Consider the following 57,671-nt stretch of genomic DNA (forward strand, 5'->3'; position numbering starts at 1 on the left):
CTGGCAGCCGTTATTCTTTTTAAAATTAGCCATGTTTATTTACAGGATCATCAAGATGTTCCTCTGCAACCTTCTGTACTGGAAGTGATTAGTACCAGACAATAATAGAATTCAGTTTGATTGATTGAAAAAATCCTGATTTTTGACCGTCAGGATTTTTTTGTTGAGCAACTTTTAGATTTTATGGATTTAAAAAGTCTGCCTGATTGATGGTAGACAGAGGCTTATTCACTTCAAAAATTTTTCCACGAATATTATCGATGCCAAAACTTTGCAGACGTGCAGTGTGCATGCGTAAGTATTTTTCTGCATGGTCTTGGCTGTCAAATAAATAGATACCGCCCGCTTCTTGGGTAGCACTATTTTCTGTCCATATTTTCCATAGCAAGCCATCTTCCTGATTAATGATTTCTGCAAGTTGTTGATAAGCTTGACTCATTTCCTCGCCAAATGGACCTTGAGAAGGGAAGTCAACTTGAAGAATAACAGCCATATTTTTATCCTATGCCATAAAACGATGATTGATCATAACATTGTAGGCTTTGCTATATTATTTTAAAGCAGAAATAAAAAAGCCCACAACAATGTGGGCTTTTTGATGAAAAAATTACAGTCCGGCAGAGGCTTTAAGTGCTTCCACTTTATCGGTTTTTTCCCAGGTAAATGCAGTATCTGAACCTTGGCGGCCAAAGTGACCATAAGCAGCAGTTTGCTTATACATCGGTTGAATCAGATCCAACATGCGAGTAATGCCATATGGACGCAAGTCAAAGTGTTGACGAACCAATTGAATAATGAATTCTTCAGGCACTTTGGCTGTGTTAAATGTATTGATTGAAATAGAGGTAGGCTCTGCCACACCAATGGCATACGACACCTGGATTTCACATTTATCTGCCAGGCCAGCTGCTACAATATTTTTCGCTACATAACGGCCCGCATAAGCTGCTGAACGGTCAACTTTAGATGGGTCTTTACCAGAGAAAGCACCGCCGCCGTGACGAGCCATACCACCGTAAGTATCGACAATGATTTTACGGCCAGTTAAACCACAGTCACCTACAGGACCGCCAATCACAAACATCCCGGTCGGGTTGATGTGGAATTTGGTGTCTGCATGGAACATTTCGGCAGGAATGATTTTCTTCACGATTTCTTCAATCACAGCTTCTTTTAAGTTGGCTTGTGAAATTTCAGGATCGTGCTGGGTAGAAAGTACCACAGCATCCAAACGGACAGGCACGCCATTTTCATAGGCAAAAGTCACCTGACTTTTCGCATCTGGACGTAACCATGGTAATGAACCATTACGACGTAACTCAGCCTGTTTTTCCATTAAGCGGTGTGCATATGAAATAGGAGCTGGCATTAACACGTCAGTTTCACGGCTGGCATAACCAAACATCAAGCCCTGGTCACCGGCACCCTGATCTTCAGGTTTTTGGCGGTCTACACCCTGAGCAATTTCAGGAGACTGTTTACCGATCATGTTGATCACGGCACAGGTTGAACCATCGAAACCGAGGTCAGAATGATGATAGCCAATACCATTTACGGTTTGACGTACGATTGCTTCAAAGTCGACGTTAGCAGTTGTTGTGATTTCACCGGCAAGTACTACCGCACCCGTTTTTACAAGCGTTTCACAAGCAACCCGTGCATAAGGGTCTTCTTTTAAGATTGCATCCAAAATAGCATCACTGATTTGGTCAGCCATTTTATCCGGATGGCCTTCGCTTACAGATTCCGAGGTAAATACAGCGTACTCGCGCATAAGTCCTATCACAGTTAATTCAAAAGACGCGATATGTTACATCGAGTTGGACTTTTGGACCAGTTCTAGACGATAAAAATGGATGAATTTATTTCAATTCAATGACTTTTTAATTGATATGGGCATCTAAAAAACTGATAAGTCGTTAAAAATGAGCCTGAAATAGTATTTTGCTTATAACAAAAATTTGCTTAAGCAAATATTTAATCCTTGCTTCAAAAGCATTTCTATTTAATCAAAAACGATTATAAATATATTTAATCATTTAAAAATTTATATATATTATTGTTATATATTAACTTCGACAAAAAATCATTTTGAAAAAAGCCTGACGGGATGAAACTTTATAAAAGTGAAGCGATACAGTTAAGAGGAATTAAATTTTTCAGTTAGTTTTGTTTAAAGTGAATCAAATTCATTTTTTAAGCTTTTGAGTGTTTATTCATCAATTGGGTAAGGCCAAAAATCTAATTTACCCTGTAATTTTGTAGCGGGCATTTATCAAAGCATAAACAATAAAATGATTCTGTAAATGAGGAAAAGCTTTAAAGGCTATATTCAATAGCCAAAGTAAAGGTTTTTTTATCATTGTTGGATACTCTTTATCTTTTCTCACATAAAGAAATAAAAGCAACTGGTGAAACAACGCTCATGCAATTAATAATGGTTAAAGTGTCATATATAAATTTTAGATTAAATAAGCCAAGGTATTTAATCATGCGCTAAGTCGCTGCAAATGATGTGAAATTGAGCTCTGCCTGCATTAAAGTATGTCCAGTGGTGAATAAATGCCGAAATGTTGGCTATTAGACTTTACCCTTTGCTGTTTTTTTAAGACAATATAGCCAGCTTTGAATTTTCCTATTCATCATATTCTTTAAACGATTTAGTTGGACTCTGACCTATGACAACCCCGCTTAACGAACGTCGTATTGCAAACGCAATTCGTGTATTGGCAATGGATGCTGTGCAAAAAGCAAATTCAGGACATCCAGGTGCTCCGATGGGGATGGCAGACATCGCTGATGTCGTTTGGCGTGAATTTTTAAATCATAACCCGCAAAACCCGCAATGGGCCAACCGTGACCGTTTTGTATTGTCTAACGGCCATGGCTCTATGTTGCAATATGCATTATTGCATTTGACCGGTTATGATCTTTCTATTGAAGATTTAAAATCTTTCCGCCAGTTACATTCTAAAACCCCAGGTCACCCTGAATTAGGTTATGCACCAGGGATTGAAACCACGACTGGTCCATTGGGTCAGGGTATTGCCAATGCGGTTGGTTTTGCGCTGGCTGAAAAAACTTTAGCTGCTCAATTTAACAAAGACGACATCAAAGTGGTTGACCACTTCACTTACTGTTTCCTGGGTGATGGTTGCTTGATGGAAGGTGTTTCTCATGAAGCATGTTCACTTGCAGGTACTTTGGGTCTGGGTAAACTTGTCGTTTATTACGATGACAATGGCATTTCTATTGATGGTGAAGTAGAAGGCTGGTTCTCTGACGATACAGAACAACGTTTCCACGCTTATGGTTGGCAAGTGATTAAAGTGGATGGTCACGATAGCGATGCGATCCGTCAAGCAACTGTTGCAGCAAAAGCTGAAACGGCTAAACCGACTTTAATTATCTGTAAAACAATTATTGGTTTAGGTTCACCAAACAAACAAGGTAAAGAAGATTGTCATGGTGCACCACTGGGTAATGACGAAATCGCCTTGACGCGTGAAGCTTTGGGTTGGACTGAAGGTCCATTCGAAATTCCTGCTGACGTTTATGCAGCTTGGGATGCCAAAGACAAAGGTGCTCAATCTGAATCTGTATGGAATGAAACTTTTGCTGCATATGCTGCAAAATACCCAACTGAAGCGGCTGAACTTAAACGTCGTTTAAGCGGTGAATTACCGGCTGATTTTGTCGCTAAAGCAGATGCTTATATTGCTGAAGTGAATGCAAAAGCTGAAACCATTGCAACGCGTAAAGCAAGTCAAAATGCACTTCAAGCACTTGTACCATTGTTGCCAGAAGTTTTGGGTGGTTCTGCTGACTTGGCAGGTTCAAACCTGACCTTGTGGAAAGGTGCGCAAGGCGTACAAGACAATCCGGCGGGTAACTATGTTCATTACGGCGTACGTGAATTTGGTATGACTGCAATTGCCAACGGCGTTGCATTGCATGGTGGTTTCATCCCTTACGTTGCAACATTCCTGATGTTCATGGAATACGCACGTAATGCAGTCCGTATGTCTGCACTGATGAAACAGCGTGTGATTCATGTCTATACCCATGACTCAATCGGTCTGGGTGAAGATGGTCCTACGCATCAACCGGTAGAACAAATTGCCTCTTTACGTGGCACACCAAACTTAAATACCTGGCGTCCATGTGACACTGTAGAAGCTTCTATTTCATGGAAATCTGCATTGTTACGTAGTGAAGGTCCTACAGCGTTGATCTTCTCTCGTCAAAACTTACCATTCCAAACGCGTACTCAAGCACAAATTGAGAACGTCGCTAAAGGTGGTTATGTTCTGGCTGAAGAAAAAGGTGAATTAAAAGCTATTATTATTGCGACTGGTTCTGAAGTTTCATTGGCAATGGAAGCGTATGCACAACTTGAAGGTGTACGTGTAGTGTCTATGCCATGTGCTGAAGAATTTGTAAAACAGGATGCGGCTTACCGTGAGGCAGTTCTTCCTTCAAACATTCGGGCGCGTGTAGCGGTTGAAGCTGCGCATGTCGATTACTGGTGGAAATTTGTAGGTCTGGACGGTCGCGTGATCGGTATGACCACATACGGTGAATCTGCACCTGCGAAAGACTTGTATCAATATTTCGGTATTACCACTGAAGCGGTTGTTGCAGCAGTAAAAGACATTACCGCTTAATCAATCTGATTAACCGGTTAAAAAGACGCCCCAGCAAAAGGGGCGTTTTTCATTGCAGAAATAACGATTTGTAACGAATGATTTAAACGTCTAGGTTTAAAATTAATTCATTCATACAGTATTCAGCCCGGGGTGCATGATTGCCCCAAGTGAGGAAAATATGAGCCTTTATGATCAGATTAATGATGAAATTGTCCTGATGGATGCTGGTGAACAGAAATGGATTGGTGCAGACCTTGAACTTGATGCTATGGTTGCTGTGGAACTCATGCTGCAAGACTTGCAGGAAGACAAGGTGATCAAGATCCGCCGTAAGAATCATGAAAAGCATACCGGTTTAAAGCAAATCGACCGTATTTTGGTTGAAAAGTTATAAAGATGAAACATCTTTAAAAAGCCCCTGATGGGGCTTTTATTATTTTGGACATTTAAAAATGTCAATAGTTAAGAGTAGACGGACTGTACTTTTCATTCATTGATCATAATTTTTATAAACTGTATATTTTTGTATTAAATATTTAATAAAAACAGAAACAAGTGATAAAGACATAAAATTGTGAATCAGGGTTTAAAATAAATGATGATGATGATCAATATATTAAGATGAGGTGACCACATCATTTCATTTATGGAGCTAGATAACCGGTAATTGTTCTATTCTTGCAACATATCGTTTTATCTATATCGGTGAATTAAGATAAGAAAGGTATAGACTAATAACCATTCCAAAGCGAGATAATGACACATGAATTTCAAAGCAATAACTTTAGGTTTGGCGGTTGCATCGGTAGCAACATTGTCTTTGGCAAAACCTGTGGCTTACCAAATTGATCCAACCCATACAGCTACTGTATTTACTTGGAACCATTTTGGTTTTTCTACCCCATCTGCAAACTTTAGTGACATTCAAGGTACCATTAACGTCGATAATGCAAAACCTGCAAATTCATCTGTGAATGTGACCATTCCTTTATCGAGTTTAAATACCAATGTAAAAGCATTGGATGAGCATTTAAAAACAGCAGATTTTTTTGATGCAGCCAAATATCCTAACATCACTTTTAAAAGTACCAAGGTTCAAGCTTTAGGTAAAAACAAATACAAAATCACGGGTAACCTGACCGTGAAAGATGTAACTAAGCCGGTAGTTTTGGATGCAGTATTAAATAAGCAGGGTGTACATCCAATGACTAAAGCAGAGGCTATTGGTTTCAATGCCACGACTTCATTCAACCGTTCAGCATTTGGCGTAGGGGCTTATATACCAAATGTGGGTGATAAAATCACGGTAAACATTACCACTGAAGCTTCTGTTCCTGCGAAAAAATAAGCCTGAATTGGCTAATAAAAAAGCACCCTTGAGAGGGTGCTTTTTTATTGGTTGAAATTTTACTTTAAATTGCTGAAATCTGTTTGAGATATGCCTGCAATACAGCCTGTGCCTGCAATGCTAATGCAGTGGCATAGCGTTGATTGTCGGCTCGCAAAGCCGGAATATTAACGTTAGCTTTTCTTAATTCGCAGGTATGGCCAATCAGCCATTTTTCCAGACTTTCTGGGGCCACTTCAAGATGAAATTGTAAGGCCAGAATATTTTTCCCCACAGAAAATGCCTGATGAGGATAAATCTCTGAACCTGCTAATAATGTAGCCTGTTCAGGTAAATCGAAAGTATCGCCATGCCAGTGTAATACAGCAGTTCCAGTTAATGGCTCAAGCAGATTATTTGCAGTATCTGTAATGCTGAGTTGGCTCCAGCCAATTTCTTTTTGATGGCCTGCATACACTTTGGCACCCAGGGCATGAGCAATCAGTTGAGCACCCAGACAGATGCCTAAAGTTGGCAAGTTTTCTTTTAGGCGAACTTTAAGTAAGTCTATTTCTTGTTGTAAGAAAGGGTAGTCATCTGTTTCATACACTCCAATTGGTCCACCTAAAATAATGGTCAAACCTTTATGCTGAAATGCTTTGGTTAAATCATCTACACCAGCTTCAAAATAACGCACCCGAAAACCGAGTTGATAAAAGACATCTTCAAATGCCCCCAGGTCTTCAAAGGCAAGATGTTGAATGGCATAAATGGTGTCAGGAAAGTCTGAAGGAATAGTTATCATGCTTTTGTTTTCATGGAGAAGGAATCATAGCAATTTAGCCTGAATAGTCAGAAAAATGAAGATTTCTCTGTTGATCGTTTGCAATTTAAAGCAAAAAAGCGAACCGAAGTTCGCTTTTGAGATACTTGATACAACGTTCTGTTTAGAAGAAGCCCATTGGCTTGGTGGCATAGCTCACCAGCAAGTTTTTGGTTTGCTGGTAATGATCCAGCATCATCTTGTGGTTTTCACGTCCAATACCTGATTTTTTATAACCACCGAATGCAGCATGTGCAGGGTAGATATGATAACAGTTGGTCCATACACGACCTGCTTCAATCGCACGGCCTGCACGATATGACGTATGCGCTGAACGTGACCAGACACCAGCACCTAAACCATAAATGGTATCGTTGGCAATTTTGATGGCATCATCAAAATCTTTAAAGGTGGTCACTGCGAGTACTGGTCCAAAAATTTCTTCCTGGAACGTTCTCATGTCATTGGTGCCTTTGAAAATGGTCGGTTCAATGTAGAAACCTTGGCCAACTTCATGGCGTGCTTCACCACCTGTCAATAGTTGAGCACCTTCTCCACGGCCGGTTGCGATACATCCCAGAATCTTGTCTTGCTGTTCTTGAGAAGCCTGTGCACCAATCATGGTCTCAGTATCCAGTGGATGACCGGTTTTAATGCGTTTCACACGTTCTACTGCGAGTTCCAGGAACTGGTCTGCAATACTTTCCTGAACCAAAGCACGTGATGGACAGGTACAGATTTCCCCTTGGTTCAGGGCAAACATGGTAAAGCCTTCTAGCGCTTTTTCTAGGTAGTCATCTTGTTGCGCCATGACATCTTCAAAGAAAATGTTTGGTGATTTACCACCTAGCTCTAAGGTTACCGGAATAATATTTTCGGTGGCATATTGCATGATCTGCTGACCGACAGCTGTTGAGCCAGTAAATGCAATTTTGGCAATACGTGGGTTGGTAGCCAATGGGCGGCCCACTTCAACGCCATAACCATTTACAATGTTTAATACACCTGCAGGCAACAGGTCCTGAATCAGTTCAACCAGTACCAGAATACTGACCGGTGTTTGTTCAGCCGGTTTTAAAACAATACAGTTACCTGCAGCCAAAGCTGGTGCCAGTTTCCAGGTTGCCATTAAAATCGGGAAGTTCCACGGAATGATTTGTCCGACTACACCTAAAGGTTCATGGAAATGGTAAGCAATAGTATCTTCATCGATTTCTGAAATGCCGCCTTCTTGTGCACGGATACAGCCGGCAAAATAGCGGAAATGATCAATTGCCAAAGGAATATCGGCAGCCAGGGTTTCACGAATCGGCTTACCATTATCCCAAGTTTCAGCAACTGCCAAAAGTTCCAGATTGGCTTCTAAACGGTCGGCAATTTTTAACAGGATATTGGAACGGGTCGTTGGCGATGACTTGTTCCATTGTGCTTTGGCTTTATGTGCAGCATCAAGAGCAAGCTCAATATCTTCAACGCTAGAACGCGGAACTTTGGTGAAAGCTTTACCATCTACAGGTGAAATATTGTCAAAGTACTCTCCTTTGACAGGCGCTACCCATTGTCCACCAATGAAGTTTTCATATTGGGCTTTAAACTGAACTTTTGAACCAGGTTGATTAGGATCGACGTAACGCATATGTATTTCCTTTGCTTATTTTAGTGTCTTAAAACCGTATCTACAGCTTTGGTATATAAGGTACTTGTGTACATTATATGATTAGCATAACCTGAATAAGGTTGGAGAAAGGTTGGATACAAGAAGGTTTACAATCTTTTCAATCCAGCATAAAAAATAGCGATTACAGTGGATGTAAATCATGAATTGTTGTGAGAATAAGGAATGATGACAAAACAAAATTTGATGCAAAAAAGGCATAAAATTGATCAGTTTAGGCAAAGTAGCAGTTTATCTGCCTTACATGCGGAACAGCTGGGTCAAAGTATTGCGAGTTCCTGGCAACGTTCATCCTCGGCCGAAATTCCCAAGGATCGCTTGGCTGCCCCACTGGTTCACTTACAAAAAGAAACCTATCCTTCGGCTTTGGCAAATGCCTTGCAACATTGCGCACAGGATTTAAAGCATATTGCCGAACAGTCTTCGATGGTAATTGCAGTCGGGGATATCGGTAGCACCATTATCTGGTCAGCTTCCAGCCCACAAATGCAGCGTGCAGCAGAAAGTGTGCATTTTATTGAAGGCGGGCAATGGCGCGAGGAACTGGTTGGAACCAATGCCTTGGCACTGTCATTAAAAACCCAGCAATCGAGTTGTGTGTTTTCCAATGAACATTATATGCCTTCCATTCATGATTGGGTCTGTTATGCTGCCCCGATTATTGATCCTTATTCCAAGCAGGTGTTAGGGGTGATTGACCTGTCGACTACCTGGCAAAAGCATAACAGTTTGGGACTACTTGCAGCGGAACGCTGTGCTTCGATTATTCAATCGGCTTTGCTGGAATACCAAAAGCAGCGCCTGTTTATTCGGGCTTTTTCCGTGCCTCAGGTTTTGTTTAATGGCAAGGTGCTGGTTCTGACCCCCCGCCAAATTGAAATTTTGACCATCTTGGCGTTATGTCCGCAAGGTTTAAGCCTGGATACCCTGCATCAGGCTCTATACGGGGAACGAAAAGTCAGTATAGGCACCTTAAAAGCAGAAATGTCGCAGTTGCGTGATGTACTGGGCGGTATGCTGGGTTCCAGACCTTATCGTTTATTGGCACATGTAGAGGCTGACTTTTTATTGACAGAACAGTCTTTGGATGCCGGCTATATCGATTCGGCCTTAAAACTGTGTACTGGTGTATTTTTAGCCAAAACCGAAAGTCCTTTTTTATGTGCCTGGCGCGATTGTCTGGAATCACGTTTAAGTGATGCCATCTTTAAAGCCAATGAAACTGATGTGTTGCTAAAACACGTGGCTCGATTCCCTGAGGCGATTGATGCGGTGGAGCGCCTGATTGAGCTGATGCCCAAAACGCACCCTGTGCATCAAACCCTGCTGAAATATAAGGATGCTTGAGAGCTGTAAGATAGATTTACAGCCCTTTAATTTCTAGCCATTCAAACAGCCGCAGATAGACATTCTGGCGTACCGATTTTTCCGACAAGACCAGATCATGTAAGCCATTCTTGATTTTAGCAATGGTGACATCACCTTTGATTTTTCTGGCATATTTGTCGATATGTTTGACATCTAGAATCACGTCACTGCTTTGCGCATATTGATGCCATTTTTTTGGATTTTTGCTTTGATCTGAATGCATTACCAAAGCGGGTACCGTTAAGCTGACTCCCTGATGGATTTCTTTCTGTGCTTCAAAAATGGCCCGAACAAAACTCAAGCGAACCAGAGGGTAAGACTGCGGTTTCCAGTCCAGATTAAAGTCCCATTCGCCATGCAGATTTTTATGCAGACTGGGAACATACCATTTGTTCAGCTCACTGGGAAATTTTAAATCCGGGCAAACTTTACCCACCCGGCTTAAATTGGGAATGCCCAATTTTTTCTTGATCGGGTTCATATTGAAATCATAAAACGGACTATTGACCCAGAGTGCCTTAATTAAAGGATGCTCTGGATGATGTGCCGCATACAGTGTGGTGGTTAAGCCACCGGTAGAATGGCCACTGAGTAAAATGGCATCATGGCCTTCTGCGCCTATAATGTTTAAGGCTTCGGTAATTTCGGCATCGTATTCGGCAATTTCACGCACATTATAATATTTTTGATGCGGCAGAATGGAGCGGCCATATTTACGTAAATCGAGTGCATAAAAGTCAAAACCATGCTGGTTGAACTGTTCGGCCATTTCCGTCTGGAAGAAATAATCAATAAAGCCATGAATATATAACACAGCTTTGGATGTGGTTTGGTCGGCTTTTTTTCTGACTAAGGTCGCCGTAACCTGACCTTCATAATCATCCGGGAAATTTAAAGTGGCCTGTTCATAACTTGGGCCTAAGATATCGCGTTGATAAAGTGGGGCGGTGTTGCCATTGCTCATTTTTATACTCATAGAGAAGAATTTGTTTTCTCTTATCCTTCATGATGAGTGGTAATTTGTCAAATTGAATTATTTTCATAAAAAAAAGCAACCACAGTTCTTATCCTGTCATCAAGGACACAGGATCAGCCAGGAAAAGGGAAATGGTTTCTTTTCTTGGCGCACTTCTTGACGAAGTGCGAACATGGGTTGCTAAAAGTGTAAGTCAAAGAATTGGATAGAAGACTTACAGGGAGGTATTACATTGCTGCTTTAAAATCGACTACCGATGCATTAGGTTTCAATGCTGCCTTAAAGATATCGACCACTTGAGCATGGTTAGCTTTACGTGGGTTGGTCAGCATGCAGGCATCTTTTTGCGCATTTTCTGCCATGATAGCAAGATCAGCTTCTTTGACACCCAGTTCAGCCAAACCAGATGGAATACCAATAGAAGCAGAAAGTTGACGAATGGCATTGATGGCTTCAAATGCAGCTTCAGTTACCGTTAGGCCTTCAGTGTTGACTCCCATTAACTGTGCAATTTTCGCATAGCGATCCGGGCAGGCGATCAGGTTAAATTCAGATACATGCGGAAGCAGAATGGCATTACAAACACCGTGTGGCAGATTATAGAAACCGCCCAGCTGATGCGCCATGGCATGAACATAACCTAAAGATGCATTGTTAAAAGCCATACCTGCAAGATACTGTGCATAGCTCATGGCATCACGTGCTTCAAGATTTTCACCATTGGCAACAGCCGGGCTAAGCCATTCGCTAATCATGGTAATTGCTTTTTCGGCACAGGCATCGGTGATTGGATTGGCTGCAGTTGATACATAGGCTTCAACAGCATGAGTCAATGCATCCATACCGGTTGCCGCAGTTAAGCTGGCTGGTTTGGCAATCATCAGTTTAGGATCGTCGATGGCAATCAGTGGGGTACAACGCCAGTCAACAATGGCCATTTTTACATGGGTATCGGTATTGGTAATAATACAGAAACGGGTCATTTCTGAAGCCGTACCTGCCGTGGTATTGATCGCAATCAGCGGTGTCATCGGTACAGTGCTTTTATCGATCCCTTCGTAGTCACGAATATGACCGCCACCCGCTGTCACCAGGCCGATACCTTTAGCACAGTCATGTGATGAACCACCGCCTAAAGAAACAATAAAATCACAACCCTGTTCATTATAGGCTTGAACGCCGTTATGTACGTTAATGTCGGTTGGGTTTGGTTCTGCACCCGGGAAAATATGACTGTCAACGCCAGCATCTTTTAAATAGTTTGAGATAGTATCTGCGACACCAAATTTGAATAAACCTGCATCAGTTACAATCAAGGCCTTCTTGGCACCTAGATTTTGCGCTTTTGTTCCAATTTCTTTGGCACAGCCTGGGCCGAAAAGTGAAACACAGGGAATATAAAAACCGTTGGTTTGATCTGCAATATTTTTAAAAGCCATGGTGCGATTCCTTCTACCATTCATTATATTATCGGTGACTCTCACCGTAATTGGAGTATCGAATGAAGCTGAAAAAAAACCTACCTACCAAACACCTACCATTTTAAGTTTTTGAATTTTATAATTTTTTTATTAATATTGCCCGGTTATCTATTTTTGATGCATCGTTTACTCATATCAAGGCTATCTTGCAAGCCATGTATGAAAGGTTCTTAAACTTTAGCATGTTTGAATCATATTCAGGTGATCAACCATTAAAAAGCCCTAAGAATCAGATTGATATTTAAGCCCGAATACCAGTTTCGAGGGCGGCGATAGGGTAAAGCTAAAAATCCTGACTGGTTGAGAAATCATAGAAAATTGGCAACGGCCAGAAGATTAAATTTTTCCGCTGGGCATAAATGCAACCCTTATCTGGATATAAAAAACCGGTGCCTGGCACCGGTTTTTATCTTTCCTGTTAGAATTTTTTTTCTACACTCAGGAGTACACTTGGAATGGCCTGATTGACCCGGGATTCATACAGGCTGCCATCAGATTGATTGGTTAAACGCTCTTTATAATCTGTACTCAAGATATTGCGTGCACTCAGGGTCGTTGCCCAGCCATCATCAAAGCGTTTGCTCACACTGATATCGACATTGACCCGTTCATTGCTGGTACGGTCATAGGGCAGGTTATCCAGGGCCCTGGTAAATTCAGGAACATAGTTCAGATTGACACTGCTAGAAAGACGCCAGGGCTGATAGTTATAAGATAAACCGGCACTGGCTGTATAAGGTGCTACATCACTGGCTAAACGTTGCTGATGATTGGTCTCTTCAATTTTTGCACGTACCGTCGACAGTTGACCATTCAACATCAATGCATGCCCATTTTCAGTTTGCTTTAAGGCATAACGAGCAGCAATTTCAACCCCATAGGTGGTGGCATTGTCCTGGTTTTGTGGGCGTTCTACAAAACGCGAGCCTTCCTGACGAATCACTTTCTCAATGTAATCTTCAATTTCACGTTGGTATGCCGTGATGTTGACGCCACCTGACGGGGTGTTATACCCCAAAGTGGATTCAAAGGCGGTTATTTTTTCCGGACGTAAATTAGGGTTTCCGCCACGATCCGGATTGTTCAGGCTACCGGCATCGCTATCGGTAGAAACAGAAACCGTAGGTAACAGCTGGTCGGTTTTAGGACTGCGGAATGCCTGGCTGATATTGCTTTGTAATGACCAGTGATCATCAAAGTCAAAACGATGTGCCAAGACTGGACTTAAGTGACTGTCACTATAATCCACAAGTCCTGAACGATGAATCCATTCTTGACGGGCACCTAAAGTCACGGTTTGCCGGTCTGTAAACTTCCAGCTGCCTTCGGTATAGAGCGCATAACGCTGTTCATCGAGTGTATCGGTAATATTACTCTCAAGTTCACTCGAGCGAATATCCGTACCAAACTTCAGTTGTCGGATGTTATCAAATTTACGCACACCATCATAAGCCACACCATACTCATGGATGGTTTCATCGGTATAGCTGCTGAAGAGCGGTGACCGGGTCGATTCGGTTTCGTTCTGCTGTTCGACTGAAAGACGAATTTTGTCGGAATTATCCTTGTCTTTACGTTCATAACGGGTATTTAAACGAATGCTGTCATTCTTGTCATTTTGCGTCTGATCGCCACGGCTGCCGTCACTTTCATTGTTGCGATAGAACAATTCGGCAACCAGTTTCTGCTGGTCATCCAGTTCATATTCAACACGGGGTGCCAGCATTTGCGACTTGCGTTCGATAATACGCTTTTGTTCGTGGGTTTGGCTGCTGTTTTGAGTCTGGGTGATCGAGATGGTATCATTCCACATCTGGTTGGCAGACAGGCTGTATAACCATGCATTATCCCGACCATCAGCCTGAACACTGATATTTTTACGTTCCTCTTCTTTCTGGTCAGATTTTGCCAAACCATATCCTGCACGGATAGTTCCGCTGATGCGGGCATGATCCAGGGGGTGTTTCAGAATAATATTGATGACGGCGGAAGATGCCACAGAAGCCTGAGCGACACTTGGCTGTTTGGTAATTTCAATCCGTTCGATCATGTCTGGCATGATGCTGTCAACAACCGACATGCCACCGCGTGGGCCACCTTGAACCGGTTCACCATTGATTAAAAATACCGGGGCACCACCGCCACGAAAATGCATAGCTGAAGCACCGCCACCCCCACGTGGACCTTGTCCCGGTGTGGGCATCTGAAAACCGGCGGCACGGCGTAAGGCATCATTCACGGATTGATCACCAAATTGCAGCATTTCTTCACGTGTGACAATAGTTTTCGCCACCGCACTGATATCCGGGTCTTTGGCTTGGGCGGGCGTTGCTTGAAATTTTAGGGTTGCCAGTGTCTGTACCGGGTCTGTTTGAACAACCGTGCTGTTTGTTGTGGCATTGCTAATCGTGTCAGCCGCCCAGCTTGGGGAGATAAAACTAAACAGTGCACAACTCAGGGTGCTCCATTGCCAACGCGGTTGTATGCGTTTCATTATTCGATGTTCCCTATGTAATTTTGCGTAAGATAACGTAAAAATATGGAGAAAATTTGTGGGAAACAGCAGAAATGAAAATAAACCATAAAACTGGATTACAGCGATAAAATAATCAAAATGAATGGCTTAACCCCAGCATTCTGATTATTTTTTTGTGGCTGGGGCAATGCGGATGCTGCCTTATTTCGTCAAAGATAAAATACAGTTTTGGCTGATGTTTTCAATCACCGCATCATTCAAGTGAATTGGATTATCCCATTTCAGCATTTGCTGGGTCAGCCATTTAAAATCTTCTACCTTTGGCACAGATGTCTCATCGACAAAATTGCGGATAATATTTTGAATGGAGTGGAATTTTTGTACGTGAATGCTGTCTGAGCATTGAAATTGCACAATATTGAACTCGGTCAGCATTTGCCAAACGTCGGCATAGTCCTGTAAATCTTTCAGTTCTTGCTGGGCTTTTTGAATGGCCTGCGTTAAAGCCTGATGCGTGTTTGGATGTTGCATTGCCCAATCACAGGTGACTGCCAAAACCTTATCTGCTACTTGGGGAATAATGTCCTGACTGGAAGCGATAATTTGACCGATTCCCAGTAGTTCAGCCTGGCTGTTCCAGGGTTCACCGACACAAAAACCATCAATGACCTGATTGGCTAATGCCTGCACCATATAGGGTGGGGGAAGCGTGGCCAGTTTTATATTTCGTGCAATTTCAGGATTGGCAATGGCGAGCCATTCTCTAAGGCAATAATGATGAATCGACTGCTTAAACACATGTGCCAGCTGAATCGGTTGCTGTGCCTGTAGGGCAGAGACAACTTTTTGTGCCGATTGTTGTGCACTGTCCTGACTGGAAATGTTCAGCTCAAAGCACAGTTTCTGACTCAGACTAATAAAGGCGCGGTTATAACTTAATACCAGGGCAGTCTGGAGTGGAATACCGAGCTGGTCTTCACCGAGTGCCGCGGCAGGCAGCATGGCAGACAGGCAATGTGCAGCATCTAAAAAACCAAAAGCCAACCGGTCTCTTAAGCTGGCCCAGGACGCTTCCTTCACCAGCGTGACCTCTAAACCCGCTTCCTCAAAAAAACCACGCTGCTTGGCCCAAAGAATGGCCACACAATCCAGCAGAGGAATATAGCCGATCTGGATTTGAGTTTTTTCTAAATCTGGCATGGCTTAATCCTTCAATTGGCTTTGTAGTAGTTGCTGTGCATCCAGTAAACGCCGTGCCATTTCACCAATGGTCATACGGTGGCTCATGGCATTTTTACGCAGTAACTGAAAGGCTTGATCTTCAGTAAGATGGTGTAATTGCATCATCAATACTTTGGCTTTCTCCACATCTTTACGGTCGGCCAGCTTGGTTTTGGTGTCTTCCAGATCGCCGAGCAATTTTTTATGTTTTTTAAACTGTTCAATCGAGATTTCTAAAATGCTGTCCAGTTTGGATGGGTCAATGCCATCGACAATATACGCCGTAACCCCAGCATCAATGGCGTTTTTGATGGTGTCTTTGTGGCTGTTTTTAGTAAACAGTACTGTTGGCAGATCGAACTGGCTGACACAGCTTTCAATGATGTCACGATGGGGATGATCCATATCCAGCAAAATTACGTCGGCATGCAACTGTTCGAGGCGGAACATGCTTAAATGATCCGCGCTGAGGCAGGCCACCACCTCGAAATTGTGTTCAATTAGGGAGGCTTGAATGTAATTGGCACGGTCTTGATCGTCATCAATCAGTGCAATTTTGAGTTTTGGCATATGGGCTAAATATCATCAGGCCATGCCTGAAAGAAAAAGTCGTAATTCATTTAAAGCAATTAAAATGCCAAATAAGTTAAATCATTATGATTTCAATAAAAGTTCACTGAACCAATGAACGATGAGCAAAGGGTGCACTGTCTTAATGCAAAAATGCGCTACAAGGAAGCATAATCATTGTTGAGCTGAGTCAGGAGGTCATAGTTAAAGATGAAGCAGACCATTACTGGCATTGAAAAATTATAAATAAAAATTAAAAATGATAAAAAATATAAACTTATAGTTTTCTCTGAGTTATTGGCACGCGCATTGCTGTATCTCTTGTGAGTCAAAGACGACTCTAAAAAATTGTAAGACGGCCAAAGACGTCCGTTCTGATCGAATCTGCTGTGCAGCTATCCGCATGGCAGATAAAACCATACGTTCAGTTCAGGAAGGAGAGGGCTATGTCTTCAAATTTAAATGCTAAAAAAGCAACAAAAATAAGTCTTTTCAATTTCAGTAGCGCAGCAATGCGGGCCTTCCATATGAGTTGGCTCGCATTTTTTGTCTGTTTCTTTGCTTGGTTTGCCTGTGCCCCACTCATGCCTGTTATTGCCGGTGAGTTCCATTTAACTAAAGACCAGATTGCCAATATTAATATTGCCGCTGTAGCCATCACCATTTTGGTTCGCCTAATTGTGGGACCTTTATGTGATAAATACGGGCCACGCAAAACCTATACTGCATTATTGATGATCGGCAGTATTCCGGTGTTTGGTGTGGCTTCTGCCAACAGTTACGAATCCTTTCTTTTCTTCCGCTTATTGATTGGTGCCATTGGTGCCAGCTTTGTGATTACCCAATATCACACCAGCATCATGTTTGCACCGAATGTGGTAGGAACCGCCAATGCTGCATCAGCAGGTTGGGGAAATGCCGGTGGCGGTGCAACTCAAGCCCTGATGCCTTTATTACTTGCTGCCTTGGTGATGTTCGGAGTTGAACAGACCATGGGCTGGAGAATTGCCCTGCTTGTCCCGGGGGTACTGATGCTGATTGTAGGTGCACTGTACTGGAAATTCACCCAAGACTGCCCGCAAGGAAATTTTAAGGAACTGCGGGCACAAGGCGTGCAAGTAGGCAGCGATAAAAAAGGCGGTCTGGCGATTCTGATGCATGCAGCACGCAACTACCGGGTCTGGATTTTATTTGGTGCCTATGCCGCCTGCTTTGGGATCGAGATTTTCATTCATAACATTATCGCTTTGTATTTTGTCAACAATTTCCAGTTTGGCTTAAAAGAAGCCGGCATGGCCGCAGGGATTTTCGGTCTGCTTGCTCTATTTGCCCGTGCCTTGGGTGGCATCATCTCTGACAAAGTGGCGATTAGAAAAGGTCTGGATGGGCGTACCAAAGTGCTATTCGGCATGATTCTGATGGAAGGCTTATTCCTGATCTTATTTTCGCAAATGAACACCGCAGTTCTGGCCATCATGACCATGACAGTTTTTGCACTTTTTACCCATATGGCCTGTGGTGCGACCTATGCCCTGGTGCCTTTCATTGACCGTGATGCTTTAGGCGGTGTGGCCGGCATTATTGGTGCAGGCGGTAATGTAGGTGCCGTGGCTGCAGGTTTCCTGCTCAAAGGTATGCTGGATATTCAAACCACGTTAATGGTGTTGGGTGGCTTGGTGGTGATTGCCGCTAGTTGTGTGCTGATGATTCGCTTCTCGGTCGAGCATAAAGAAAAAGAACAGCAGCTTTATGAACAGGCCATGCTGGAACGCAACAGTCTGGCTGAAGCCCAGCAATAAAATTCCTCGGATCAATACGCTTAGATCCAGAGCTTAAATTAATAAATTGAAAGAAGTTTTTAAAGAATTGAGGATAAATACGATGAAACTGCTCATGATTGGCCATGGCATGGTGGGCCACAAATTTATCGAATCGGTTTTAGAATATGCAGGTGATGAGGTTGAAATGACCATTTTGGCAGAAGAGCCGCGCTTGGCCTATGACCGCGTACATCTAACTGAATATTTCACTGGAAAATCTGCTAAAGACTTAACCCTGTGTCGTTCAGATTTTGCCGATGCCTACGGAATTGATCTGCGCTTAAATACCAAAGCCACTGCCATCGACACTTTAAATAAAACGGTTAGCACCAATCAGGGGGATGTCATTAGTTATGACAAGTTGGTGCTGGCCACAGGTTCTTACGCTTTTGTACCGCCTATTCCCGGCAATGACCGTGAAAACTGTTTTGTTTACCGGACCATTGAAGATTTAGATGCCATCCGCGCTGCCAGCCTGAATGCAAAATCTGGCGTGGTGATTGGTGGTGGTTTACTCGGTTTGGAAGCGGCCAAAGCCCTAAGTGATTTAAACCTTGAAACCCATGTGGTGGAATTTGCCCCACGTTTAATGGCGGTGCAAATTGATGATCTGGGTGGCAAGGTTTTACGGGCAAAAATTGAAAATCTGGGGGTAAAAGTCCATACCCAAAAAGCCACTTCTGCAATTGAAGACGGTGTGAATGCTAAGCATGTGATGAAGTTTGGCGATGGTTCAGAACTTGAAACCGATATCATCTTGTTCTCTGCGGGGATTCGTCCACGGGATGAATTGGCGCGTCAAAGTGGACTCGCCATTGGCGAGCGTGGCGGGATCGTGATTAATGACTATTGCCAGACTTCCGATGCCGATGTTTACGCGATTGGTGAATGTGCACTGTGGCAAAACAAAATTTTTGGCCTGGTTGCGCCAGGCTACGACATGGCGCGTATTGCCGCCAAGCATGTGATGGATCAGGCCTGCAATGAATTTGCTGGTGCAGACATGAGTACCAAGCTGAAACTGATGGGTGTCGATGTGGCCTCGGTGGGGGATGCCCATGCCATGACGCCAAATGCGCTCAGCTATTTCTATGCCGATGAAGATGCCATGATCTACAAAAAGATTGTGGTGAATAGCGAAAAAACCAAGCTACTCGGGGCTGTGCTGGTGGGCTGTGCCAAAGAATATAATGAGCTGCTGCAAATGATGTTGAATGGCTTGGCGATACCGGAAAATCCGGAAAGCCTGATCATGCCGGGCTATACACAATCAACAGCCAAAGCAGGAGGCAGCGGTGTAGATCTGCTGCCAGACAGTGCCACCATCTGTTCATGTAATAACGTGTCTAAGGCTGATATTTGTAGTGCGATTGCTGGGGGTTCAACCTCACTGGGTGCCTTGAAAAAATGTACCCAAGCTGCAACGGCCTGTGGCGGCTGTGCACCACTTGTTACCCAAGTATTGAAGTCTGAACTGCAACGCCAAGGCGTAACGGTAAACAATCACCTGTGTGAACACTTTGCTTATTCACGCCAAGAGCTGTATCACCTGGTTCGGGTCAATGAAATCAAGACTTTTGATGATTTGATTCAACAACATGGTCATGGGATCGGCTGTGATATCTGTAAACCGACTGCAGCCAATATTTTAGCCTCTTGCTGGAATGACTTTGTGCTGAAGCCAAGTCATGCCGGTCTGCAAGACAGTAATGATTATTACCTCGGTAACATTCAAAAAGATGGCTCTTACTCGGTTGTACCGCGTATGGCAGGTGGTGAGGTCACTCCAGAGGGTCTGATTGCCATTGGTCAGATTGCCAAAGAATATGGTTTGTATACCAAACTCACTGGTGGACAACGGGTCGACATGTTTGGGGCACAAGTGCATCAGCTGCCTGAAATCTGGGAAAAACTGATCAATGCCGGTTTTGAGTCAGGCCATGCTTACGGTAAATCTTTACGTACTGTTAAATCCTGTGTTGGCAGTACCTGGTGCCGTTATGGGGTGGATGATTCTGTTGGTTTGGCCATCTTCCTGGAAAATCGCTACAAAGGCCTGCGTTCACCACATAAGTTGAAAATGGCGGTGTCAGGCTGTACCCGTGAATGTGCCGAAGCACAAAGTAAAGATGTCGGGGTGATTGCCACTGAAAAGGGCTGGAACTTATACGTTTGCGGGAATGGCGGCATGAAACCACGCCATGCAGAACTACTGGCATCGGATCTGGATACCCAAGCCTTAATCAGATATATCGACCGTTTCTTCATGTTCTATATCCAGACCGCAGACCGTTTGCAACGTACCTCGGTATGGCGTGACAACCTGGAAGGCGGTCTGGATTATTTAAAAGATGTAGTCGTGAATGACTCGCTTGGTTTGGCAGCCGAACTGGAACGCTGTATGCAGCATGTGGTCGGTACTTATCAGGATGAATGGCGTACTGCGGTGGAAGATCCGGAAGTACGTAAACGCTTCGTAACCTTTATCAATGCCAAACCTGAACAGCAAAACGATCCGCATATTCAATTCGCCGAGGTGCGCGGGCAAATCCGTCCAAAAAATGCAGCGGAACGTGATGCCAGCCGTATTCCGGTGGTTGAAGCCTGATTTAAAGTATAAGGAAAAAAGAATATGACTATTTTAAAAAATATGAATGAACTGAATTGGGTAGAAGTCTGTGCACTTGAAGACATCACGCCAAATACGGGCGTGGCGGCATTGGTAGAAGATCAGCAAATTGCGCTGTTCCGTATTGGTAATGAAAAACGCGTCTATGCCTTAAGTAATCAAGACCCGTTTAGTCAGGCGTTTGTGATGTCGCGCGGCATTATTGGCGATTTGCAGGGTGAACGTGTGGTTGCATCTCCAATCTACAAGCAGCATTTCAGTTTGGCCACTGGACGCTGTCTGGAAGATAAAGACCAGAAACTGCTGGTATTTCCAAGCAAGATTGAAAATGGCAAGGTCTGGGTCAGCCCGACACCGCAAAAAACCTATATCACCAATAACGGCACTTCTCAGGAAAAAATGAAACTGGTGTTGGTGGGCAATGGCCTGGCAGGTATGCGCTGTCTGGAAGATTTGCTGGATATGGCGCCTGAACGTTATGAAGTGACCGTGATTGGTGAAGAACCGTGGGGCAACTATAACCGCATCATGCTTTCACCCGTATTGTCGGGCGATAAAAGCATTGATGACATTATGCTGCATCCGCATACCTGGTATAGCGACAAAAACATCCGCTTTATTGCCGGTGATGCTGCGGTGACAATTGACCGTCCCCGTAAGCAGGTCTATACCGAAAAAGGCTTGGTGGTGGATTATGACCGTCTAATTCTGGCAACAGGTTCTAAACCCTTTGTTCCGCCAATTCCCGGTTCGGACTTAAAGGGCGTGATCAGTTTCCGAGATATCTATGACGTCAATACCATGCTGGACTACTGCAAATCTAAACAAAATGCAGTAGTGATTGGTGGTGGTCTGTTGGGACTTGAAGCGGCTTATGGTCTGAAACAACGTGGTATGAATGTGACAGTTTTGCATTTGATGGACCGGATTATGGAACGTCAATTGGATAGTCGTGCCAGCAGCCTGTTAAAACAAAGTATTGAAGCCAAGGGCATTAATATCATCACTCAAGCCAATACAGAACAATTACTTGGCGAAGATGATCATGTGAAGCAAATCCAGCTGAAAGATGGCACGGTGCTGGATGCTGATCTGGTGGTTTTTGCTGTGGGCATCCGTCCGAATATGGCCTTGGCGCAAAGTGCCGGCTTACGTTGTAACCGTGGTGTGATCGTGAATGACACCATGCAAACCTTTGACCCAAGTATTTATGCGGTGGGTGAGTGTATTGAACATCGGGGTCAAACTTTTGGTCTGGTTGAACCACTTTGGGGCCAAGCCTGTATTTGTGCCTCACATCTGGCAGAATACGGCAGCCTGGTGTTCAAAGCACCGACGGTTCCGACGCAATTAAAGGTGAGTGGCTGTGACGTATTTTCAGCGGGGCGAATTGATTTAGAAAATGGTGAACCCCAGGACGATTACGAAGACATTATCTTGAATGATGAAAAACGCCAGATCTATAAACGCATTATTATTCAAAAAGATAAAGTCATTGGTGCCGTGTTGTTTGGTGATACTGAAGATGGTGCCTGGTATGCAGAACTGATTTCTGATCAAACGCCAATCAGTAATATTCGTAATAAATTGCTTTTTGGTAAAGATTTTGCATTAAAGAAAGCAGGCTAATCACATAAGTGGTATTTGTTCAATTTTAAATATTTGCACAGCCACACTTTGTACTAATAAGTAAAGAGTAATTGCGTAGGCATGATCTTACTTTTGAAAGATCAAAAGTAACAAAAATCTTCGTTTCCCATACATTACGTCCTGTAATGATGGGAAACGGTGGCATCCATGCCACCTCGACAGAATACATGCTTACGTGAACTCTAAAGATTTAGATAGCTTGGAAAATAGAAGAAATTATTCAAGTTCAAGTGAATTTATTCGATAGAAAGGAGCATCCATGAATAGTATTCCCGTTATGGAACTGCATAGCTCCACAGAAATAAATACCAAAATCACCAATACCACCTGTCCCTATTGTGGGGTAGGTTGTGGTGTCACTGCGACTGTGCAGGATACTGCTTTAGGGCAAAAAGTGTCGGTTGCAGGGGATGTCAATCATCCATCTAACTACGGGAAACTGTGCATTAAAGGCAGTAATTTGGCCGATACCCTTGGTCTTGAAACACGTGTTCTTTATCCCATGCTTGGCAGAAAAAATCAGCGTGAAAAGACCGACTGGGATACCGCAACGGATTTAATTGCTACTAAATTTCAGCAATGTATTGATCAATACGGGCGTGACAGCATTGCTTTCTATGTGTCGGGGCAATTGCTGACTGAAGACTATTATGTAGTGAATAAGTTCGTCAAAGGTTACCTCGGTACAGCCAATATTGATACCAATTCACGACTCTGTATGTCATCGGCAGTGGCAGCACATAAGCGCGCTTTCGGTGAAGATATTGTTCCGGCGAGCTATGAAGATTTTGAACATACCGACATGGTGGTGCTGGTTGGTTCAAATACGGCATGGTGTCATCCGGTTTTATATCAACGCATCATGAAAGCCAAAGAACAGCGTGATCTGTTTGTGGTGGTGATTGATCCGCGCTTTACCAGCACCTGTGAAGCGGCAGACTTGCATTTACCGATTTTACCGGGTCAAGATGTCGCGTTATTTAATGGCTTATTACAATATTTATCGCAAAATGGTCATGCTGATCCAGATTTTATTGCTGCACATACCCAAGGCTTAGAACAAGCTTTAACATACAGTCAAACTGAATCGTCCATTGAAGATGTCGCTGTACGTACCGGTATTTCACTGGAAAAACTGCAAGTTTTTTATGAGCAATTCGCTCAAACTGAAAAAGTGATGACCCTTTTTTCCATGGGGGTGAATCAGTCTTCTCAAGGCGTGAATAAAGCCAATAGCATAACCAACTGTCATTTATTCACCGGAAAAATTGGCAAACTGGGTACGGCGCCTTTTTCCATGACCGGGCAGCCGAATGCGATGGGTGGTCGTGAGGTCGGTGGATTGGCCAATATGCTGGCAGCCCATCTGGAGCTGGAAAATGAAAGCCATCAGCAACTGGTGCAAAACTTCTGGCAAAGTCCTTATATCGCCAAGCAGGCGGGCTTCAAGGCCGTTGATCTATTCCATGCGGTAGAAAGTGGCAAAATTAAAGCCATCTGGATTATGGCCACCAATCCGGTGGTGAGTTTACCCGATGCCGATCAGGTCAAACGTGCCTTAGATAAGTGTGAATTTGTGGTGGTGTCTGACATTTGCCAGGACACAGACACCACACAATATGCCGATGTGCTGTTACCGGCTTTAGGCTGGGGTGAAAAAGACGGTACCGTCACCAATTCTGAACGCCGTATTTCCAGACAGCGTGCATTTTTAGAAGAGCCAGAACAGGCTAAAGCCGACTGGTGGGCGATCAGTCAGGTCGCTAAAAAAATGGGCTTTGATGGTTTTGATTTTAACAATAGCCATGACATTTTTCTGGAACATGTCCGTTTATCGGCACATCAAAATGCAGACTTAAGCCAGCACGATATAACGCCACATTTCCGATATTTTAATTTAAACGGCTTAACGGATTTAACCTTTAATCAATATGATGACCTAAAACCGGTGCAGTGGCCGGTCTGGACTAAACATCAAAAAGAAGATGCTGTCGCTCGGTTGTATTCCAAAGGTCAGTTTAGTCATGCAGATGGCAAAGCCCAATTTATTGCCATTAGCGCAGTTAATCCGGCCAATGAGGTGTGTAGCGAATTTCCTTTGATGCTGAATACTGGGCGCATTCGTGACCAGTGGCACACCATGAGCCGTACCGGTTTATCCGCCAGTTTAAGTAGCCACCGTGCAGAACCGTATTGTGAAATCCATCCACATGATGCCCTGAAATACGGCATCAAAGATGGCGAACTGGTAGAAGTCAAATCGAAATGGGGGAGTTGTATATTACGCGCGACGGTCAGTGACAACATCCGTCGTGGACAGGTGTTTGCTCCTATTCACTGGAATGACCAGGTCGCGTCCGATGCACGGATTGGCAAGGTGGTCAATCCGGTGGTGGATGCCATTTCTGGTGAACCTGAGTTTAAGCATACCCCGGTCATCATCCATCCCTTTTATAGTCAGTGGCAAGGCGTGTTTTATGTACGTCAGGGCTTTGAAAAGATCGTGCAATCGTCCATTCAGAATACGGTGTGGTGGACCAAAATTATCACCCCCAAAGCTGTACGTTATGAACTGGCCGACCGTAAAAAATTTACCCAGACCACAGAACAGTTAAAAGAGCTGTTACCGTTTCAGGATGAAAGTTTTGAATGGCTGAACATTGAAGATCAGACTGCCCATATCAGTCACAGTGTGGTGCTGAAAGATGGGCATTTGATTGCTAGCCTATATATTGCACCGAAAGCGTTATTACCGGATCGTGACTGGGTCGCCAGCCTGTTTAAACGTGAACGTTTAAGTGCCATGCACCGTAAGGCATTACTTGCCGGACAACCGATGTCGATGGCAAATAATGAAGGTCCATTGGTATGTAGCTGTTTTAAGGTGGGTAAAAACCGCATTATTGAAACAATTAAAGAAAAAAATATAACCAATGAAAAACAGGTCACTGCCTGTTTAAAAGCGGGCGGTAATTGCGGTTCATGTCTGCCTGAAATTCGTGGCCTGATTAAAGCCTGTCAAATGGAGGCGGTAGAATGAGAAAAACCTTAAAAAATGCTGTTTATCCGAGCACCGATCTGGTGATTTTAGCCGGGGGGCAGGCACGGCGCATGAATGGCATCAATAAGCTGTTGCAGAAATTTGATGACCAGATTCAACTGATCAAAATCCATCAACAGCTAAAATCCGATGTGGCACATGTCTGGATTAACAGCCACCGGGATGATTCGATTTACCAGAAAATTATTCCCAGCATTCATTGCTATCAGGATGATGAAAGCGGCTTTTTAGGTCCACTGATGGGTATGAAAAGCGCCTGGGCACATGTACAGGCCGACTATGTGCTATTTGTCCCTTGTGATGTGACCTATATCCCTTCACGAATTCTACTCAAGTTGCATCAAGCTTTGGCCAAAAACAGTCTGGCAGAGGTGGCTTATGTGGAAATAAACGGCAAGGCACTCTATCCATTTTGTCTGCTTAAACGCAGTAGTCTACCTACCTTCATCAGTCATCTCGAACAAAAACAGCGCAGTCTAAAACACTGTTTTGCCGACTTGCACGCTCAAGTGGCAAGTTTTAAAAATCGTGCCCTGTTTTTTCACAGCATTAATTCACTGGATGAGCTACAGCAGCATCAACAACTTAAATTTCTACATTAAAACTGAATCTTTTGCCTTTGGCACAAAGTTGGAACACTTATTGCAATTCTAACAATAACAAGATTGGGCACTTTAAATCTTGCGCACAATCGCTGTGCGGTAACAGGAAGTTGCTCGAAGATGGATGTTCAACATGAATATGATGACAGAACTTGAAACCGAAGCGCGCTTTGTCGATCAGTTTGGTCGCAGCAAGCGAAAATTACGAATTTCAGTGACCGATCGCTGTAATTTCAAGTGTTTGTATTGCATGCCGGAACACCCTGAATGGATGAAAAAACACGATTTGCTCAGTTTTGAACAGCTTTATCATTTTTGTGATTTTATGGTGCGTCGTGGCATCGAATCTATTCGCATTACCGGTGGTGAACCTTTAATGCGTCAAGGCGTGGTACATTTTATTGCACAACTGCAACAGCTAAAAAAGCTGGGTTTAAAACGCATTTCCATGACTACCAATGCGCATTATCTTGGGCAATATGCACAGGCTTTAAAACAGGCCGGACTGGATGATTTAAATATCAGTCTGGACAGCCTGGATGCCAATCAATTTAAACAATTGACCCAAAAAGAGCTGGCCCCGGTACTGGATGGAATCCGCACTGCACAAGACGTTGGACTGCCGATTAAGATCAATAGCGTATTGATGAACGGCATCAATGACAACCAGATTTTGCCGTTGGCTCGCTGGTCAGTTAAGGAAAAAATCAATTTACGCTTTATTGAGTTTATGCCGCTGGATGGTGAGCGCAAATGGTCGAGCGCACATGTGGTCAGTGAACAGCAGATTTTAGACACTCTAGCCACTGAATTTGCAGTCACTCACCAGCTAAATGATGCAGCTCAGTCAAGCTCAGATCCGGCACGACAATATCTGATGGATGGTCATCCAATTGGTATTATTTCCACCATTACCCATTCATTTTGTGGAACTTGTGATCGAGTACGTTTAACCGCGCAGGGTGAATTTTATAACTGCCTGTTTGCCCCCAAGGGCTTGAATCTTAAAGCTGAAATTAAAGCCCTGGCTGCATCTATACCTTTGAGTGAACTGGGCTTGCATCGCACTGTATCAAATTATATCTGGAATAAAGAGCAGGGCTTTCATGCCATTCAACAGCGCTTGAAAAATGAGCCATCCCGTAAAATCAGCATGCATATGATTGGAGGTTGAAATGCCACAAATCAAGATCAAAATTGAAGCCTTCGGTGCAGTAGAACGACAGTTACCTGCAAATTTAGCCCTGTTATGCAGTGCTCGGAGCACTGTTGCCGAGGTTTTGCTACAACTCGGACAGGATTATCCGGCAGCTTTTGCCATGCTTGAACGTTGTGCCTGCGCCATCGGTGAGGACATCATTCCCCGACAAACCCGGCTTGATGCAGACAGTACGCTGGTGCTGTTGTCACCAGTGGCAGGAGGCTGAAATGACGTTATTGAAAACATTTTGCAGAATTCAGGAGACAGCCTTAACTTTAGACAGCTTTAATCAGATTGAGCAGTTTCCTGAATGCGGTGGCATAGGGGTATTTATCGGAATCGTGCGTAATCATCATGAAGGCAAAGCGGTTAAGGCACTGAAATATACCGCGTATGCGCCAGTGGCGGAAAAAATGATTCGCCAGATCGAGCAGGAGATTCAGACTAAATATGGCGTGTCCTATGTACGGGTCATTCACCGGATTGGTGCTTTGGCGATTGGTGAAAAAGCCATTATTGCCATGGCCTATGCTGCACATCGCCGCGAAGCCTTTGCTGCCTGTGAAGAAGCGGTAGAACGGGTCAAGCACGAAGTACCGGTGTGGAAAGAAGAATTTTACCTGGATGGCAGCAGTCAATATGTAGAAGGTTGCTGTATCCGTAAAGATACAGCGGAGCAGGGGCCTGCACATCATCATGCAGATAAACAATCCGCATACAGTGATCATGCCCATTGTCATCATTAAAAGCAGATTAAGCTACTCATTGAATCTGAGTAGATGTCAGCCAAAAGCATTATTTAAAGTAAAAATGAATTCAGGAAAGATGCAATGAAAAATGTCGGGATGAAAGCCGAGAGTTATCGTACTGCAGTGGCCACAGGGATTCTGCATGCCCCAGCACATTGCATTGAATTGTTACGTGAGGGCAATACCGAAAAAGGCGATGCGCTGAAGACGGCACGAATTGCAGGGATTTTAGCAGCCAAACGTACCGATGAACTGATTCCGCTATGCCATCCGCTACCGATTTACCGTGCCGATGTGGAATATGAACTGTTTGATGCACATGTGGAAATTATTGCCACGGTGGAAACCATTGGGCCGACCGGGGTGGAAATGGAAGCTTTGACCGCAGTCAGTCTGGCCGGTTTAACATTGTATGACATGCTGAAACCGCATTGTGAACCGGAAGACCTATGTCTGGATCAGGTCAAATTACAAAAGAAAAAAGGCGGTAAATCACACTTTACCCGTGCCTTAAAAGAAGTAATGCCTGCCTCTATTATTGTGCTGTCGGATACCGTGGCTGCAGGCAAAAAACCGGATACGGCAGGGCAGAATGTACTGGAAATTTTACAGGAAGCCAATTTTGACAATATTGCTTACCATGTTATTCCAGATAGTCCGGAACAGTTACTGGCATTGATTGAACAGCAGAAAAATGACTATCCCCTGATTTTAACCGTAGGGGGGACAGGGTTGGGGCTGAAAGACTTAACCGTGGAAACCATCCAGCCGTTATTAAAACGGGAAATTCCCGGGCTGATGGAAGCTTCACGCAGTTTTGGGCAAAAACGCACGCCTTATGCCGCCTTAAGTCGCGGTGTGGCCGGATATATCGAGAACAGTCTGGTGATGACCTTACCCGGCAGCCGGCAAGGAGCGAAAGAATCGTTGATTGCAGTTCTGCCAGCATTGGTACATTTATTTGATGTGCAAAAAAATATTCCCCATTCAGGGGGTTACCAATGAATAGTCTAATGTCAGGATGTGGTGCTGAACACGGCCTGATTACGGTGGATCAAGCACTGGATTTAATCTTGCAGCATACTCAGGTGTTAGCAACTGAACGCCTTGAGCTTAATCAGGCTTTAAACCGCTATTTGGCGCAAGATGTGTATGCTGCCATCAATCTGCCCTTATTTTCGCAAAGTGCGGTAGATGGTTATGCACTGTGTGCTCAGTCCGTAATTGAGCCACATAGCGAATTTGAACTGATCGGTGAAATCCGGGCCGGACAACAGGATGAGCTGCAACTGAAAGCCGGACAAGCGGTTCGGATTTTTACTGGCGCCAAAATTCCGTTTGGAACCACCACGGTGGCACGTCAGGAAATCGTCAAGCTCATCGATTCAGGCAAAATCGCAATAGTCGAAAACCTGTATGCTCATGCTGACATTCGTGATATGGGGGAAGAAATTACCACTGGACAGTTGCTAGCCAGTAAAGGCCAACAGCTGTCTGTGGGGGCAATTGCCAGCTTAAGTATGGCGGGCATTCACAGCGTTGAAGTTGTTCAATATCCCAAAGTTGCAGTGGTCATTACTGGAGATGAAGTCGCGAGCAGCATTGAAGATTTTGTAGCAGGTAAGATTTTTGATGCCAATGCGCCGCTGATTCAGGCCTGGTTTCAAAATGCAGGACAGCAGGTTGAAATTTTCCATGTGGCCGATAGCGAAGATGCAGTGAAAGCATTAATTCAGCAATTATCGGACAGCTATGATGTGGTTTTAAGCACCGGCGGTGTCTCGGTGGGAGATTATGATTTTATTCGGCCAGTGGCACTGGATTTAGGCTTTGAACAGCTGTTCTGGAAAGTGAAACAGAAACCGGGCAAGCGGATGTTCTTTGCAGAATTAACCCGCAGTGATTGTTCGCATTGTTATCTGTTGGGTTTGCCGGGCAATCCCGCGGCCGTGTATGTGGGCATGCAAATTTATACCGCGACCTTATTAAATGTATTGCAGGGGCAAAAACAGCGGCCGGACTGGTTTAGTGCAGTACTCAGCCATGATTTAAAAATCGACAGCCGAGAACGTTTTTTAAGAATGTCAGCCAGTTTCGATCAGGGAATATTAAAGGTTAAAAGTTTGTCTAAACAGCAATCACATATGCTCAGCAATTTAATGCAGGCCAATTGTCTGGTGCGTATTCCCGCAGGGCAAAGCCTGCTTGAAGAGGATATTGTCCAGGGCTTATTTATTCATTAAGGGGCAAAAGAATCATGAAAAAATCTCTGTTTTTCTCAGTATGTCTACCGGTTTCACTTTCAGTTGCACATGCTGAAACAGTCAAAATTTATGCTGCTGCCAGCCTGACCAATGCCATGAGCGACATTGAAAAAATTTATGCAAAGCAACATCCGAAAACCAATCTTGTATCGGTATATGGAGCTTCATCAGCGCTTGCAAAACAGGTTGAAGCAGGGGCAAGCAGTGATATCTTTTTTTCGGCTGATCTGGACTGGATGAATTACCTGATCAAAAAGAACCTGATTAATCAAAACAGAACCAGGCCCTTATTGTTTAACCAGATGGTGGCCATCAGTTCAAAAAATTTAAATATTGCATTTAAGCCACAGTCTACTTTTAATTTTGCTCAAGCATTTAAAGGACATCTTTGTACGGGACAGATGGAATCTGTGCCAGCGGGTAAATATGCCAAACAGAGCCTGATTAAACTGAACTGGCTAGATCATTTAAAAGGTCGGATTGTAGGAACGGATGATGTGCGCTCGGCTTTGGCTTTTGTTGAGCGTGGCGAATGTGAGGTAGGTATTGTTTATAAAACGGATGCCCTGATTAGCCAGAAAGTCAAAATCATCGGTACTTTTCCCGCAAACTCACATAGCCCGATTGCGTATCCGCTGGCTTTAACCAAGCAGGGAGAACAGAATAAACAGGCAGTACAGTTTGCACAGTTTGTGGAAAAAAGCGCTCAGGCCAAAGCAATCTTTAAAAAATACGGTTTTAGCCTGAAATCCTAAGCAATCCCTTGGGAGATAAATCAACGATGTTAAGTCCAGAAGAGCTGAGTGCCCTGTATTTATCTGCCAAAGTAGCCGGTTTTGCTACCTTGTTCTGCTTACCTTTTGCCATCGGCTTGGCTTGGGTACTAGCACGACATGAATTTCGGCTGAAATTTATTGTGGAAGCATGTTTACAGTTGCCGATGGTTTTGCCTCCAGTCGTATTGGGCTATTTGCTGCTGGTACTGTTTGGCAATCAGGGCATCATTGGGAAATATCTGCACACACTGGGCATACAGCTGGCCTTTAACTGGAAAGGGGCTGTATTGGCCTCAATGATTGTGGCATTTCCCCTGATGGTGCAACCGATTCGGCTGTCCTTTCAGTTGATGAACCAGCAACTGGAACAGATTGCCGGTTCATTGGGGGCTGCGCCGTGGAGAGTCTTTTTCAGTATCAACTTGCCTTTGGCTATTCCTGGCATCGTGATGGGCAGCATTTTATGTCTTAGTCGTAGCCTGGGGGAGTTTGGCGCCACCATTACTTTTGTCGGTAACATTCCTGATGAAACCCGTACCATTCCCATCGCGATTTATTCCTTGCTGCAACAACCCAATGGTGAAGATATGGCAATGCGTTTGGTGGCCTTATCCTTATTTTTGGCTTTTAGCGCCTTAATTGCCAATTATTTTATTTTGCAAAACTATCAACGCAAATTGGGAGCCTGAAATGTTGAAATGTGATTTTCAATATCAACATGCTGATTTTAGCTTGAATGTTGAACTGGAGATGCAGCAGTCACTTTTGGGCATTGTGGGCGTTTCTGGGAGTGGCAAGAGCACCTTGTTAAAAAATATTGTAGGACTGTTAAAACCCGATCAGGGGTATATCCAGTTTAATCAACACATTTTGGTGGATACCCGGCAAAACATTCATTTGCCCATGCATCGACGCAAAATTACTTTAATTTTCCAGCAGGCTTTGCTGTTTCCGCATCTGAATGTCAAACAGAATTTATGTTATGCAGAAAAATGGCTGGCACCCTCGGAACGAAAATTCCAGTTTGATGACATTGTAGATTTGCTGGACTTGAATGGCCTGATTCAGCGTAAAGCCCGGCAGCTTTCAGGCGGGGAAGCACAGCGGGTATCGATTGGACGTGCCTTATTGTCTTCTCCCAATTTGCTGTTATTGGATGAACCATTAACCGGATTAGATGTACAGTTAAAACAGCAAATTTTACCCTTTTTTAAACGAATGAAAGATGAACTGAATGTGCCGATGATTTATGTCACTCATCATCTGGAGGAACTGGAATATTTAGAGGCTGATACTTTGCAGTTAAACCACGGTCAATTACAACATAATTAAATTGAGCATCGTTAAATGATATAGTTTGAAAAATAGCCTAAGCAATTTAAATCCTAAATTGCTTAAACTATTTCTATAAAAATCAACAAAGCATCTTAAAAGGATTATTGAGTATGTTTAACCACCAGAACGGGAACATGGCTGGCGGTCAGAATATCCTGGGCAATACTGCCAATAAAAGCTTTTTTCAAACCGGTACGCCCATGCGATCCAACCACAATCAAATCAGCCTTTAATTCATCGGCTAGTTCAGCAATGGCCTCACTGGGGGATTGTTTGGCCACAAGTTTAGTCTCTGCGGCAATGCCTGCTTCAGAAAATCTGGCACCTAGCTCCGCTAATATATTTTTAGCGTGAGCTTGGGCCTCCATAAAATAATCTGTGACTCCAGGTACATTTTTATAAAAACTGACACTGGTTAAAGGGTCGATAATCACCACACTGACTATAGTCACTTTACTTCCTATAGCTTTAGCCAACATCATCGCTTGGTCAGCGGCAGCGAGAGAGGTAGGGGAATCATCCACAGAAACTAAGATGTGCTGGTAACCCATGATGTTATCCTCTTGTTTCAATATTTATTATTTGTTCAAAGCTTAACATAGTTAGAATGCTGGAAGGAAAAAAGGTAAAAATGTATCTTTTATATTTAAGTCACCAAAATATTCATTAAATTTGAAAATTATCTTTTGATTTATAAGAGTAAATATCAAACCTATTTTTAATGATAGAGATTTCAGTAGTAAAGCCTGAGAGGATCGACATTTCCAGCTCTTGGCTTTGGTAGCTAACTAGCGCACCCCTTTGCCTAAAGAGATGACATAGTTGCCAGCATTATGCATGGTTTTGAACACCTGTGGGCTTCTTGGGATTTTTTATCCAATCAAAAAGATTGTGAATTTTTTAGAAAGCTGTTAGATGGCTAATAGTAGCTTACTGTAGACTTGCTTATCTATCCATGTTGATATTATCGATTGGTTTGGAATTGATCTGTTTTTGTTTAAGCTTTTAATAAAAAGATTGGAAGATAGAACGATAAAAATTAGCTTATAAAAAAAGCCCCAATCTTTCGATCAGGGCTTTTTCGTATTCTGGAGCGGGAAAGGAGACTCGAACTCCCGACCCCAACCTTGGCAAGGTTATGCTCTACCAACTGAGCTATTCCCGCAATATGGAAGTGCATTATAGAGAGTTTCTTTCAACTGTCAACTCTTTGTGCTTCCAAATGTTTAATTAATCAGCACGACGCCAGATGGTGCCTTGACGGGTATCTTCCAGTACCACACCTTGATCGAGTAAATTCTGGCGAATTTCATCGGCTTTGGCAAATTCCTTGGCCTTTTTCGCATCTTTACGTTGCTGAATCAGGTCTTCAATCTGCTCTTCCGACAAGCCTAATGCTTCCTGACCAATATCTGATTTCAAAAAGTCGTCTACATTGTGCTGTACCAAACCTAAGATATTGGTCAAGTGACGTAAAGTCGAATAATACACTGCAGCCTGTTCAGCATTTTCATCTTTCACTGCACGGTTGAGTTCTTTGTTGACTTCAAACAATACGGCAATGGCTTCAGCGGTATTGAAGTCATCGCGCATAGCAGCATTAAAACGTTCAACCAAGGCTTCATCTAGAATTTCTACAGTTTTTTCACCATAGGCTTGTTGATATGCCTTAAATGAGTGATAGAAACGGGAAAGGGTGTTCTTTGCTTCTTTAAGTGCCGTGTCAGAGAAGTTCACCGGGCTGCGGTAATGCGAAGAAACAATAAAGAAACGGATCACTTCCGGATGGAATTTATCCATCACATCGCGAATGGTGAAAAAGTTACCTAAAGACTTCGACATTTTTTCGCCATCGACATTAATAAAGCCGACATGCATCCAGTAATTCACATACTGTTCGCCAGTTGATGCTTCTGATTGGGCAATTTCATTTTCATGATGTGGGAAGGTTAAATCTGAACCGCCTCCATGAATATCAAAATGGTTGCCCAGACAGCAGGTGGACATCGCTGAACATTCAATATGCCAGCCCGGGCGTCCATTACCCCAAGGTGAAGCCCATGAAGGTTCATTTTCTTTGGCATGTTTCCACAGCACAAAGTCAAACGGATGTTTCTTTTCTACTTCCACATCGACACGTTCAGAGGCACCGGCTTGCATATCTTCCAGTTTACGGCCAGACAAACGGCCGTATTTGGCAAATTTTTCTACTTCAAAATAGACATCGCCATTTGCAGAAGGATAGGCCGTGCCTTTATTGACCAGATTGCCAATCATGTTTTGCATCTGGTCGATGTAATCAGTCGCACGTGGAGCTTCATCTGGATGCAGACAGCCCAAGTTTTCAGCATCTTCGTTCATTGCTTTGATAAAACGATCGGTTAGCGCAGTAATGCTTTCCCCATTTTCATTGGCACGGGCAATAATTTTGTCATCAATATCGGTAATGTTACGTACGTATTTTACCTTCCAGCCCTGACTGCGCAGAAAACGAATAATATAGTCAAATGCAACCATAACTCGAGCATGACCAATATGACAGTAGTCATACACGGTCATACCGCAAACATACATGTCGATATGACCTTCTTTACGAGGTACGAATTCTACTTTTTTACGTTGCTCTGAGTTATATAGAACAAAAGGTTGCATAGGTCTTCAAATTGTTTCTACCAAAAGATGGCTCATCTTAACCTAAGCATTTTTTTTCATAAAGTTAAAACGAAAAAAAGCAGGAATTTTTTAGGGATATATGGATGTATAAATGTTGAGTGCCATGACTGATGATGCGCAATGCTTTATTACAAATAAAATCATCAGTGAGGGCTGCCGGATCTGTCCCTGTTTTTCTGGAGCATTTAAGACCAGAGCCTTTTAAAAATAGGCAGATGTAATCTCCAGATTTTATAGATCAAGTGAACACTATATATTTCATCAATATTTAACAGATCAAGAGAAGTCTATATTCACCTGCTTCATGAGGCGCTCTATGCACACAAGGTAAAACAGGCTGTGTTGGATGATCGACTGCCAGGCGCCAAAGATGTCCTTGACCTAAATTGATCGGGGTTGCATCCGCTTTGGGTGCATAATGTAAATCAAAGAAATATTCTTCCAAGAAATTTTTGAACTCGGCTTCTGGACCGTCATATAAGTCTTTAAGCTTTGCTCTTATTTCTGGAATCAGAATCTTTTGTTCAACCTGATTGTTTGGCAAAATATCACTGGCACAACCATAATAAGTACATAAAAAAGTATCTGTTTCTATAGGTGAGCGGTCAACATGATAGGAATACACATCTGTTGAAATGAAATCCAGCTCTTCATCCCGTTCATAACTTTTAAGTAAATTAAGAGAAGGGGATGCTCCAAAATCAGTTAATAGCTGTATATCCCTTAAGATCATTTCCCGAGCCAGATGACCGTGTTCGGAAAGTTGCAATGCTAAAAGATCTTCAACAGAAACTTCGGTAATATTCTCTTTTAATTCAAGTTTGGTAACAATTTCTTTAAAATCCCCAGCCAGATTTCTATACCAGCAAAGGGCATTCATATTTACTTGAAACTTCGAATTGACCAGTTCAGGAAAAGTGGAAACCACGCCAATTTGCTCGTGATCAGAAAGTGTATTTTTCATATTAGAATTAAATAATAAAACCATGTCTAATAATATAACTCAGCTTGGTATAAATGAAGCAGGATGAATGAAACACAACACCTACGCATCAAGTGGCTGTTTGCAGCTGGAATAACATGAGTTCATACAAATAAGAATGTATATCAATTCAATATCTTAAGATTGCTATAGGATACTGGCCAAACATGAGGTTAGGGAAGCTGAGGTTCGCTAGGAAATTAGGGAAGTTCATGACCATCATTTCTACACAATTCGTGGAATCTTGTACATTTAGAAACGTGACATTTGCATAGATATGATAAAATTGCGAAAATTATTTTTTGCTTGATTGAATCAGCTCTGTATAGAGTAAAGGTAAACCTATTTTGAACCCCTCAAATATGCCAAATCAAATAGACTTTCAAAAAGTTGCACTAGAAACTTTGCGTATAGAAGAACAAGCCCTGGAAATATTGGCAACGCAAATTGATGATCGTTTTAATCGTGCCTGCGAAACCATTTTGCAGTGCCGGGGACGTTTAGTCATTACTGGTATGGGAAAATCAGGGCATATCGGCCGTAAAATGGCGGCAACGTTTGCTTCTACAGGTACGCCATCATTCTTTATGCATCCGGGAGAAGCGGGGCATGGTGATTTAGGCATGCTGGTTCCTGGCGATGTGCTGATTGCCATTTCTAACTCGGGCAAGAGTGATGAAATCATGATGCTGATGCCTTTGATCAAGCGTCTGGAAATTCCTCTAATTACCATTAGTGGTGATGACAAAGGCCCTATGCCGCAAAATGCCGATGTCGCTTTAACCTTGGGAAATATCCAGGAAGCCTGCCCACTGGGTCTGGCTCCGACTTCAAGCACCACGGCAACTCTGGCTTTAGGTGATGCCTTGGCAGTTGCCTTACTGGATGCACGTGGTTTTACTGCTGATGATTTTGCTTTATCTCATCCAGCCGGTGCATTAGGTAAACGCTTGTTGTTACATGTCGAACACCTCATGCACACAGGTACAGAATTGCCAAAAGTGTCTCCAGATACACCAATGAATCAGGTTTTATACGAAATTTCAAACAAACGCCTGGGTTTAACCACCATTGTGGACCAAAATGACGTACTGCTCGGGATTTTTACCGACGGTGATTTACGTCGTTTAATTGATAAGCAACAAGGCTTTGATGTGAAATTGCCGGTTTCTGAGGTCATGACTAAAAATCCATTGACCATTTCGCAAGATGCGCGTGCGGTTGAAGCTTTAGAGCGCATGAACGAAAAGAAAATCAATCAATTTGTTGTTGTAGATGATGTACATAAGGTCATTGGTGTGATTAGCATGCATGACCTGATTCAAGCCGGGGTAAATTAATAAATGGCATCTTATATTTTATTGGAACAGGCACGTTATGTTGAAGCCTTGGTTCTTGATGTCGACGGGATTCTGAGTGATGGTTTTGTCACCCTGACCAATACCGGGGATGAAATCAAGTCCTTTGATATCCGTGATGGTTTAGGTATGAAACTCGTACAGAAAGCCGGTGTAAAAGTCATTATTATTACTGGACGTAAAAGTAATATTGTGGAAAAGCGCATGTCTGACTTAGGCGTAGACTTGGTTTTCCAGGGCCGTGAAGACAAAGGCACTGCATTACGCGAAGCCTGTGCTCAATTGAATGTTGCTCCGGAAGACTGTTTATATATGGGTGATGACTGGCCTGATCTTTCGGCATTTGCAATTGCAGGTATGAAAGTGACTGTTCCCAATGGTCATGTCGAAGTTCGACGCCGTGCTGACCTTGTAACCCAGGCCATGGGTGGTCGTGGTGCAGTGCGTGAAATCTGTGACATGATTCTAATGGCCAAAGGAGCTTATGAACAGCTACTTGAAACCTATACCGCTGCCCCACATTAATTGTTAAACCATTCATTGAATTTGAGTTAAGTACCACACTTATGGATACAAAAGTTTTATACCTAACTGCTATAGCAATTGCAGCTATAAGTGGTGGTTACTACTATTACAGTGGTAAGGGCAACAAGCTCGAGGTTGACTCAGCCAGAAGCATGACCTATTCCGCTGAAAAAATTAACCTGACTCAAACCGATGACAACGGTAATTTGTATGCCCGTGCTCAGGTCGATCGTATGGAACAGGACATGCAAAAAGAAACGGCCAAACTCGAAAACCTGAATGCTTCCCTGTATAAGAATGGCGCAGTTGATGCTACTTTTTATGCCAAAGTGGCGAACAGTTATGATGATAATCAAAAGGTGATTCTGTCAGGAAATGTGGTGGCGACCAAGTTGATGCAACAGGGCAAAATGCAGTTTCAGACTCAGGAATTAACCGGATATCCTGACACTCGGGAAATAGAGACAGATAAACAGGTCATTGTGCAATCTCCGCAAGCTGAATTTGTAAGCCAGGGGCTGAAAGCCAATTTAAATGACGGTCAATACGAATTTTTTAATATTCGAGGAAAATATGAACCACAATCTTAAGCTTACATTGCCTAAAACCTTGCTTAAACAAGCAGCTTTAGCCGGTTTGGTTGTATTCTCGTCGGCAGCTGCATTTGCCATTCCATCTGACCGAAATCAGCCTATTTCATTGGTTGCAGACCGTGCAACCTATAATGAAAAAACCGGGGTGACCACCTATAGCGGGAATGTCATCATCGAACAGGGCACCATGAGATTGCAAGCCAACTCTATTGTTGCCAATCTCAACAGTCAAAAACAGATTAGTAGCATTACAGCGACAGGCGGTCCTGCACGTTTTCAACAGCAAACCGAGGTCAATAAAGGCTTGGCGAAAGGTCAGGCTCAGAAGATTCTTTATAATGCCCAAACAGGCATTATCACCTTGTCCGGCAATGCATTTTTACAGCAGGATGGGGCAAGTATTCGCGGTAATACTTTGAAATACAGCATGAATAAAGGTGATGTTGAAGCGACAGGTACACCGAACAATACTGGCTCATCTTCAGGTCGCGTACAAATTATTATTCCACCATCTAGCTCAAAAACGTTCCCAGGAGCACGTGATTAATGGATCAACCGCTAAATCAGCCCCAAACATTGTGTATTAAACATCTGGCAAAAAACTATAGTAAAAGATGGGTTGTGAAAGATGTCTCTTTTCAGATGCAGAGTGGACAGATTGTAGGCTTACTTGGTCCAAACGGTGCGGGTAAAACCACAAGTTTTTATATGGTGGTGGGTTTAGTTCGGATGGACAAAGGCGAGATTCATTTGGATGATCTTGATTTGTCAGACTTGGCCATGCATGAACGTGCCCGTAAAGGTATTGGTTATTTGCCGCAAGAAGCCTCAATTTTTAGAAAACTGACGATTTCTGAAAACATTATGGCGATTCTTGAAACCCGTAAGGATTTGAACAAGCAACAGCGTCAACAGCGTTTAAATGAACTATTGGCAGATTTTAAAATCACGCATATTAAGGATTCACTGGGGATGAGTGTGTCTGGTGGTGAGCGCCGTCGTGCTGAAATTGCCCGTGCTTTGGCTGCTGATCCTAAGTTTATGCTGCTGGATGAACCTTTCGCGGGGGTCGATCCTATTTCTGTAGCGGACATCAAGGATATTATCCGTGAACTTAAAGACCGCGGAATTGGTGTACTGATTACCGATCATAACGTACGTGATACATTGGCGATTTGTGAGCATGCCTATATTGTCAGTGAAGGTGCGGTAATTGCAGAAGGTACACCGCAAGAAGTGCTTGAAAATGACACTGTGCGCAAAGTCTATTTGGGTGAAGATTTTACTGTTTAATTAAAGTTTAATCAGAATGATTTAATCTTATAAATTACGGTATCATTTAAGTTTAAATATTTTTAATTCTTAAGAAACCTTCTTTTATAGGAGGTTTTTTTGTATCTGCAAGCGGTTCAAAACAGGCTATACTGCTGCTGTATTGTTATTTATTCCAGATTTATGCCATTTACAATTGCCTCATCCGTTACTTTCGAAGAAGACATTAAAAAAAGTCGCTTTCAGGCGATTGCTGCACCAGTAGAAAATGAACAGGATGTCAAAAACTTTTTAGAGTTCCATAAAGATATCACCACCACACATCAGTGCTGGGCATGGAAAATTGGCCATAATGTTCGTTTTAATGATGATGGTGAACCATCAGGTACTGCTGGACGCCCGATTTTGGCAACTATTGAAGGCAATGAATTAACCAATATCATTGTTTTGGTCAATCGCTGGTTTGGCGGTATTAAACTCGGAACGGGCGGGCTAGTTCGGGCCTATGGTGGTTGTGCAGGGCAGTGCCTGGTACTGGCGGAAAAAATTGAACTGATTGAAAAAAAGAAAGTCAGCTTTGCCTGCCAGTTTAATGAATGGGCCATTTTTCAGTATGAGTTGAACCACCAAAACATCGAATTTCAAGAACAATATACCGCCACAGGTGTACAGATCGAAGCCTTGTTACAAGTTCATCAAATTCAGCCTTTGGCACTGAAAATTCAGGATGTGACTCGCGGACGTGAACAACTGAAAATTGTAGAAGAGCCGAACCATGACTGAACAGGATCCGCTATTAAAATATCGTGAACAGCACAAGCATCGTTTGAATTACATGCCGTGGCTGTACTGGTCATTAAAACCGAAAAATCGTGGCTGGGCAGAACAGTGGCAAAAAGAATATCAGGCTTATTTGATGGAAATGGAAACTGTCGAAATTGGTGAAAACTGTTTTATTTCACCGCTGGCCCATATTTTTGCCGAGCCGGGCCGTAAGATTAGTATTGGTGATAATACTTTCATTGCCGCAGACTGTACCTTGCATGGTCCTTTAGAAATTGGCAATGAAGTGGCCATTAACCATCACTGTATTCTCGATGGTGGGCGCATGGGGATCAAGCTACATGATCAGGTCCGTATAGCTGCATATTGCCATTTATATGCTTTTGACCACGGGATTGAACTTGCACAGCCCATTTACCAGCAAGCGGTACGTTCTCAGGGCATCGAGATTGGGCAAGATGTATGGCTGGGCGCGCATGTGGGGGTCAAAGATGGTGTTAAAATTGATGCTCATGCCATTGTCGGCATGAACAGTATGGTCACAAAGAATGTTGAAAAGGCAACTATTGTTGCAGGTAATCCGGCCAGGTTTATTCGTCATCGGGATTAAAAAATCCAAGAAAATGAAGATGAATCAGGGAGTAAGTTTAATTACATAAAAGCCTGCACAGCGGTGAAGAGTTATGCTAAGTTAAAATAACAATTAGACTTAAAGCCTGTATGGGCGAAAAGCGAGGCGAAAATGAAACGTGTAATCGCTTGTATTGATTCTTCTCCATGTGTAAATGCAGTGGCTGAAGCTGCGGCATGGGTTGCAAAGCAGACACAACGTGAATTGGTATTATTACAGGTTTTAGATTATTACCCGGCTAGTTATCATTTGGGGGAAATTAGTGGGGTGATCGGGTTTGAAAGTAATGCAATGTTACTGAAAGAACTGGCAGAACTTGAACAAAAACAAAGTGAACTGGCACTGGATTACAGCAATAATCTTTTAACCCATATTTCTGACATGATTCAGCAGAAGTATCAGATTAGCGCCTCACATCTGCAAGAAAAAGGCGATTTCCTGGAACAGAGTTTTCATGTGCTTAAAGAAGATGACATCGCCATTATTGGCCGGGTCGGAGAGCGTTCTGCGGAACGAAACAAACCAATAGGCAGTAATGTAGAAAATTTTATTCGTGGTGCAAAATGTACCGTCATGACCGTCGGGGAACAGTTTAAGCCACCCACACGATTCATTTTTGCCTATGAATATTCACCAACCTGCGTTAATCTGATGAAACGTGTCGCACAAAGTGATTTATTAAGACTCTTACAGTGCCATCTGTTATATGTAGGTGATCATCCGGAAATACTGAATGAACCTTCGCAGTATTTACGTGATGCCGGGATGGATGTGGTGACTGAATACCGTTATGGCGATGTTTCTGAAAATATACTGGAATACCAAAGTGAACATGGCATACAACTGATATTACTGGGTGCATTTAGTCACAGCAAGATTCGCCAATTCTTTTTGGGAAGTGTGGCAACCAGTATCTTCCGAAACTCAACCGTACCCTTACTGGTGGTGAAATAACTGAGTCAACACCTAACAGGTTTGATTAATAATTACCCATAGTTATCCGCATAAGTTGTGGATAACTATATGGACAGTATCTGTAAATTATTAATAAAAAACAAAAAAAATAAAAAGATTGTTTTTTAACCTTTGTGTCATATTATTTCACTATGGCAAGTGCAAAGCCATCATGTCCTTTGCTACCAACTGTTTGTAATGCAGTACAGGACAAAATTCGAGGATGGTCTTGCAAGGCTACAAACATATCGCGAATACCTTCAATACTAGGTTTGTGGTTTGCAGGATTAATGATCTCGCCAGCACGAATCACGTTATCCAGCACAATAATAGTCCCTGAATGGGACAAGTTTAAGCTGAGTTCTAGATACTCTGGATAACTCTGTTTGTCGGCATCAATAAACACAAAGTCAAATGGTTCAAAATCTGCAGGCAATGCCTTTAATACATCTGCTGCACGCCCCACTTTAAGCTCAATGGTCTGCGGAAGTTTGGCATTATCGATATTTTCCTGACCCAAAGCTGCATGAGTATCACGACCCTCAATGGTCAGAATGTAGCCATCTTCTGGTAGCGCACGAGCCAACCACATTGTACTGTAGGCAGCAAAGGTACCCAGTTCCAGTACACGTTTGCACTTGTTCATCTGAATCAGCATTTGCAGCAGCATGCCCTGATTGGGCGCGACGGCGAGGTGATCTGGAAAACCTTTATCTTCAGTATTTTTTAATGTCTGTAGCAGAATGGGGTCTTCTGGAATTAAATGTGAATCGATGTAAGCATCAATCTCTGTCCACATTTGTTGCATAGTCTGGTCACCTGTGTTGCGATGCATGCATTTTAAACTTTTCCATTCAGAGTGCAATTTATCGTTTTGATTTATTGAAAATAGGGCAATAAAAAAGAGATCAGCAGGATCTCTTTTTTTTTACTGCACTACACGATTTTAAAAATTACACATCGAGCTGTGGCGTGAGTGGTCTGGACCCCAGGTGCGGTAACCTTGAGTATCAATATGGATTTGACCAGAAGCATATAGCCCAAGTCCCATATTCAGGCTTTGTCCGTACTGCACCCAGAATTGACATAATTTAAATTTACTATTTTCAATAAATGCATAATCTTCTGCTTGGGGCACTTCAGGCCCAATACGGAAATCGATCGCCGAATTAAATAAGTGGCGTGATGAATTTGCGCCACCGGCACACTGGTTAAGTGACAAATCCCGGTAAACGGAGGTCACTTCAAAGTCAGTAAGTACTTTGGCAGCAACCAGGTATTTAAAGACTCGCAAAGTTGCAATTTGATTGTTCCACAATTCACGGTTAGGAATCATATATTGGGGACGGCCGCATTTTTGCCAGTCACGGGCAGAACGCAACAATTCGAAACTTGGGATAATATTGCCGACACCATTACGTTCCAGAAAATTTTCATATTCACGGACACGATGTAAATTATCACCGATGGCAATCCATGAATTATAAACATAAGGTACTGTTTTCGGTGGAATTGGGCGTTCAAGGCTAATGCGTTCTTGAGGAATGAAGATCCGTTTTCCATGGGGCATTTGCCCTTGTTTCTGAAGAGATGTGCTACATCCAATCATGACAAGTGGGACCAAGCTCAAGCCCAGTAAGCCCTTTAAAACATGCTTCATTATAGAAATCAGATATTTATAAATACATGCTATTTTAATCTAATTTGAAGGATAAAATTTGAAAATATTGCAATCAAATGTTTTTTTAAGTATAAAAAAAGATCAGCATAGGCTGATCTTTTTCAGGCTCAGAAACAGTCTTATTTTTCCAAGTATTTTAACTTGTCGGCTTTACCGTTCCATTCTTCGCGATCGGCAGGCTGGTCACCAATTTGAGTGATGTTTGGCCATTTTTGTGAAAGCTCAGCATTCAGTTCAATAAAGACTTCCTGACCTTCAGGCAACTCATCTTCCGAGAAAATAGCATTTGCCGGGCATTCAGGTTCGCATAATGCGCAGTCAATACATTCATCTGGATTAATCACGAGGAAATTTGGACCTTCGTAGAAACAATCTACCGGACAAACTTCTACGCAGTCTTGGTATTTACATTTAATACAATTTTCAGTGACAACAAAGGTCATGGCGACAGCTACCTAAAAAATATGGTTCTAGTTACTCTTGCTGTATTTTAGGCAAAAATGCTGCTAAGTAACAATTGCTTTTATTGATATTTATTATATATAAGGCTGTTAATTTTAGTAAAAATTGAATATTTCATTAAATATATGTAGTAAATGAAAAAGACTTCTATTTAGAAGTCTTTTTCTGGCACAGATTTAAATTAGCTTTCCAGGGCATCTTTTAAAGCATAAATCTGTTGCAAGGCTTCCCGGGGAGAAAGATTGTCTACATCCAGCGATCTTAACAACCTTAGTGCAGGGCCATCTTTTTCAATTTCCACTACACGTTCAATAATTTCTACAGCCGGTTCATCGATCGCACTAAACAAGTCATTTTGTACTACCTTATTGACCTGTTGATGTTGCTGTTTTTCCAGAATCTTCAAGCGGTTTTGCGCTTCTTTGATCACGCTGGCAGGAATACCGGCCAGTTTTGCTACCTGTAAGCCATGGCTTTGACTGGCAGGGCCGTGCTGAACCTTGTGTAGCAGGATTAAATTACCGTTCAGCTCCTTGGCTGTGACATGATAGTTATCAATTCCTGATTCCTTGCCCAGTTCGGTCAACTCGAAATAATGAGTCGCAAACAAACACAGACATTTAATCCGTTTGCTCAGGTCAATCACACAAGCCCAAGCTAGAGACAAACCATCATAGGTACTGGTTCCGCGTCCGACTTCATCCATCAGTACCAAAGACTGGTTGGTGGCATGATGCAGAATTTGCGAAGTTTCGGTCATCTCCACCATAAAAGTCGATTTACCGGTCGATAAGTCATCTGCCGAACCGATACGGGTAAACACGCGATCAATCGGACCTAATACTGCGGACTTTGCAGGCACATAGGAACCGCAATAGGCCAGTAAACTGATCAGTGCGGTTTGACGCATAAAGGTGGATTTACCGCCCATATTCGGACCGGTCACAATAGCCATACGGTGGTTAAAGTCCAGCGTGGTATCGTTCGGCGTAAAAGCGGTTTTACTTAAGGCTTCTACCACAGGATGTCGTCCTGCAACAATTTTAACCCCAATTTCAGGGCTGAATTCTGGACGAGACCAGTTGCGTAAACGTGCCTGATGGGCAAAATTGGCCAGCATGTCAATCTGGGCAATAGCACTGCTCATCATTTGTAAATTGCCAATGTCTTGACGTAATTCATCCAGCAGCATTTCAAACAGCATTTTTTCACGCGCGAGGGCACGTGATTCGCTCGACAGGACTTTATCTTCAAAAGATTTCAGTTCTGGCGTGATATAACGCTCGGCATTTTTTAAGGTCTGGCGACGGATGTAATGATCCGGTGCTTGCTCGGCTTGAGCGCGGGTCAGTTCAATATAGTAGCCACTGACACGGTTATAGCCAATTTTCAGGGTTGAAATACCGGTGTTGGCACGCTCTTGAGTTTCCAGATCAATCAGGAACTGGCCCGCATGATCACGGATTTTACGCAGCTCATCCAGTTCACTGTCAAAGCCTTCTGCAATGACATTGCCATCACGGAGTAATACTGGTGGATTTTCGACAATCGCAGACATCAGGCGTTGATGCAGGCCATTAAAATCACCCAGCTCATCTGTCAGTTGCTGAATCAGAACGGATTGCTTAGTCTGCGTCATTGGTTGTAGGGCATGGCGTAAAAAAGGAATTTGCGCACAGGCCTGACGTAGCTGTACCAGATCACGAGGACGTGCACTGCCTAAAGCGATACGGCTCAGTACACGTTCAATATCGCTAATTTCTTTCAGGACCAGACGAATTGGTGTTTCATGATAACCGCTCAACATAGCGGTAATGGCATCCAAACGGGCATCCAGTATTTTGGTGTCGCGTAAAGGCTGCATTAGTGTACGGCTGAGCAGTCGACTGCCCATGGCGGTCTGGCAATCATTGATCAGCTGGAACAGGGATGTACCATGTTCAAATAGAGGTTCAACCAGTTCCAGATTGCGACGCGTGACCGGATCTAAAGCAATAAAGTCACTGCTTTGTTCCAGCTGAATCGAGCGGATATGTGGTAAAGCAGTTTTCTGGGTTTCTTTGGCATAATGAATCAATGCCGCTGCCGCTGCCTTGGCCAGCGGTAAATGATCAATCCCAAAACCAGAAAGGGTAGCGACCGCGAACTGGTCACATAAGGTTTTTTGCGCATTATTCAGGTTGAAATCGACATTCGGACGACGGGTCACAGGGCAGTCGAGCTGTTTTTTGATCTGCTCGATAATATTGGGATCAACAATGTCTTCATCCACCACAATCTCGCTTGGCATTAAGCGGGAAAGTTCAATTGCCAGTTGTTCATGATGAAACTCCTGTTGCTGTACCTTGAAAATACCGGCACTTAAATCCAGCAATGCAATACCAATCTGGCCTTGCTGCAGGCAAAGCGCAACCAGATTGGAAGACTGATGACTGTTCAATAGCGCATCATCGGTCAGGGTGCCCGGAGTGATGATCCGCACCACACCGCGCTCCATAGGTGCCTTTCCGCGAGAGCCTGCACTCTCGCCCTCACCCAGCTGTTCGCAAATGACCACGGTTTCGCCTTTTTTGACCAGACGTGCCAAATAGCCTTCAGCGGCATGATAGGGAACGCCTGCCATGGGAATCGGTTCGCCATTGGCCTTACCGCGGTGGGTTAAGGTAATTCCCAATAATTTGGCGGCTTTATGGGCATCGTCAAAAAACAGTTCATAAAAGTCACCCATGCGATAAAACATCAGGGAGTGCGGGTGCTGCATTTTGACGCTCATGTACTGCTGCATCATCGGCGTTAAAGTGGAAAGATCAGCCATGATTTCCGGGTAACTCATTGAGGTAAAATCCTTAAATATTTAAATACATCTCATCGTTAAAATTTGGCTGTCTCACCAATTTCAAATTTATGCATGAAACGATATGCGTTAAATCCTAGACTCTGGCTTTGTTCTTATTGTGATTTTCAAGCCAACCCGAGCTATGGAAAAACGCTATTTCATTTGCTCAGACATCTTATCAAATTTGCATGAATTGCGAAAAATGCTTTGCAGTAAATGGATAAAAATTAGGAGAACAGTTTGACGAGTTTTATCGTAGTGCTGATCGTACCGGCAAGTGAAATGATATTGCCGGTTGATACGAAACTGGAGAACTCAAGCGGACATTAGGGCTGATGCAGACTGAGCTTGGTTAGATGTAGACGCAAGATACGACGCAATTCTAAAACAGCTTCTGGTGTTTCCTGAATGGAATGACCGCCTTTAATAATTTTTTCCGAAATAGCACCCTCCAGATGGGCACTCTTATAGGGCACTACGTCATCAGTGATCACATGGATGTCATTACTATTAGTGATGTTGCCAATAATGGAATGAAAGATCAATCCTTTACGCGGGTTAATGTCTTTGGTCAGTTCAATAAACTTGGACTGATAACTTAAATCACTCGGTCCATTTTGAATCAGGCCATGATCAATTTGTTGTAACAGCTCTTTCAAATCCAGATCCTGAGTTTGTATGCTATCGCTAATCGCGGAGAGGAAAGCACCGGGAATACGGATGATTTTACGTGCTGCCTTGGTAAACCAGCGATCTGCATAATCGGTTCCCCGATGCGGGGTGGCCAGAAAAATCGCCCGAGAAAAATTAGGAATGTCCTTGATAACAAGGCGCTGCGAAATAATCGGTAATTTCTGAAACTTGTTTAACTGGCGATTATTCATCATGGATAAGGCTTTTTTGGTCACATCTGCATCACTGACCAAAAGCCGGGCAATAATACCACCCATGCTATGTCCAACCAGTACCGCATCTTTTTTGGCCGGGGCATTAGCATCGACCTGGGCAAAGGCCTGAGTCAATAGGGCATAAATCTGGAAACGGCTTTCCATAATCGGCATATTGGTTGAATAAAACACCTGCCAGACCTGAAAATTTTCCCGTAGTACCGTGTCCCCCATAATATCGTTGGTGAGACGAATCCATGCTTCAGGGCTGCTGGCCAGACCATGGATTAAGACAATCACTTTTTTATTCGGATTATAAGGTTCCAGCATATATAAATGCGGCATGGTGAGATGATCATCACGGTCAATCAGGGTTAAATAGGCTGCCCGGCCGAGATTGTTTTGTGCCAGCCATAAGCCATAAGGCGTAGAAAAGTTTCCAGCCAGCGGATAGGTCTTGCCGGCCATATTGACCTGATCATATTTGTACGGATCAAAGGCTTTTATTTCAAATTCTGCATTGTTTAAAATGTCTTCTACACTGCTGGCCGCTTTAGGCTGGGCAGTCAGGGTTGCCGCTAAATAGCGGGCCTGATGAATATTGGGATTGACCCCGTTTTTGTAACTGAAATTTATTGGGTTAATAATATATTTATTTTTCCCTTCGCTAATACCATCCTTGACCTGCGGTAGAACCAGGACAAATTCTGAGCCAAAACCATCGCGACGGTTAATGGAACGTAAGCCTGAAAAATTCAGGTTGTAACTGGAAAGCAGCTGCTCGATTTTCTGATTTTTGAGCTGTGGATAGTAATCAAAGTTGATCTGATAAATACTTTTACCCACCTTGACCTGTGGCTCAACTACAGTAGGTTTATGACGCAAGGCATAAGCAGTTACCAGTTTAGCCAGTGCTAAATTATAAAAGTCACGTATTTGCACCTGCCGGTTGTCAAAAATGCGGTCTTTGGGCTGTCGTTTGGTCTTAAACATGTAGGCATAGCTGTAGCGGATACTTTTATCCAGCATATACAGTTGCTGATCCAGACATTGATCATAGGTTTCTTGTTGCTGTTTCTGTTTTTCTTCGGATCGGGTACTGGCTAAAGTACTGGTTTTACAGTCAGAAGAATTTTCAAATTCCAATGCTTTGGCCAGGTAAATTTCGCTGGAGGTAGAGAGCAGCTGTTCGTCCTGAATTTGCGGAATCTGTTGCAGTTCCTGAATACACTGGTCGGGTTGGTCGGAACAGATTTTAGCTTCACGACCGGTCATGGACAGCACATTTAAACTGGCTTCACTCAATTTATTTCGGGTAAGGATACTTTCACGTTCATTGGCAATGGTGACATTAATGCCCTGGCTTTTGACGCTGACAATTTGACAACCTGTAAGCAGATAACTACTCAGCAGCGAGGCAAATAAAAGCTGATATATTTGTTTTGGCATAAAGTATGTCTACGTTCAGTATTTATTTGAGTTTTGTTCATCATACGATGATTCTTCTAATTTTCAATTCGTACATATAAAAATAGACCGTTTTGAACGGTCTATCTGAAAGGTGAATGGACAAAGAAAAATTAAGACGTTTTAGCCGGATTAAGTACTTGCCATACATTCCAGCGACCTTGCTTTTCAATTTCTGCAATTAAACGGTCAGCCACTTCAGCTTCTTGCGGATATTTCACTTTGTAATTTTTCAAGACCTGAATCGCATTTTTCTTTTGTTCCATGGCAATGTAATTGTTTGCCGCAGATAAATAGGCTTCCTGCACACCTGCCTTCATCGCCTTGTCTAAATAAGGAATGGCTTCACGTTGACCACCACCTTCAGATAAGCCAAAACCGAACCAGAAGTTTGCTTCAGCATCTTCTTTGTTAATTTTTAAAATGCGCTGTGCATAGGTTAAAGACTTGGTGGTATAGACTGAACCTAGGTCCAGGTTACGTGCCATAACACTGGCTTTAAATGCACGAATCAACACATCAAAAGAGGCATTGTCTTTAGATGCCAGGGTATCGAGCTGTTGAGTCACTTGTTTCAGTTTGGCTTCAAAGCCTTTACGTTCCTGACGTTCAGTAAAACGAGGCGGATAATGGCGTGCTTTGCCTTCTACCAGCTGCAAGAAGTCATCAACTTCGGTGATATCTACTTCATTGTCACCCGCCACAACCGCATATTTTACATTACGTTGCTTGCTGTTCACGGTAGGAATAATCAGCTTGTTGACATCAAGCATCACTTTTTTCTTTGGATCACCCGGCAGTGTGACTTCCATTTTGGTTACCGGCTGTGTAGCAGCTTTTTGTAAGGCAATTTCAAATGGAGGTGGTGCATCATAGTTAAATGGATTTAGTGCATAGAATGGTGCAGTCAATTCAGGTTCAGTGAAAACGATCGGTGCATTGGAATTTTTATCTTTTGTTGGTGTCGAGCTACAGGCTGAGAGTAAAGAAACAGCAATCAATGTACATGCCAAGGGCTTAAGGGTCATAGGGGTCATCCGTTCATTTAATTTTAAAATTAATTAGTAGGTATGTTCCTCAGTCTAAAAAAACTTTCAGGAACATACAAGTCAGGGCTTGTTAATATTCAAGACAGCCGTTCAGGCTTTGGATTGACTGCTTTGCGCTTCGCATTCACGGCGAACGTCCTCCATAATTTTTAATTCTTCTGCACTAAAAGGTTGTTCATTCTGCTGCTGCTTTTTAAATGAAGGATCAATCACTGATAAACGCTGACATAGGGTATTCATACGTTTTTCATTAAGCTGAATCCGGTCCAGCAGTACGCGCATGCCATCCAGAATCGGGTCAGACTGGTCCTGTGTGGCTGCATAAGGCTGAAAGCCAATACTTTCTGCATAATCACGACGGCGGGCTTCTTCTGCGTCTTTAGGCTTATCTTTAGTAATAAAGCGCGCCGGGTTTCCTACAGCAGTCGTATTCGGTGGAACAGCCTTGGTTACCACGGCATTGGAACCGACTTTGGCATTTTTACCCACGGTAAAAGGGCCCAGAATTTTGGCACCCGCACCAACCACCACGCCATCTTCCAGCGTAGGATGACGTTTGCCCTTGTTCCAGGTGGTACCGCCCAAAGTGACGCCGTGATAAAGCGTAACATCATCTCCAATTTCAGCCGTTTCACCAATTACCACACCCATGCCATGATCGATAAAGAAACGGCGACCGATTTTGGCACCCGGATGGATTTCAATGCCGGTGGCAAAACGGCTAAAAGAAGACAGCAGGCGGGCAGAGCCTTTACACTCTTTTTGCCAAAGTTCATGGGCAATACGGTGCATGATTAGTGCATGAATGCCCGGATAGGTAGTGAGAACTTCTAAAGTATTTCGTGCTGCAGGATCGCGCGCGAATACAGCTTGGATGTCTTCTTTGAGCTGTTTAAGCATTGGATTGATCCTCTGAAGAATCGGTTGTTTTGTCTGTAGATTTTTTCCATGTACCATTGTTCAATGCCTGTACACGGCTAAAGATGCCACGCAGTAAATGATATTCCATACGATCTAATTGTATACGTCCAAATAAACGACGCAAGCGTAAAGGCAATAATCGTGGGTTTTTCGGGTCCATAAATTCAATTTCGGCCAGCATTTTTTCAATATGCGGGTAAAACTGTTCCATCTGTTCATGGGTGACCAAAGGCTCATCCCACTGCATGTCAATGTCATCGGTGACATGCATGGTGGCTTTAGGGTCTTCCGCCTGTTCGGTCAATGCCATGGCAGCCATACGCATTTCATAGCAAATCACCTGAATGGCTTGAGCAACATTCAGTACGCCATAATCACTATTGACCGGAATGGTGACATGATAATTGGCCATAGCCAGTTCTTCATTGGTTAAGCCGCGATCTTCACGACCAAATACAATCGCGATTTCCTGTTTGTCCTGTACCACAGCCTGCAATGATTTTTCCGCAGCCGGGCGGGCATCGAGTAAAGGCCAGGGAATGGTGCGGTTACGTGCACTGGTACCAAAGACCAGATGACAATCCTTAATCGCTTCTTGCAAAGTCGGCACAATTTCAATCTGTTTAATCAGATCGGTTGCGCCTGCGGCCAGTGCATCAATATCAGGATGCGGATAGATTTTAGGCTCTACCAGTACCAGTTTGGATAGGCCCATGGTTTTCATGGCACGTAAGGCGCTGCCGATATTGGCAGGCAAGGTAGTATTGACCATGACAATACGCACATGAGAGAGATGTGCGGAAACCACAGCATTGTCAACTTGACTCATAAGGTGTCCGATTTGAATTTAAATATTTAAAAATTAAGAATATTGAGTGGCTTCAGCCTGATACATATCCATCGCTTCATCCATGCTCACATTGGCTGGAGGCGGCGGGACATTCGCAGGCATGGCCTGCTCATAACTCACAGCTTTGGCTGCCTTGGATTTGACCTGATATTCAATATGAATTACGTCTTTACCAAAATAGTCACGTAATTTCGTCAGTAACTCATCTAGTGGAGCCACCTTCCAGTTCAGGCCCAGGTTGATATCAGCAGAGGCATAGGAATAATCAATGTGTAATTGCATCGGGATATGATTGCACATATCGACATTACAGAATGGCGTTAAGATTTTGCGTAAATCTTGACTGAGTGAAGGGTTTAGATGTTCCGCGTTCAGCTTGATTTGAATACTGTTGGCACGTTTTTGACGGATTTCATTCAGGCTAAAGGCTTTGGTCAGGCGTCCCATAGGGCGGTCAAAACCTTCACGTTCATAAATTTCGCCTTCAATCACCACCACTTTTTCATTTTGAATAATGTCTTTAAAGCGCTGGAAACGTTCATGATTAGCCGAGACTTCTATACGTGCAGTGCCATCATCCAGAGTGACCATCATACGGTTCGGGAAGTTGGCGACATCGACCACCAGACCGGCAAATACGGTAGTCACACCACGGCGTGTAGGGGTGAGTTCATTAATACGTGCAGGAATAAAGGATTTAAGTTCCGGACGATACACATCAATCGGATGTCCGGTCAAGTACAGTCCCAAGGTGTCTTTTTCACCTTTGAGGCGGACTTCATCTGACCACGGTTTGACCGGTTTGGCTGGTTTGCGCTGAACTTCCTCAACTTCACCAAACAGGTCCATCATACCGGTTTCACGGTTAGAGCGAGCCTGCTCTGCAGCTTGAACTGCTTCAGGAAGTTGAGCCATGAGGTCAGCACGTTCAATGCCCAAACAGTCCATCGCACCTGCACGGATGAGTGCTTCAAGGGTACGTTTATTGATTTTTTTCAAATCTACACGGTGGCAGAAATCAAACAAATCTTTATAAGGACCATCCTGTATGCGTGAATCAATCACCGACTGCATTGCAGCTTCACCCACGCCTTTAATTGCACCTAAACCATAGACAATGGTATTCGGACTGCTGGCATGGAAGTTATATAAGGACATATTGATAGATGGGGGAAGAACCTCTAAACCATTGATACGGCAGTCATCAATCAGGAACACGATGTTGTCGGTGTTCTGCATTTCCGAGGTCATCACCGCGGACATGAATTCTGCAGGATAATGCGCTTTTAGCCAGGCGGTCTGATAAGCAACCAGGGCATAGGCAGCAGCATGCGATTTGTTGAAACCATAACCGGCAAATTTTTCCATATAGTCGAAGATATGGTTGGCGGTCGCTTCATCAATATCTTTTTCAGCAGCACCTTTAATAAAGATCTGGCGCTGTTTGACCATTTCCTCAGGTTTTTTCTTACCCATGGCACGGCGCAGCAAATCCGCACCACCCAGACTGTAACCGGCACAGAACTGTGCCGCCTGCATTACCTGTTCCTGATACACCATGATCCCGTAGGTCGGTTCCAGAACTTTTTCCAGTAATGGATGCAGGTATTCAAACTCACCGCCATGCATACGATGAATAAAGTCTGGAATCAGATCCATTGGACCCGGACGGTACAAGGATACGAAGGCAATAATTTCTTCAAATTTACTTGGGCGTGCCTCTTTCAGCATCTTTTTCATGCCGACGGATTCAAACTGGAATACTGCAGTGGTATTGGCGTTGGCAAAGATTTCGTAGGCCGGTTTATCGTCCAGTGGAATATAGGAAATATTGACCGGTTCAGTCACATCCGGGCGCGCATTGATATGCTTAATTGCATCTTCAATCACGGTCAGGTTACGCAGACCCAGGAAGTCGAATTTGACCAGACCGGCTGCTTCGACATCGTCCTTATCGAACTGGGCAACACGGTTCGTTCCATCGGCATCACACATTACAGCTGAGTAGTCGGTCAGCTTGGTCGGTGCAATTACCACACCACCGGCATGCTTACCGGTATTTCGGGTAATGCCTTCAAGTTTGAGTGCCATTTCCCAGATTTCAGCGGCATCGTCATTGTCCGGGTTGGACGGATTGGTGACAATATCCTTGAGCTGCGGCTCAGCTTCCAGCGATTCTTCCAGACTCAAACCCAAGGGCTTGGTTGGAATCATTTTGGAAATACGGTCCGCCAGACCATAGGATTTACCTAAAACACGCGCCACGTCCCGAATTGCACCTTTGGCCGCCATGGTCCCGAAAGTGGCAATCTGTGATACCGCATCTCGGCCATAAGTACGTGCCACATAGTCAATTACGCGGTCACGACCGGCAATACAGAAATCGACGTCAAAGTCGGGCATCGACACACGTTCCGGGTTCAAGAAACGTTCGAACAGCAGGTCGTAACGCAGTGGATCCAGATCGGTAATTTTTAAGCTATACGCCACCAGTGAACCGGCACCTGAACCACGGCCCGGGCCGACAGGTACACCGTTACCTTTGGACCATTGAATAAAGTCCATCACGATCAGGAAGTAACCGGGGAAACCCATGTCGAGAATAATCTTCACTTCGAAGGCTAAACGCTCATCATAGGGTTTGCGAATTTCCGGCCAGTCTTCACCGCGCTTTTCGGGCGGATAAAGGAAATTTAAACGTTCTTCCAGACCTTCTTCAGATAAATGTGCAAAGTAGGTATCAATGGTATGACCTTCCGGAATCGGGTAGTCTGGCAAGTCATTAAAACCTAAGCGTAAAGTCACATTACAACGCTTGGCAATGTGGTAGGTATTTTCAATGGCTGTTGGAATATCTGAAAATAGTTCAGTCATTTCCACAGCAGTTTTAAAGTACTGTTCAGGGCTATAGGTTTTAGGACGGCGGTTATCACCTAATACATAACCATCGGCAATACAGACCCGGGCTTCATGCGCTTCAAAATCATCACGTGTAATGAAGTGTACGTCGTTATGGGCGACCACGCCAATATTGTATTTTTTTGCAAGTTTGACGGCTTCTTCAATAAAGGCATCTTCATCAGGGCGATTGGTACGAGTCAAAGCCAAATAAACCCGATTACCGAATTTTTCAATCCATTCTTGAAGGAGGGGTTCAGCTTTATCTGGATTTGATGTGATCAGCATTTTGCCGACATCAGATTGCATGCCCAATAGCACAATCAGGTCTTGATGCTGATCTAAAATCCAGTCTTTTTGCACACAAGGAATATCGAGTTGCTGACCTGAAATAAAACCTTGAGAAACCAGTTCGGTCAGACTGCGCCAGCCTTTATTGGTCATGGACAATAATGTCACACGATGTTCAGCATCATTCAGGCGGATTTCTGAACCTAAAATAGGTTTAATGCCTTTATCCAGACATTTTTTATAGAATTTTACCGCAGCATGCAGGTTGGACAGGTCGGTAATGGCCAGTGCTGGCATTTCATCATTTGCAGCAGCTTTAATTAGATCAGATATACGTACGATAGATTCTGTAATGGAAAATTCTGTATGTATACCAAGATGAACAAAGTGCATAAATGAGTCCCTGCAAAAACCACTGGATAGTTTAGCATGCTATAAGAAAAGTCATGGATTATTATTTAGCTAATTCAAGTTCAAAATTGACTTTTTAAGTGTGATGAATAGGTAATTAAAATCATACCAGTAGGTTAAACGAATTTGAGTCCTCCTAGTATTGATTGGAAGTGAAGCTGTACTTAAACTTAATTCTGAATATAAAAAAGCCCTCAATCGAGAGGGCATTCAATAATGGTATTTTATCTTAATCGTGACAGCCATTCACCAAAGGTCTGTACAAATTGCACCAGCAATAACAGGACAATCACGGTCAAAATGACCACACTGGTATCAAAACGCTGGTAACCGTAGGAAATGGCCAGATCACCAATACCACCGGCACCCACGGCACCCGCCATCGCCGTTGCACCAATCAGGCTAATGGTGGCTGTAGTCAGGTTTAAAATCAGTGAACTGCGTGCTTCAGGCAAAATAAACTTGAAAATAATTTGCAGGGGCGAAGCGCCCATGGCTTGTGCCGATTCGATAATACCTTCATTCACTTCAAGCAATGAAGTTTCAATCAATCGACCCATATATGGACCAATATAAATGGTCAGCGGCACAATTGCGGCCCATGTACCAATCGATGTTCCCACCAGCAATTTAGTCAGCGGAATAAAGGCAATCAGCAAGATAATAAAGGGTAAGGAACGCAGTGCATTTACAATCGGGTTTAAGCCATGATAAATCACCCGGTTTGGCAAAATGCCTGCCGGACGGGTCACCAGCAAAATGATGGCCTGGATAAAGCCCCAGATACAACCGAACAGCATGGCAAAAAACACCATGTGCAAGGTTTCTTGCAGTGCGGTAACAAACTGGTCAATCGAAAGTGAGCTTTTCCAGTAAGGTGCCGTAATTTCAGTCAGCCATTGAACAATTAAATCTCTCATGCGCTGACTCCAGACTGTTCAACTTTGACCCCATTTTGCTGGAAAAATGCAACAGCTTGCTCAATCACAGCAGGATCACCTAGCAGCTGGACAAACATTTGTCCAATCACAGAGCCGTTAATTTCAGTCATATTGGCAAACAGAATATTCAAGCTGATATCAAACTGTTTAATCGCTGCCTGTACCACGGTTTCTTGCGCAGATGTACCCAAAAATTGCAGGCTATAAATGCTGTTATGATTTTTGTTTTCCAGGCTATTTAAAATATTCACCGGTAACTGTTGTTGCAGCACAGTTTGAATAAAACTTTTGGTGGTAGGATGCTGTGGCTGACTAAAAATTTCCAGCGTCGAACCGGTTTCGATCACTTTACCCTGTTCCATCACCGCAACATAATCACAAACAGATTCAATCACATCCATTTCATGGGTCACCATAACAATGGTAATGCCTTGTTCTTTATTAATCTTTTTAAGCAAATCTAAAACAGATTTGGTGGTTTGCGGATCCAGTGCCGAAGTCGCTTCATCACAGAGTAAAATTTTAGGATGATTGGCGAGGGCACGGGCAATAC

Annotated in this window: 49 protein-coding genes and 1 tRNA gene (2 of these 50 cut by a window edge); 26 read left to right on the forward strand and 24 right to left on the reverse strand. The window is 43.4% G+C overall.

Features of this window, described 5'->3' with window-relative positions:
* Positions 1–105, forward strand: partial view of a hypothetical protein gene (locus ABJ384_RS06045; protein WP_086195071.1) — the final stretch only. It extends 129 nt beyond the left edge of the window; only the last 105 of its 234 coding nucleotides appear in the window; its start codon lies off the left edge, out of view; the stop codon is at positions 103–105.
* Positions 106–181: 76 nt separating this feature from the next.
* Here ABJ384_RS06045 and ABJ384_RS06050 read toward each other — a convergent pair whose 3' ends face one another.
* Both ABJ384_RS06050 and metK read right to left on the reverse strand, forming a co-directional pair.
* A complete protein-coding gene (locus ABJ384_RS06050; RefSeq protein WP_300046975.1) occupies positions 182–493 on the reverse strand; it encodes a monooxygenase in 312 nt (103 codons plus the stop codon).
* A gap of 114 nt (positions 494–607) precedes the next feature.
* A complete protein-coding gene (gene metK / locus ABJ384_RS06055) occupies positions 608–1,774 on the reverse strand; it encodes a methionine adenosyltransferase (RefSeq protein WP_349929493.1) in 1,167 nt (388 codons plus the stop codon).
* A 904-nt stretch (positions 1,775–2,678) separates the two neighbouring features.
* On the opposite strand from metK, the gene tkt reads away from it, so the two are divergent.
* The 3 genes from tkt to ABJ384_RS06070 all read left to right on the forward strand — a co-directional run bounded on the left by tkt (position 2,679) and on the right by ABJ384_RS06070 (position 5,997).
* On the forward strand, positions 2,679–4,667 hold the full coding sequence (tkt, locus tag ABJ384_RS06060) for a transketolase (protein ID WP_349929494.1): 1,989 nt from the start codon (positions 2,679–2,681) through the stop codon (positions 4,665–4,667).
* 160 nt (positions 4,668–4,827) lie between these two features.
* Complete coding sequence (locus ABJ384_RS06065; RefSeq protein ID WP_086195075.1) at positions 4,828–5,043, forward strand: hypothetical protein; 216 nt, start codon at positions 4,828–4,830, stop codon at positions 5,041–5,043.
* 369 nt (positions 5,044–5,412) lie between these two features.
* Complete coding sequence (locus ABJ384_RS06070; protein ID WP_349929495.1) at positions 5,413–5,997, forward strand: YceI family protein; 585 nt, start codon at positions 5,413–5,415, stop codon at positions 5,995–5,997.
* A 64-nt stretch (positions 5,998–6,061) separates the two neighbouring features.
* Here the strand turns inward: ABJ384_RS06070 and ABJ384_RS06075 are convergent, their stop codons facing one another.
* Together ABJ384_RS06075 and ABJ384_RS06080 are read right to left on the reverse strand one after the other, a co-directional pair.
* A complete protein-coding gene (locus ABJ384_RS06075) occupies positions 6,062–6,781 on the reverse strand; it encodes a glutamine amidotransferase (protein WP_349929496.1) in 720 nt (239 codons plus the stop codon).
* Between the two features lie 142 nt (positions 6,782–6,923).
* Positions 6,924–8,435, reverse strand: coding sequence for an aldehyde dehydrogenase family protein (locus ABJ384_RS06080; RefSeq protein WP_180043105.1), 1,512 nt, complete (start codon positions 8,433–8,435; stop codon positions 6,924–6,926).
* A 204-nt stretch (positions 8,436–8,639) separates the two neighbouring features.
* Here ABJ384_RS06080 and ABJ384_RS06085 point away from each other — a divergent pair, with 204 nt between their 5' ends.
* Complete coding sequence (locus ABJ384_RS06085; RefSeq protein WP_166168067.1) at positions 8,640–9,821, forward strand: transcriptional regulator; 1,182 nt, start codon at positions 8,640–8,642, stop codon at positions 9,819–9,821.
* 16 nt (positions 9,822–9,837) lie between these two features.
* Here the strand turns inward: ABJ384_RS06085 and ABJ384_RS06090 are convergent, their stop codons facing one another.
* From ABJ384_RS06090 to ABJ384_RS06110, 5 genes are all read right to left on the reverse strand, one after another.
* Positions 9,838–10,806 carry an alpha/beta hydrolase gene (locus tag ABJ384_RS06090; RefSeq protein ID WP_349929497.1) on the reverse strand — a complete coding sequence of 323 codons (969 nt, stop codon included), beginning with the start codon at positions 10,804–10,806 and terminating at the stop codon, positions 9,838–9,840.
* Between the two features lie 239 nt (positions 10,807–11,045).
* Entirely contained in the window at positions 11,046–12,257 is a 1,212-nt protein-coding gene (locus ABJ384_RS06095) for an iron-containing alcohol dehydrogenase (RefSeq protein WP_180043104.1), read from the reverse strand.
* A gap of 460 nt (positions 12,258–12,717) precedes the next feature.
* A complete protein-coding gene (locus tag ABJ384_RS06100) occupies positions 12,718–14,793 on the reverse strand; it encodes a TonB-dependent receptor (RefSeq protein WP_349929498.1) in 2,076 nt (691 codons plus the stop codon).
* 183 nt (positions 14,794–14,976) lie between these two features.
* Positions 14,977–15,975 carry an ABC transporter substrate-binding protein gene (locus ABJ384_RS06105; RefSeq protein ID WP_349929499.1) on the reverse strand — a complete coding sequence of 333 codons (999 nt, stop codon included), beginning with the start codon at positions 15,973–15,975 and terminating at the stop codon, positions 14,977–14,979.
* Positions 15,976–15,978: 3 nt separating this feature from the next.
* Positions 15,979–16,566, reverse strand: coding sequence for an ANTAR domain-containing protein (locus tag ABJ384_RS06110; protein ID WP_349929500.1), 588 nt, complete (start codon positions 16,564–16,566; stop codon positions 15,979–15,981).
* 446 nt (positions 16,567–17,012) lie between these two features.
* Here ABJ384_RS06110 and ABJ384_RS06115 point away from each other — a divergent pair, with 446 nt between their 5' ends.
* From ABJ384_RS06115 to ABJ384_RS06175, 13 genes are all read left to right on the forward strand, one after another.
* Positions 17,013–18,365 carry an MFS transporter gene (locus tag ABJ384_RS06115; RefSeq protein WP_349929501.1) on the forward strand — a complete coding sequence of 451 codons (1,353 nt, stop codon included), beginning with the start codon at positions 17,013–17,015 and terminating at the stop codon, positions 18,363–18,365.
* A gap of 82 nt (positions 18,366–18,447) precedes the next feature.
* Positions 18,448–20,994: a nitrite reductase large subunit NirB gene (gene nirB / locus ABJ384_RS06120; RefSeq protein ID WP_349929502.1), complete on the forward strand. Its 2,547-nt coding sequence runs from the start codon at positions 18,448–18,450 to the stop codon at positions 20,992–20,994.
* Between the two features lie 24 nt (positions 20,995–21,018).
* Positions 21,019–22,644: a nitrite reductase small subunit NirD gene (gene nirD / locus ABJ384_RS06125; protein ID WP_349929503.1), complete on the forward strand. Its 1,626-nt coding sequence runs from the start codon at positions 21,019–21,021 to the stop codon at positions 22,642–22,644.
* A gap of 280 nt (positions 22,645–22,924) precedes the next feature.
* Positions 22,925–25,705: a molybdopterin-dependent oxidoreductase gene (locus tag ABJ384_RS06130; RefSeq protein WP_349929504.1), complete on the forward strand. Its 2,781-nt coding sequence runs from the start codon at positions 22,925–22,927 to the stop codon at positions 25,703–25,705.
* Positions 25,702–26,328, forward strand: coding sequence for an NTP transferase domain-containing protein (locus ABJ384_RS06135; RefSeq protein WP_349929505.1), 627 nt, complete (start codon positions 25,702–25,704; stop codon positions 26,326–26,328). Before ABJ384_RS06130 ends, ABJ384_RS06135 begins: the two co-directional genes overlap by 4 nt.
* A gap of 133 nt (positions 26,329–26,461) precedes the next feature.
* The gene (moaA, locus tag ABJ384_RS06140) at positions 26,462–27,502 is read left to right on the forward strand and encodes a GTP 3',8-cyclase MoaA (RefSeq protein ID WP_349929506.1); all 1,041 of its coding nucleotides are present in this window, start codon (positions 26,462–26,464) and stop codon (positions 27,500–27,502) included.
* Between the two features lies 1 nt (position 27,503).
* Positions 27,504–27,755 (forward strand): MoaD/ThiS family protein, encoded by a 252-nt coding sequence (locus ABJ384_RS06145; RefSeq protein ID WP_349929507.1) that lies wholly within the window; start codon positions 27,504–27,506, stop codon positions 27,753–27,755.
* Between the two features lies 1 nt (position 27,756).
* Positions 27,757–28,275 (forward strand): molybdenum cofactor biosynthesis protein MoaE, encoded by a 519-nt coding sequence (locus ABJ384_RS06150; RefSeq protein WP_349929508.1) that lies wholly within the window; start codon positions 27,757–27,759, stop codon positions 28,273–28,275.
* Positions 28,276–28,359: 84 nt separating this feature from the next.
* Entirely contained in the window at positions 28,360–29,283 is a 924-nt protein-coding gene (gene moaCB, locus ABJ384_RS06155; RefSeq protein WP_349929509.1) for a bifunctional molybdenum cofactor biosynthesis protein MoaC/MoaB, read from the forward strand.
* On the forward strand, positions 29,280–30,521 hold the full coding sequence (locus ABJ384_RS06160) for a molybdopterin molybdotransferase MoeA (protein WP_349929510.1): 1,242 nt from the start codon (positions 29,280–29,282) through the stop codon (positions 30,519–30,521). The genes moaCB and ABJ384_RS06160 overlap by 4 nt, the downstream gene beginning before the upstream one ends.
* Positions 30,522–30,535: 14 nt before the next feature.
* Positions 30,536–31,297 (forward strand): molybdate ABC transporter substrate-binding protein, encoded by a 762-nt coding sequence (gene modA / locus ABJ384_RS06165; RefSeq protein WP_349929511.1) that lies wholly within the window; start codon positions 30,536–30,538, stop codon positions 31,295–31,297.
* Between the two features lie 26 nt (positions 31,298–31,323).
* Entirely contained in the window at positions 31,324–32,007 is a 684-nt protein-coding gene (gene modB, locus ABJ384_RS06170; RefSeq protein WP_166168110.1) for a molybdate ABC transporter permease subunit, read from the forward strand.
* Position 32,008: 1 nt separating this feature from the next.
* Positions 32,009–32,650, forward strand: coding sequence for an ATP-binding cassette domain-containing protein (locus ABJ384_RS06175; RefSeq protein ID WP_349929512.1), 642 nt, complete (start codon positions 32,009–32,011; stop codon positions 32,648–32,650).
* 104 nt (positions 32,651–32,754) lie between these two features.
* On the opposite strand, the gene ABJ384_RS06180 is transcribed toward ABJ384_RS06175, so the two are convergent.
* From ABJ384_RS06180 to ABJ384_RS06195, 4 genes are all read right to left on the reverse strand, one after another.
* Positions 32,755–33,204 carry a universal stress protein gene (locus ABJ384_RS06180; RefSeq protein WP_349929513.1) on the reverse strand — a complete coding sequence of 150 codons (450 nt, stop codon included), beginning with the start codon at positions 33,202–33,204 and terminating at the stop codon, positions 32,755–32,757.
* Positions 33,205–33,742: 538 nt separating this feature from the next.
* Positions 33,743–33,818: transfer RNA gene (locus ABJ384_RS06185), tRNA-Gly, on the reverse strand.
* A 65-nt stretch (positions 33,819–33,883) separates the two neighbouring features.
* Positions 33,884–35,305 carry a cysteine--tRNA ligase gene (gene cysS / locus ABJ384_RS06190; protein WP_349929514.1) on the reverse strand — a complete coding sequence of 474 codons (1,422 nt, stop codon included), beginning with the start codon at positions 35,303–35,305 and terminating at the stop codon, positions 33,884–33,886.
* Between the two features lie 289 nt (positions 35,306–35,594).
* Positions 35,595–36,290 (reverse strand): DUF1826 domain-containing protein, encoded by a 696-nt coding sequence (locus tag ABJ384_RS06195; RefSeq protein WP_349929515.1) that lies wholly within the window; start codon positions 36,288–36,290, stop codon positions 35,595–35,597.
* Between the two features lie 380 nt (positions 36,291–36,670).
* On the opposite strand from ABJ384_RS06195, the gene ABJ384_RS06200 reads away from it, so the two are divergent.
* The 8 genes from ABJ384_RS06200 (at position 36,671) to ABJ384_RS06235 (ending at position 42,424) form a co-directional block, all read left to right on the forward strand.
* Positions 36,671–37,648, forward strand: coding sequence for a KpsF/GutQ family sugar-phosphate isomerase (locus ABJ384_RS06200; RefSeq protein ID WP_166168119.1), 978 nt, complete (start codon positions 36,671–36,673; stop codon positions 37,646–37,648).
* Between the two features lie 3 nt (positions 37,649–37,651).
* Positions 37,652–38,191, forward strand: a complete 540-nt coding sequence (locus tag ABJ384_RS06205) for an HAD-IIIA family hydrolase (protein WP_166168122.1) — start codon at positions 37,652–37,654, stop codon at positions 38,189–38,191.
* A gap of 41 nt (positions 38,192–38,232) precedes the next feature.
* A complete protein-coding gene (gene lptC, locus ABJ384_RS06210; RefSeq protein ID WP_086195103.1) occupies positions 38,233–38,781 on the forward strand; it encodes an LPS export ABC transporter periplasmic protein LptC in 549 nt (182 codons plus the stop codon).
* Positions 38,765–39,331, forward strand: a complete 567-nt coding sequence (gene lptA / locus ABJ384_RS06215) for a lipopolysaccharide transport periplasmic protein LptA (protein WP_166168124.1) — start codon at positions 38,765–38,767, stop codon at positions 39,329–39,331. The genes lptC and lptA overlap by 17 nt, the downstream gene beginning before the upstream one ends.
* Positions 39,331–40,077, forward strand: a complete 747-nt coding sequence (lptB, locus tag ABJ384_RS06220) for an LPS export ABC transporter ATP-binding protein (protein ID WP_166168127.1) — start codon at positions 39,331–39,333, stop codon at positions 40,075–40,077. Before lptA ends, lptB begins: the two co-directional genes overlap by 1 nt.
* Before the next feature lie 162 nt (positions 40,078–40,239).
* The gene (locus ABJ384_RS06225; RefSeq protein ID WP_349929516.1) at positions 40,240–40,839 is read left to right on the forward strand and encodes a YigZ family protein; all 600 of its coding nucleotides are present in this window, start codon (positions 40,240–40,242) and stop codon (positions 40,837–40,839) included.
* A complete protein-coding gene (locus ABJ384_RS06230) occupies positions 40,832–41,449 on the forward strand; it encodes an acyltransferase (RefSeq protein ID WP_349929517.1) in 618 nt (205 codons plus the stop codon). Before ABJ384_RS06225 ends, ABJ384_RS06230 begins: the two co-directional genes overlap by 8 nt.
* Before the next feature lie 132 nt (positions 41,450–41,581).
* A complete protein-coding gene (locus tag ABJ384_RS06235; RefSeq protein WP_349929518.1) occupies positions 41,582–42,424 on the forward strand; it encodes a universal stress protein in 843 nt (280 codons plus the stop codon).
* A gap of 142 nt (positions 42,425–42,566) precedes the next feature.
* On the opposite strand, the gene ABJ384_RS06240 is transcribed toward ABJ384_RS06235, so the two are convergent.
* From ABJ384_RS06240 to ABJ384_RS06290, 11 genes are all read right to left on the reverse strand, one after another.
* Positions 42,567–43,232: an O-methyltransferase gene (locus tag ABJ384_RS06240; protein ID WP_086195109.1), complete on the reverse strand. Its 666-nt coding sequence runs from the start codon at positions 43,230–43,232 to the stop codon at positions 42,567–42,569.
* Between the two features lie 138 nt (positions 43,233–43,370).
* On the reverse strand, positions 43,371–44,084 hold the full coding sequence (locus ABJ384_RS06245) for a D-Ala-D-Ala carboxypeptidase family metallohydrolase (RefSeq protein ID WP_349929519.1): 714 nt from the start codon (positions 44,082–44,084) through the stop codon (positions 43,371–43,373).
* A gap of 140 nt (positions 44,085–44,224) precedes the next feature.
* Positions 44,225–44,548, reverse strand: coding sequence for a ferredoxin FdxA (gene fdxA, locus ABJ384_RS06250; protein ID WP_086195111.1), 324 nt, complete (start codon positions 44,546–44,548; stop codon positions 44,225–44,227).
* Positions 44,549–44,748: 200 nt separating this feature from the next.
* Positions 44,749–47,400, reverse strand: a complete 2,652-nt coding sequence (mutS, locus tag ABJ384_RS06255; protein ID WP_349929520.1) for a DNA mismatch repair protein MutS — start codon at positions 47,398–47,400, stop codon at positions 44,749–44,751.
* Between the two features lie 329 nt (positions 47,401–47,729).
* The gene (locus ABJ384_RS06260) at positions 47,730–49,739 is read right to left on the reverse strand and encodes an alpha/beta hydrolase (protein ID WP_349929521.1); all 2,010 of its coding nucleotides are present in this window, start codon (positions 49,737–49,739) and stop codon (positions 47,730–47,732) included.
* 131 nt (positions 49,740–49,870) lie between these two features.
* Positions 49,871–50,785, reverse strand: a complete 915-nt coding sequence (locus ABJ384_RS06265) for a hypothetical protein (protein WP_349929522.1) — start codon at positions 50,783–50,785, stop codon at positions 49,871–49,873.
* Between the two features lie 111 nt (positions 50,786–50,896).
* Entirely contained in the window at positions 50,897–51,706 is an 810-nt protein-coding gene (cysE, locus tag ABJ384_RS06270) for a serine O-acetyltransferase (RefSeq protein ID WP_086195115.1), read from the reverse strand.
* A complete protein-coding gene (locus tag ABJ384_RS06275) occupies positions 51,699–52,556 on the reverse strand; it encodes an RNA methyltransferase (protein ID WP_349929523.1) in 858 nt (285 codons plus the stop codon). The genes cysE and ABJ384_RS06275 overlap by 8 nt, the downstream gene beginning before the upstream one ends.
* A 33-nt stretch (positions 52,557–52,589) precedes the next feature.
* A complete protein-coding gene (dnaE, locus tag ABJ384_RS06280; RefSeq protein ID WP_349929524.1) occupies positions 52,590–56,159 on the reverse strand; it encodes a DNA polymerase III subunit alpha in 3,570 nt (1,189 codons plus the stop codon).
* 242 nt (positions 56,160–56,401) lie between these two features.
* Complete coding sequence (locus ABJ384_RS06285; protein WP_086195118.1) at positions 56,402–57,097, reverse strand: methionine ABC transporter permease; 696 nt, start codon at positions 57,095–57,097, stop codon at positions 56,402–56,404.
* Positions 57,094–57,671, reverse strand: partial view of a methionine ABC transporter ATP-binding protein gene (locus tag ABJ384_RS06290; RefSeq protein ID WP_166168145.1) — the 3' portion only. Its footprint extends 448 nt past the window's final position; the window shows 578 of its 1,026 coding nt (coding positions 449–1,026); its start codon lies beyond the right edge, outside the window; its stop codon occupies positions 57,094–57,096. The genes ABJ384_RS06285 and ABJ384_RS06290 overlap by 4 nt, the downstream gene beginning before the upstream one ends.

Origin of the sequence: Acinetobacter sp. A1-4-2 (genome assembly GCF_040233925.1) — a bacterium.
GTDB lineage: Bacteria > Pseudomonadota > Gammaproteobacteria > Pseudomonadales > Moraxellaceae > Acinetobacter.

Coding starts and splice junctions, on each gene's coding strand:
- cysE (WP_086195115.1), bottom strand. CDS start 51,706: ATGCTTAAACAGCTCAAAGAAGACATCCAAGCTGTATTCGCGCGCGAT.
- modA (WP_349929511.1), top strand. CDS start 30,536: ATGAAAAAATCTCTGTTTTTCTCAGTATGTCTACCGGTTTCACTTTCA.
- ABJ384_RS06265 (WP_349929522.1), bottom strand. CDS start 50,785: ATGACCCTTAAGCCCTTGGCATGTACATTGATTGCTGTTTCTTTACTC.
- fdxA (WP_086195111.1), bottom strand. CDS start 44,548: ATGACCTTTGTTGTCACTGAAAATTGTATTAAATGTAAATACCAAGAC.
- ABJ384_RS06100 (WP_349929498.1), bottom strand. CDS start 14,793: ATGAAACGCATACAACCGCGTTGGCAATGGAGCACCCTGAGTTGTGCA.
- tkt (WP_349929494.1), top strand. CDS start 2,679: ATGACAACCCCGCTTAACGAACGTCGTATTGCAAACGCAATTCGTGTA.
- ABJ384_RS06235 (WP_349929518.1), top strand. CDS start 41,582: ATGAAACGTGTAATCGCTTGTATTGATTCTTCTCCATGTGTAAATGCA.
- ABJ384_RS06150 (WP_349929508.1), top strand. CDS start 27,757: ATGACGTTATTGAAAACATTTTGCAGAATTCAGGAGACAGCCTTAACT.
- ABJ384_RS06115 (WP_349929501.1), top strand. CDS start 17,013: ATGTCTTCAAATTTAAATGCTAAAAAAGCAACAAAAATAAGTCTTTTC.
- ABJ384_RS06080 (WP_180043105.1), bottom strand. CDS start 8,435: ATGCGTTACGTCGATCCTAATCAACCTGGTTCAAAAGTTCAGTTTAAA.
- ABJ384_RS06070 (WP_349929495.1), top strand. CDS start 5,413: ATGAATTTCAAAGCAATAACTTTAGGTTTGGCGGTTGCATCGGTAGCA.
- ABJ384_RS06180 (WP_349929513.1), bottom strand. CDS start 33,204: ATGGGTTACCAGCACATCTTAGTTTCTGTGGATGATTCCCCTACCTCT.
- ABJ384_RS06065 (WP_086195075.1), top strand. CDS start 4,828: ATGAGCCTTTATGATCAGATTAATGATGAAATTGTCCTGATGGATGCT.
- ABJ384_RS06075 (WP_349929496.1), bottom strand. CDS start 6,781: ATGATAACTATTCCTTCAGACTTTCCTGACACCATTTATGCCATTCAA.
- ABJ384_RS06200 (WP_166168119.1), top strand. CDS start 36,671: ATGCCAAATCAAATAGACTTTCAAAAAGTTGCACTAGAAACTTTGCGT.
- nirB (WP_349929502.1), top strand. CDS start 18,448: ATGAAACTGCTCATGATTGGCCATGGCATGGTGGGCCACAAATTTATC.
- dnaE (WP_349929524.1), bottom strand. CDS start 56,159: ATGCACTTTGTTCATCTTGGTATACATACAGAATTTTCCATTACAGAA.
- ABJ384_RS06130 (WP_349929504.1), top strand. CDS start 22,925: ATGAATAGTATTCCCGTTATGGAACTGCATAGCTCCACAGAAATAAAT.
- ABJ384_RS06175 (WP_349929512.1), top strand. CDS start 32,009: ATGTTGAAATGTGATTTTCAATATCAACATGCTGATTTTAGCTTGAAT.
- ABJ384_RS06225 (WP_349929516.1), top strand. CDS start 40,240: ATGCCATTTACAATTGCCTCATCCGTTACTTTCGAAGAAGACATTAAA.
- moaCB (WP_349929509.1), top strand. CDS start 28,360: ATGAAAAATGTCGGGATGAAAGCCGAGAGTTATCGTACTGCAGTGGCC.
- ABJ384_RS06285 (WP_086195118.1), bottom strand. CDS start 57,097: ATGAGAGATTTAATTGTTCAATGGCTGACTGAAATTACGGCACCTTAC.
- ABJ384_RS06110 (WP_349929500.1), bottom strand. CDS start 16,566: ATGCCAAAACTCAAAATTGCACTGATTGATGACGATCAAGACCGTGCC.
- ABJ384_RS06275 (WP_349929523.1), bottom strand. CDS start 52,556: ATGAGTCAAGTTGACAATGCTGTGGTTTCCGCACATCTCTCTCATGTG.
- ABJ384_RS06135 (WP_349929505.1), top strand. CDS start 25,702: ATGAGAAAAACCTTAAAAAATGCTGTTTATCCGAGCACCGATCTGGTG.
- ABJ384_RS06205 (WP_166168122.1), top strand. CDS start 37,652: ATGGCATCTTATATTTTATTGGAACAGGCACGTTATGTTGAAGCCTTG.
- ABJ384_RS06085 (WP_166168067.1), top strand. CDS start 8,640: ATGATGACAAAACAAAATTTGATGCAAAAAAGGCATAAAATTGATCAG.
- ABJ384_RS06090 (WP_349929497.1), bottom strand. CDS start 10,806: ATGAGCAATGGCAACACCGCCCCACTTTATCAACGCGATATCTTAGGC.
- lptC (WP_086195103.1), top strand. CDS start 38,233: ATGGATACAAAAGTTTTATACCTAACTGCTATAGCAATTGCAGCTATA.
- ABJ384_RS06095 (WP_180043104.1), bottom strand. CDS start 12,257: ATGGCTTTTAAAAATATTGCAGATCAAACCAACGGTTTTTATATTCCC.
- ABJ384_RS06160 (WP_349929510.1), top strand. CDS start 29,280: ATGAATAGTCTAATGTCAGGATGTGGTGCTGAACACGGCCTGATTACG.
- ABJ384_RS06105 (WP_349929499.1), bottom strand. CDS start 15,975: ATGCCAGATTTAGAAAAAACTCAAATCCAGATCGGCTATATTCCTCTG.
- modB (WP_166168110.1), top strand. CDS start 31,324: ATGTTAAGTCCAGAAGAGCTGAGTGCCCTGTATTTATCTGCCAAAGTA.
- cysS (WP_349929514.1), bottom strand. CDS start 35,305: ATGCAACCTTTTGTTCTATATAACTCAGAGCAACGTAAAAAAGTAGAA.
- ABJ384_RS06260 (WP_349929521.1), bottom strand. CDS start 49,739: ATGCCAAAACAAATATATCAGCTTTTATTTGCCTCGCTGCTGAGTAGT.
- ABJ384_RS06050 (WP_300046975.1), bottom strand. CDS start 493: ATGGCTGTTATTCTTCAAGTTGACTTCCCTTCTCAAGGTCCATTTGGC.
- ABJ384_RS06145 (WP_349929507.1), top strand. CDS start 27,504: ATGCCACAAATCAAGATCAAAATTGAAGCCTTCGGTGCAGTAGAACGA.
- moaA (WP_349929506.1), top strand. CDS start 26,462: ATGAATATGATGACAGAACTTGAAACCGAAGCGCGCTTTGTCGATCAG.
- lptB (WP_166168127.1), top strand. CDS start 39,331: ATGGATCAACCGCTAAATCAGCCCCAAACATTGTGTATTAAACATCTG.
- metK (WP_349929493.1), bottom strand. CDS start 1,774: ATGCGCGAGTACGCTGTATTTACCTCGGAATCTGTAAGCGAAGGCCAT.
- ABJ384_RS06195 (WP_349929515.1), bottom strand. CDS start 36,290: ATGAAAAATACACTTTCTGATCACGAGCAAATTGGCGTGGTTTCCACT.
- ABJ384_RS06245 (WP_349929519.1), bottom strand. CDS start 44,084: ATGAAGCATGTTTTAAAGGGCTTACTGGGCTTGAGCTTGGTCCCACTT.
- ABJ384_RS06240 (WP_086195109.1), bottom strand. CDS start 43,232: ATGCAACAAATGTGGACAGAGATTGATGCTTACATCGATTCACATTTA.
- mutS (WP_349929520.1), bottom strand. CDS start 47,400: ATGAGTTACCCGGAAATCATGGCTGATCTTTCCACTTTAACGCCGATG.
- nirD (WP_349929503.1), top strand. CDS start 21,019: ATGACTATTTTAAAAAATATGAATGAACTGAATTGGGTAGAAGTCTGT.
- ABJ384_RS06230 (WP_349929517.1), top strand. CDS start 40,832: ATGACTGAACAGGATCCGCTATTAAAATATCGTGAACAGCACAAGCAT.
- lptA (WP_166168124.1), top strand. CDS start 38,765: ATGAACCACAATCTTAAGCTTACATTGCCTAAAACCTTGCTTAAACAA.